The following is a 55,371-nucleotide window of genomic DNA, read 5'->3' on the forward strand; positions in this document are numbered from 1 at the left end:
AGTACGCGCCGTACCCGGCCCCGGTGATCACCGCGCGGGCGGCGCGGTCGACCTCCTGGCAGGCCACGCCGGGCCGCACGGCCTGGCAGCCCGCCTCCTGGGCCTCGCGCACGATGTCGTGCACCCGGCGCTCCTCCTCGGTGGGCTCGCCGACGTGGACCGTACGGGTGGTGTCGGAGCCGTAGCCGTCCTTCAGGCCGCCGAAGTCCAGGACGACCATGTCGCCGCGCCGGATGACACGGTCGCCGACCTCGTGGTGGGGGTTGGCGCCGTTGGGGCCGGAGCCGACGATGGTGAAGTCGACCTGGGCGTGGCCGAAGCGGCGCAGCAGGCCGGCGAGGTCGTGGCCGACGTCGGACTCGCGGCGGCCGGCGAAGGGAACTTTGCGGATCTCCTCGAACGTTGCGTCGGCGGCGGCTGCGGCGGCCGCGAGGAGTTCCAGTTCCGCGGCGTCCTTGACGGCGCGCAGCATGGGGAGGGCGTCGGTGAGGGAGGCGTAGGAGGTGTCCGGCAGGGCCCGCTGGAGGCCCAGCAGGTGCATGGCCCAGGTGTTGTCGCTGATGCCGAACCGGCCGCGGCCGTCGAGGAGGGCGGCGGTGACGGCGTAGGGGTCCTTGCCGTCGGTCCAGTCGCGCAGGGTGAGCCCGGAGGCGCCGGCCGCGTGCTCGGCGTCGGGGGCCTCCAGGGTCGGCACGACGAGCACGGGATCCTGGCCCGGGGTGAGGACCAGCACGGTGAGCCGCTCGGTGACGGCGGTGGGCGTGTAGCCGGTGAGCCAGACCATGTCCGGTCCCGGCGCCACGAGCAGCCCCGCGAGGCCGGCGTCGGCCGCGGAGCGCGCGGCACGCTCCATGCGGGCCCTGTAGTCGGCGGCCGTGAAGAGCGCGGGCGTACTACCGGTCATCCGGGCCTCCGGGCGCGGGTCGGGAAACGGGCGACGGCGTCTCGGGCAGCATCCTGCACGGCCGGACAGGGTCACGCGAGCCGATCGCCGGTGTTCCCCGCAGGGCGCGGTCGGCTCGGAAGGGACTCGGCATGGGGCCATCATGGCGCGCGGGGCGCACAGTGACCAGCGGGATTCCTGGGGTGACCGTGAGTTGCCGAGGCCGGGGCCCGCGCCGGCCCGCTCAGATCACCACGCCCGGCACGACCGTCAACTGCTGGTAGCCCCCGCCGCGGTGACGTACGGTGAGGAGCACCTGCTGCCCGGAGCGGGCCCGGGCGACGGCCCGGACCAGGTCGGCCGCGGTGTCGACGCGCGCCGAGCCGAACTGCAGCAGCACGTCCCCGCGGACCAGACCGGCCGCATAGCCGGGTCCGGGCACGTGCACGCCCACGACCAGCGCGCCCGCCTTGTCGGCGTCGACGGCCTCGATACCCAGGGTCGCCCCGGTCGCGGCGGCCGGAGCGGGGCTCGGGGTGGCGGCGGGGGCGGTGGACGTGGGCCTGGCCGGGGGTGTGGCCGGCGGGGCCTGGCGTTGCAGCTCGGCGAGCCTGCTCATGCCGATCACCGCGGCGCCGACCGTGCCGATGCCGACGCCGGACAGCACCAGCACGGTGCCGGCGCACAGGACCGACAGCAGGGTCCGCAGCCGCCGTCCGCGCCGGGGCGCGGCGTGCGGGCGGCGCGGCGGGTCCGGGGTGCCGCCCTCCCGCGGGTCCTGACCGGGCATCGGCTTGGGACGCAACGCAGTCTGTTCCATGGTTCGCTCGCCTCCGGCTGGTGCTCTACCCGGGGCGCCGGGCCGCCACGAGACACGAACGGGTGAGACTGGCCGGAGCGTGGCGGAGGGTAGTCATGACCTCCAGGGGCGGGCTTCGGGGCACGCCCGGCCCCCCGGGGGCCCCGGCGCGGTGGGTGATCAGACCGCTCCCGTCAGCCTGCGCACCACCTCCTGTGCCGCACCCCCGGGAGTCCCGCCGTGGACGAGTTCCGTGCGGTGCACGACCCGGGGCGCGGTGAGCGGGACGGCGACCGTGCCGGGTACGGCGTCGGCGGCGGAGCGGGGCAGCAGGGCGAGGCCGTGTCCCGTGGCCGTGAGGGCGGTGAGGGTGCGCAGGTCGGTGCCCTCGTAGCGCAGGGCCGGGCGGAACGCGCCGCCGCCGGTCGCGGCGCGCAGCTGGTCGAGCGGGAGGGCGGCGTCGGGCGCGTCGATCCAGCGGGCGTCGGCGAGGTCGGCCAGGCGCAGGCCGGTCCGGGTGGCGAGCGGGTGCCCGTCGGGCAGCAGGACGCTCACGGGTTCCTCGGTGAGGCCGTGCGTGGTCAGCGGCGCCACGTCCGGCAGACGCAGCGGATCGCTGGGTGCGGCGAGCCCGTCGACGAGGCCGAGGTCGGCGGTGCCGGTGGCGACGGCGGCCGGGACTTCCTCGCGGGCGAGGACGCGCAGGGTGACACCGGCCGGCGGGAGCGCGGCGAGGACGCCGGCGCCGAGCGCGGTCGGGGTGGTGGCGAGGGTCAGACCCCGCTGGGGTACGGCGGCCATGCGCAGCATGTCGGCGCGGGCCGCGTCCAGCCGCAGCAGCAGCGGGCCCGCGTGCTCCAGCAGCCGTTCACCCGCCGCGGTGGGCGCGACGGGCCGCCGGCTCAGCAGGGGTGCGCCCAGGTCCTGTTCGAGCGCCGCGATGTGCTGGGAGACCGCGGACTGGGTGTAGCCCAGCTCGCGCGCGGCCTCCGAGAAGGAGGCGAGGCGGGCCACGGTGACGTACGTGCGCAGCAGATGCGGGTCCATGGGGCCCAGGATCCCATCACCATCAGCTCTGCTTATCGACAGTGCAGGAATCATCGTTGGACGTGAACTGACGGGGGCCCGGAGGATGGGGCACACGACGAACACCGCCACCGTCGCCCTCATCGGCGACCGCTCGCCCCATGTCGTTTCGCACGCGCGCGTGCCGCTTCTGCTGGAGGCCCTGGCCGAACGCGACCGGCTGGTCCTGGACGCGTACTGGATCCCCTCCGAGGACGCCGGGGCCGAGGGCGCGGTGCGGGGGTTCGACGCCGTGTGGGTGCTGCCGGGCAGCCCGTACCGCAGCGAGGCGGGCGTCCTCGCGGCCGTGCGCACGGCGCGCGAGGAGGGCATTCCGTTCCTGGGCACGTGCGGCGGCTTCCAGCACGCGCTGCTGGAGTTCGCCCGCAACGTGTGCGGTCTGGCCGGGGTGGCGCACGCGGAGAACGACCCGGACGCCGCCGACCCGCTCATCGAGCCGCTGGCCTGCTCGCTGGTGGGGCATGAGGCGGCGGTGAGCATCGAGCCGGGCTCGCTGGCGGAGTCCGTGATCGGCTCTCGGCGCACGGTGGAGCGGTACTTCTGTGCCTACGGGCCGTCCCGCCACCTCGACACGCTCCGCGCCCACGGACTGCGGTTCTCCGGGCACGACGAGGACGGTCAGGTGCGGGTCGCCGAACTGCCCGGCCACCCCTTCTTCCTGGCGTCCCTCTTCCAGCCGGAACTCTCCGGCGACGGCTCGCGCCCGCACCCCATGGTCCGCGCGCTGGCACGAGCCGCGGTCGCGCACGCGGCACCCGAACCCACCCACCCGGCCCGCGCGGGCTCTCGTACCGACGGGTTCATGGGAGCGCCGCAGACCGTGGTCACGACATGAACCCCTGACTCATCAGAAGAACCAGTACACCGGCAGCGCCAGCAGTGTCGTGTGGTTGAGGACGAAGACGCGGTTGGCGGCGGCGAGGAAGCGGGGCAGGCCGCTCACCCCGGTCTCCTCGCTCTCCACGATCCAGACGCTGTTGCCAATGGACGGCCGGCGGCTGCCACGCAGGTGGCGGCGCGGCTCGGTGGGGTCAGCCGACGAGCTGGACGGGTGGTGCGGGGGCCCTGCCGGGCAGGAAGCCGTGTGTGCGGCGGTCCAGCCACTCGGCCTTGTAGCGGTCCACGTTCCGGTGCCAGTTCAGGATTCCGGCGAGCCAGTTCTGCAGGTCGAGGACATAGCCGTCCAGGGCGGCCCGCCCCGCCTCCGAGAGCGCGAAGTCGTCGTACAGCAAGGGAAGTTCGTTCTCGATGACGTGCTCGAACTGCTGCATGCGCTGGGTCGTCAGGTCGTGGACGACACCGAGGGCGGCCGGCTGGTCCACGCCGAAGAAGTTCTGTACGACGAGGACGGCGTTGTGGATCTCGCCCTCGTACTCGATCTCCTTCTGGTAGGAGAAGATGTCGTTGAGCAGACAGGCGTAGTCGATGGCGGCGTTCTCCAGCGAGCGCACCGGGCCGCTGCGGTACACCTCCGGTGGGACGGCGGGGCCGTGGCCCATCCGGTACAGGCTCAGGGTGAGGTCGGAGCCGAAGGTGGCGCGCCGCATCTCCAGGTAGTCGACCGGGTCGGGGATGCGGTTCTGCAGCTGGTTGGACAGCTCCCACACCCAGCTCTCGGTCATCGAGTCCACGGCGGCCTTCAGGGTGCGCCGCTGGTCGGCGGTCATGCCGGCCGTCGTCCGCGCCCAGAGGTCGACGAGCCCCCGCTCCAGCGCGTTGGCGGGGACGAGGGCCGGCTCGCCCTCGACGGGCATGCACTGCGACAGGCGGGCCGTGGTCAGGCGGGCGGCGGCGAGGTCACGACGGCGGCCGTACATCAGCGGGTAGTAGTCGTCGCCGTACGTCCCCCAGGCGAGCCACTGGGCGCTGAGGTCGAGGGCCTCGGGGGTGGCGTCGGGGTCCAGGCCCGCGGAGCACAGCGCGAGGTCGGCGGCGGCGAGCCTGTCCTCGTCCCAGACGCCCTCCTCCAGGATGCCCATGCGGTGCGACCAGCCGACGAGGCCCAGGCGCGCGTCGTCGAGGTGGGGGCTCACTTCGAGCCGGTACGGCATGTGGAACTCGGGCAGGACGGGCGGGCCGACCTTCTGGTACGGCACGTGGGTGTAGGCGCGCAGGCGTTCCTGCGCGGCCGAGGCGAGGAGCGCGCCGACGTCGGCGGCGGAGATGCCGGGGCCGGTGAGGAGCTGCCAGGGCGAGCCGGGCCGCGCTCCCTTGTTCATGTAGCGGCTGGAGCGCATGTGCCATTCGTGGCCGCCGGACTGCCAGTCCTGCAGTCCCCCGGTGTAGGCGGCGACCGCGGCGACCTGGTCCGGGGTGAGGCCCTTCTCCAGGGCCACGGCGGGGACTTCGGTGAGCGCGGTGTGTTCGAACTGGTGCAGCCGCGAGGTGAGGATGTCGTTGACGGTCTCGGCGGCCTCCTGGGTCGTACAGCCGAAGAAGGTCTCCAGCACGAGCACGCCGTTGCTGTTCTCGCCCTCGTCCTCGACCTCGCGCTGGTAGGAGAACAGGTCGTTGCGCAGGTGGACGGCGTCGGAGAACGTCTCCATGAGGACCCGCAGCGGCCGGGTGCCGGCGACGGCGGCGGGCACCTCGGCGGTCGCGTACTCCACGAGCCCGGCCGACCAGGGGGCGCCGCCCACCTTGCGGCGCATCTCGATGTACTCGACCGGGTTGGCGATCCGGCCCTCGTTGATGTTCGACAGCTCCCACATCGACTCGTTGAGCAGGTGCTCGGTGGCCACGGAGAAGCGCCGGCGCCAGTCCACGGACATCGACGGCACCGTGCGCGCCCACAGGTCCTTCAAGCCCGCCTCGACGGGATTCTCCGGCTCCGGCACGGGGGTTGCCGGGTCGAGCGGCATGAACAGGGGCAGGCGGTCCAGGTGGGCCTTTCCGGCGGCGCGGTCCTGGGTGCGCTTGTACATGTCGAGGAAGTGGTCGTCGAAGAAGAACACCCACACGTACCAGTCGGTGATCAACGAGAGAGCGGAGCCGTCGCAGTCGGGGTGGGTGTAGGAGCACAGGAGCCCGTAGTCGTGCGCCTCCAGGTCGGCCTGCGCCCAGATCCCGGAGCCCTCCAGCATGCCCATCTCGCGTGCCCACTCGGTCGAGTGGGCACGCGCCTCGTCGAGGTGCGGGTTGAGCCGCGCGGGGTACGGCATGTAGAAGTGCGGGAGTTCGAACGGCTGCGTCATGGCCGGGGCCCTACCCGCGGCCCACAACAGCCATCCGCCGCAGGGGACATGATCACACCATCGCGTGAACCGCCCCCGCACCGGGGAACCTCCGCCGACGCCGTGGGCGATCAGGCCCGGTGGGCCGGGAGTTCCGCCGCGGCCCGGGCCATGGCGTCCGACGCCCGGCAGGACACCCGGCCTCCGCGCCGGCGGTTCACCGGCGACCGGGGCCGGAGCCGGCGCGGTGCCACTCCGATGCGCATGACGTCGCTCGTCGTCGTTACGGATGCCGGGGCCTGCCCGGGGCGACTTCGCGCGTCCCGCCGGTATGCCCCGTCGCGCCCTTGCCGTGCCCCCGCGGGCGGGCCACGGTAGGCGCATGACCTCCTTCGTGTTGCCCCATGAGGTGCACGGCGACGGCGCCCACAAGGTGTTCGCCGTGCACGGCTGGTTCGCCGACCGGTCCGCCTACGCCGCCGTCCTGCCGGACCTCGACCGCACCTCCTTCGGCTACGCGCTCGTCGACCTGCGCGGCTACGGCGAGGCCCGGGACGCGGCGGGCGCGTACACGACGGCCGAGGCGGCCGGGGACCTGGTGGAGCTGGCCGACCGGCTGGGCTGGGAGCGGTTCTCGGTGATCGGGCACTCGATGGGCGGCGCGGTGGCCCAGCGGTTGGCGGCCGCCGTACCGGACCGGCTGCGCCGGATGGTCGGGGTCTCCCCGGTGCCGGCCTCGGGGGTGCCGCTGGCCGGCGAGCAGGCCGCGTTGTTCACGGACGCCGCGCACAAGCCGGAGAACCGGCGCGCGATCACCGACTTCACCACCGGGGGCCGGCGTCCCGCCGCCTGGCTGGACCGGATGGTCGCCCGTTCGCTGGACCGCAGCGACGCGAAGGCGTTCCGGGCCTGGCTGGACTCGTGGGCGGGCGAGGACTTCCACGCCGACGTCGAGGGGAGCGAGGTGCCCGCGCTGGCCGTGGCCGGGGAGCTGGACCCGGCCCTGTCGCCCGAGGTCATGCGGCAGACCTGGATGCGCTGGTATCCGCGCGCCCAGCTCGTGGAGCTGCCGTTCGCCGGCCACTACGCCATGGACGAGTCCCCGCTGGACCTGATCCGCGCGGTCGAGGACTTCCTGCGAGCGGACCCCGCGGACACCGAAGACCCTGCGGGCACGGAGAACCCTGCGGACGCCGAGAGCACCAAGGCTGCCGAGAACACCGCCGCCGCCGGCGAGAGCGGGCCGGCGTGAGCGTGCGTGAGGCCCGGCCGGTGCCCGACGTGTTCGACCCGCGCCGGTACGCCGTCGGTGTGCCGTACGACGACTACCGGTTGCTGCGCGACCACCACCCGGTCGCCTGGCAGGAGGAGCCGGAGGTGCTGGGCTGGCCGGCCGGGCCGGGATTCTGGGCGGTGACCCGGCACGCGGACGTCGTCCGGGTGCTGAAGGACGCCACGACGTACTCCTCCCACCTCGGCGCGACCCAGATCCGCGACCCCGATCCGGAGGATCTGCCCTTCATCCGCCGCATGATGCTCAATCAGGACCCGCCGTGGCACGGGCGGTTGCGGCGCCTGGTGAGCAGGGCGTTCACACCGGGCCGGATCGACCGGTTCGCGGCCGTCGCGCGGGCGCGGGCGCGCTCCCTGCTCGCCGGGGCGCTGCGGCAGGCGCGGGACGGGGACGGCACGGCCGACCTGGTGGCCGTCGTCACCGACGAGTACGCCCTGCTGAACCTGGCGGACCTGCTGGGCGTGCCGGAGAGCGACCGGCGGCTGCTGCTGCACTGGACGCAGCGGGTCATCGGCTACCAGGACCCGGACGAGGCCGGTCCCCCGGTGCTGGACGCCACGGGCAAGCCGGTCAATCCGCGTTCCCCGGCGATGCTGGGGGACATGTTCGCGTACGCCCGACAGTTGGCCGTACACAAACGACGGTGTCCCGCCGACGACATCATGACGGCCCTCGCCCATGACGGCGAACTCGTCGGCGCCGAGCTGGAGATGTTCTTCTTCCTGCTGACCGTCGCGGGCAACGACACCGTGCGCAGCGCGGCCTCCGGTGGGCTGCTGGCACTGGCGGAACACCCCGAGGCATACGCGTCGTTGCGCCAAGGCAAGGCGGAACTGGCCAGCGCTGTCGAAGAGTTGCTGCGGTGGCACCCGCCCGTGCTGACCTTCCGGAGGACCGCCGCGCGGGACACCGAGCTGGCGGGGCGGCGGATCAGGGCCGGTGACAAGGTCGTGGTCTTCCATGCCTCGGCCAACCGGGACGAGCGGGTCTTCGCCGAACCGGGCCGCCTCGACCTCGGCCGCTCCCCCAACCCGCACGTGTCCTTCGGCGACGGCCCGCACGTGTGCCTCGGTGCCCACTTCGCGCGGCTGCAACTACGGCTGCTGCATGAAGAGGTGCTGCGGGTGCTCCCCGGACTGCGGCTCGCCGCACCGGCCGGGCGTCTGGTGTCGAACTTCATCAACGGCATCAAGTCGCTGCTCCTGCGGCTCACTTGAGGTCGGCGCCCGAGACCTGGATCAGCGCGTGCGTGCCGCTGGTGCGCCAGCGCCCGCCCTCGGCCGCCACCAGCGCGGCCTCGGTCTCCGCGGACAGTCCGGTGATCACGTCGGACTTCAGGGTGCGCAGCGCGGCGACCGGGCCGGGGAAATAGGCAGTCGTCTCCTGGAACGGCGTGGTGGGCGGCCAGAGCCGGTCGCCCACCAGGCGCCGGTAGTTGAGGTCGCCCTTGAAGACGGTCAGCGTGGCCGCGGCGAACTCGGCGCGCAGGTCGTCCGGCATCTCCGCGTACGGCAGCGGGGCGCAGGAGAAGGGATGGGCCCGCACCGTGAGGCGGCCGTCGGCCAGGGCCGACCAGAGCACGCGCGCGTACTCGGTGGCCGCGCCGGACGCGGGGCGCAGCCGGTGCAGCGCGTCGACGACGTCGGCGGTGGTGGCGTCGGAGACGTAGTACGGGTACGGCTTGACGTGCAGCACCACCCGCGCGGCCCGGCCCTCGGCGAGGAGATGGGCGGTCAGCAGCAGGTCCGGGACGAGTTCGCGGCCGGCGTTGTCCGCGACCAGGACGAGGGTGGCCGCCTTGCCGGGCGGCAGCTGCGACCACAGGGCCGCACTGTCGTCGGCGACCAGCGCGGGGGCCGGTTCCCGGTCCTCGGCGTCCTCGGCGGAGAGCCGGAAGCCGAGGTCGGCGCGGTTGCCCCACAGCGAGCCGTGCAGCAGGGCACGCGCCCGCTCCTCCTCCGGCAGGCCGGGCAGGACGTCCAGCGCGGTCAGTTCGTCGTCCGTCTCCGGCGCGTCGAGTTCGGCGCGCTTGAACGGGCGGAAGGGGTCGATGCCCTGCCAGGTGCCGGGTCCGAACCAGCCGACGGCGTCCAGCAGCCGGCGGTAGAAGTAGCTCTCGGACCACAGCCACGGCACGTCGTACCAGGAGCGCCCGGCACAGCCGGGCAGGCCCCACTCCTGCCACCGGTCCCGGTCCGGGGCATCGGCGGGCAGCGGTTCCACCGTCCCCTCGGTGCAGCTCCTGAGCAGCTCGTCCAGCGCCCGGTGCTGCGCGGGGCCGTACGGGAGGGCGTCCCGTACCCGGCCGATGATCGCGGGGTGCCGCTCGGCCAGCACGCTGTGCGGGAACGAGCCTGGTTCGTTGCCGAGGATCACGGGTGCGAACGGGGTGGGGGGCATGTCCGTCACCGTACCGCGCGCCTCAGACGGATCTGGTCTCCCGCTCCAGCTGCGTGGCGAGTGTGACGTAGCGGGGGCGGCGGTGCACCGGGACCAGGCCCCGGATCAGGAGGTGCCACATCTCGGCGACCCTGCGCGGAAGCCGACCGGCCGGCTCGAGCGAGCGGCCGGCGACCCGGGTGCCGACGAAGAAGGAGACCAGGGAGTGCGCGACCATGCCGACGTCGAGATCGCCGTGCACATCGGACTCCCTGACAGCCCCCGTGAACTTCCGGTTGGCGAACTCCAGCCACTCGGTGAACGGATGCCTGAGGGGCGGCCGTAGGGTGACGTCGGCGGTGGCGAGACGTAGCGCGGCACGCGGCACCGGGTCCTCCACGGAGAGTCTGGCGATCCCGAACGTGGTGCGCATCAGGGCCTCCAGCGAGGAGCAGCCGCGGCTCTCGACGTCGGTGACGATCGATTTCGCGGCGCCTGCGTTGAGTTCGAGGATGGCGTGGGCGAGGTCCTCCTTGGCGGCGAAGTGAAAGTACAGCGCACCCTTGGTGACCTTTGCGTGCGCGACGATGTCACTCAGGCTCGTGGACTCGTAGCCTTGCCGGTCGAACAGATCGGCTGCGGCCGTGATGATCGTTGCCCGGGTCTGTTCGGCGCGTAACTGCCTCGCCATCCTGGGACCCCTCCTCGCGAGTCGTACGAACGGGACATGCGGTTTGTTCTTAACCCCCTGCATACGATAACTCACCGAATGGCAACGGGAGTCCGGGGGTGCGCAGTCGGTTTCCTGACAGGTGGCACCGCCGGCTCCGGCGTCGGACGGGATCCGGGCGGTCCATGAACAACGAGACCAGGACGGTTCCCCCCTTCCTTGCCGGGCTTCGCTCGGCAGCCGCGGGGCGGCGGGTGCCGGAACCATGATCGCCACGATACGAGGGCGACCGTCGGCTCCTCAACGGGGTCTTGAGTCAGGCGCGAAACAGCCGAACCGGTCGGTGCTTTCACGCCCCCCGGACCATCGATACGCCGATCCGGCTGAACACGCGGAACGACTCCGCCGTACTGGACCGCGCAGACCCCGTTCCCGCGCCCGCCGAGGAGACATCCCGGATGACCCGGATGACCGCCCGCCTGAGCGTCACGGCGGCCGCCACCGCGGCCCCGCTCCTGCTCCTGTCGTGGGCGGCGGGGTCCGCCCAGGCGCACGGGGCCCCCACGGATCCGGTCAGCCGGGTCTACGCCTGCTCCCCCGAGGGCGGCGACGCCGCCCGCTCGGCGGCCTGCCGGGCGGCGGTCACGGCGAACGGCGCTCCCTTCACCGCGTGGGACAACCTGCGCGTGGCAGGGGTGAACGGCCGTGACCGGCAGGTGATTCCGGACGGCAGACTGTGCAGCGGGAACCTTCCGGCGTACCGGGGCCTGGACCTGGCGCGGCGGGACTGGCCGGCGACCCGGCTCAGGCCGGGGGCCGGACTGACGATGACGTACGCCTCGACGATCGCGCACACGGGCACGTTCCGGCTGTATCTGACCAAGCCCGGCTACGACCCGGCGAAACCGCTCAGCTGGTCCGATCTGCCGGAGCGGCCCTTCGCACAGGTCACCGATCCACCGCTGCGCGACGGGGCGTACCACATCGCCGCGACACTTCCGCGGGACCGGACGGGGCGTCAGATTCTCTACACCGTCTGGCAGAACAGCAGCACGCCGGACACCTACTACTCGTGTTCCGACGTGGTCTTTCCGGAGAAGGGCGAGAAGAACGGGAAGGGGGCGGGGGCAGGATCGGGCGCAGGGGCGGCGAAGGCCGCGCAGATGACGACGGCGGCCCCGGCTCCCGCCGCGGGCGCTCGGGCCGCCGGGGGGACGGGGCCCTCGGCGCCCGTGCTGGCGGGCGGCGCCGCCGCGGTGCTGGTGCTCACCGGGGGCGCCGCCCTCGCAGTGCGGCTACGACGACGCTGACCTCTGCGTCCCTGCTCGGAGGAAGGCCGCTCAGTTGACGTAGACCGGGGTGCCCCCGTCCGTCACGGGCGCGTACTTGGCGGTGAAGTAGCCGCTGGAGAAGCACAGCGACGAACCGGAGGTCTTGGTGAACTGCTGGTTGCTGAAGCTGATGCTGTTGTCGGTGTTGTCGGCCTTCCCGGTCAGGGCGGCCGCCTGGTAGACGCAGGTGATGGAGCCCAGCAGGGTACGCAGCTTGACCGTGGTCTGGATGGTGGAGCCGCTGGCCGGGAGGACGGTGAGGGTGCCGTCGGAGGCGATCGTCGCCGCGTAGGGCAGGTTGTCGACGGTGATACTGCTGACCCCGAGGACGCCGATGACGTTGCTGGTGCAGGAGCTGGGGTCGAAGGTGTGCCCGGTGACGGACTCGGTGGCCGTGCCGGGGGCGGTCGGGTTGCCGGTGACCGTGGCGGTGAACTGCGAGTTCGTGCAGGTGACGCCGCTGGTGCCGGTCGCGCTGGAGTAGAGCGTGGCGGAGGTGCCGGCGGCCAGCGGCGCGGTGAGGGTGTCGCCGGTCGCGACGGCGGTGCCGCCCGCGCTGCCGGTGGTGAGGACGGCGCCGCCGTCGGCGGAGGCGGGGGCGGCGACCGCGAGGGCGGTTGCGGTGCCGGCGAGGGCGAGAAGGGATCGCGTACGCATGCGGGTTCCTCTTTCCTGGGTGGGGTCCGGATGAGGTGGGCGGGGGGTGGCAGTCGGTACGGGTGGCAGTTGGCGGGGGCAGTTGGGGGTGGAGAGCGCCTGAGCGGCGAGTGATGCCGTATCGGCGTGGCGCGGCGATGTGTGCGTGCCGCCGACGCAGGACCGTGCGCCTTCTCCGTACGCGACGGTCCGGCGACGGCGGCGGTCCGGACACCGGCCGAAGGCCCGGGGGAAGGCCTTCGGCCGGGCCGGCAGGGGGGCGGCCGGGCACGGCCAGGAGGGAAGTGGCCATGCGGGGCCGCACTGATGTGAACGGTTTCTGTCGGCAGGGGTGAGCGGTCGGCGTGAGAGGCCGGGAAACGCATCCGGTGCCGCTCGGCGGATCCGGCGCCACGGATCCGTGAAAGCAGGGGAAGTTGTAGACCTGATCAACCGTCAACGTCAAGTAGACCAAAGGCAGTTGTGAACCACGGTCGCAGCTCGCGCACATCCGGCACGCTTTTTTCACATCCGCCTTGACCCCCCGAAGTAACCGGCGGTAACTTCCTCGCAGGCTACTGCCGCGTAACGAGAAAGCCCTTGCTCCGCCGGGGTGCGAGGAGGCGTACGCGACAGTCGTCGTCCGCGCCAGGACACCGCGCCGCTGACCCCCGCACCGCATCGATCCATGCCCATGGGAGCAGACAATGGCCATGTCCCCGGACGTCCCGTCCGTCGGCAACACGCCCGAGAATCCGGAAAACGGTTCCCCCTCCGAAGCACACGCGGCCGGCACCGGCGGCGGAGAGAGACGGGGCCGGGTACGGGCCCGCCGGGCCGCTGTGATGGCGGTGCCCGCCACCCTCCTCGCCGCCGGTCTCGCGGTACTCACCGCCCAGGGGGCGCTGGGCGTGCAGTTCGCGATCTCCGGAATGCCGTTCACCGTCACCGCGACCGAACTGAACGGAACCGGTTTCGAGCAGTTCGGCGGCCTCGACACCATGGCGGACGGCAGCCCGAACGCCGGGGACACCGGGGGCCAGGAGCTCGTGGTGACCTCCGCCATCAAGAACGCCACGCTCGACCATCTGTGCCAGAGCGTCGACCTCGGCGGCACCAACCTGCTGATCACCGCGGGGGTCGGCGCGGACAAGGTACAGGCGAGCGATCTGACCACGGACTCCACGGAGCTGTCCGGCAACGCCGCGTTCAACAACATCGAGATCGGCAACGACGCCAGCACGCTGACCAAGGCGGGCGTGAAGGGTCCGATCGGGGTGTTCAGCCAGCAGGCCGACACCGTGCACATCGCCAACCTGCGGCAGACCAACTACGCGACCACGGCCGGTGTGTTCAAGCTTCCCGGACTCAAGCTCCGCTTCAGCGGCTCGGGTTGCTGATCGCGGTGTCCGACCGTCCACGGGAGGGAGCGCGGGCCGCCTTCCGCGGGTGGCGGGCCCGCCGGCCGTTCTGGGGCGGGCTGCTGCTCGCCCTGGCCGGCGGGGAGATCCTGCTCACCGAGAAGGCCTCACTGAAGGTCGTGATGCACATCGGCATGCAGGGGGCGGCAGGCTATCTGCTGCCGACCCTGATGGCGCTGCTGGGCCTGCTGATCCTCTTCAACCCGGCGCAGCGGCTCTTCTACTCCATCACCGGCGTCCTGCTCTCGCTGGGCACCTGGGTCACGTCCAACCTGGGCGGCTTCTTCATCGGCCTCCTGCTGGGCGTGACCGGCAGCTGCCTCGCCTTCGGCTGGCTCCCCGACCAGGAACCCCGCATCAGCCGCCGCAAGCGCCGGAAGCAGGAGAAGGCGGCGGGTGCGCGGACCGAGGGGGCCGAGGGCACGGAGGGCCTGACGGCCTGACGGCCCCACGACGATCGGCGGCGCGGACGGCGACTTCGACAAGACGGAGCAGGCCGTGGTGCGCGAGGCGTGCTACACCCTGGACCTGCCGCCGCACGAGTTCGACCTCTGAGCCCGGAGCGCCGCGCGAGGATGGGGGCATGCTCGACGACCTCGACCGTGCTCTCATCCACGCCCTGCACCTGGACGGCCGGGCGCCGTTCAGCAGGATCGCCGAGGTGCTCGGCGTCTCGGCACAGACCGTGGCCCGCCGCTACCGCCGGCTGCGCAACGAGGCCGGGCTGCGCGTGGTGGGCCTCGCCGACCCGGACCGGGCGGGCCGCGCCCAGTGGCTGGTCCGGCTGACGGCGACGGCACGCTCGGCCCAGGACATCGCCGGGGCTCTGGTACGGCGGCCGGACACGTCCTGGGTGAAGCTGACTTCGGGGGGCACCGAGATCACCGCGGTGATCCACGCCCCGGCCGAGGACGCCTCCCCCGGCTCCCTGCTGCTGCACGACGTCCCGCGCACCGGCGGCATCACGGCCGTCTCCGCGCACTGCCTGCTGCACACCTACCTGGGCGGCCCCGCCAACTGGCGGCGCAGCGCCCAGGCCCTCGACGAGCAGCAGCAGGCAGCACTGGCGTACTGGCAGAGCGCCGAGGAGGTACGGCAACCGGGCCCGGACGACGCCGAGTTGCTGGCCGCCCTGGAGCGGGACGGGCGGGCCGGGCAGGGCGAGCTGGCCCGGGTGACCGGCTGGTCGCCCACGACCGTGGCCCGACGGCTGCACGAACTGCGCGCGTCGGGCGCCCTGTTCTTCGACGTCGAGGTGGACGCCGGGCTCTTCGGCGTCCGCACCCGGGCGCTGCTGTGGCTGTCGGTGCGGCCGGCGGACCTGGAACAGGTCGCGCTCGCCCTGGCCGGCCATGACGAGCTGGCCTTCGTGGCCGCGACCACCGGCCGTACGAACCTGGTCGCCCAGGCGCTGTGCCGTGACCCGGCCGACCTGCACCGCTACCTCACCGGACGGCTCGGCGCGCTTCGGGAGATCGACGCGCTGGAGACGAGTCCTGTGCTGCGGACTCTCAAGGCGGCGAGTCCCGTACTGATGGCCGGGCGGCGCCCAGCGCCCACGCGTCGGACGGGTTGAGACCATGCGCGACTGGGGGTACGTGGGGGCTGGTCGCGCCCGCGCGGCGGAGCCGCATATCGATACAGGCCTAGGGGGTTGCGGCAGCTCCTTCCGCCTCTCCGACCCTGCCGCTCGCCACCCAGGCCACCCCCAGCAGCCCCGCCCCCACCCAGCACGCGGCCTGGGGTGCGCTCGGGCCCGTGGCCGCGAGGTAGGTGCTGCCGAGGAGCGCCACTCCCAGGGTGGCCCCCAGCTGCTGTACCGCGTTGAGCAGTCCGGCGGCCGAACCGACCTCCTGCGGACGCAGGGGGTGCAGGGCGAGGGTGAAGAAGGCGGGCGTGAACAGGCCGGCGCCGAGGCCGACGAGGGCGAGGGCCGGCAGCAGCGCGCCCGGGTAGTGCCCCGGCGTGGCCATGCGGTACGCGGCCACGGCGGCGAGCAGTCCGGCCAGCAACAGCCCGAGCCCGTACGGCATGACCCGCCGCCCGTGCCGCCGTACCAGCCGGGAGCCCGCCCACCAGGAGGCGAGGGCCAGACCGGCGGACCACGGCAGCAGGCTCAGTCCGGACGCCAGTACGCCTGCTCCGGCGTCGAGTTGGAGCTGGAGGACGACCACGACGGTCAGCCCGTTGGTCACCGCGAAGAAGGCGGTGGAGGTGACCAGAGCGGCCGGGAAGCCGCGGTGGGTGAACAGGCTGGGCTCCAGCAGCGGGCGGGCGGTGCGCCGCTGGTGCTCGGCGAAGCCGGTGAGCACGAGCAGTCCCGTGCCGAGCAACAGCCAGTCGCTGGCGTGCAGTTGGCCAAGATTGCCGCCGATCAGCGGGTACACCAGGAGTGCGGTGCCGAGGGCGGCCAGTGCGGTGCCGGGCCAGTCGAGGGCGGGGCGGCGCGGGGCGCGGTTCTCCGGCAGGTTGCGGGCGAGGGCCAGCACCGCCACGGCCACCGGCACGTTCACCAGGAACGCGGACCGCCAGGACGACCCGAACAGGTCGGCGTGGGTCAGCACTCCGCCGACGACGGGTCCGCAGACGGCGGCGAGGCCCATCACCGGTCCGATGCTGCCCAGCGCCTTCGCGGTCTCCGCGCCCGAGAACATCGCCTTGATCAGCCCGATGGTCTGCGGAATGATCAGCGCCGCCGCGGCGCCCTGCACGGCCCGGAAGGCGATGAGCAGCCCGGGCGACGGCGCCAGTGCGCAGGCCACGGACGCCGCCGTGAACAGCGTGACGCCGAGGACGAACATGCGGCGCCGGCCCGCGATGTCCCCGAGTCGCCCGCCGGTGAGGAGCAGTACCGCGAACGGCAGGGTGTAGGCGGCGCCGAACCACTGGACGTCGGAGACCGGTCCGCCCAGGTCGGCGTGGACGGCGGGCGCGGCCACCTGTACGACGGTCGCGTCCAGCAGGTTCATCGCCTCGCCGAGCAGCAGGGCGGTCAGGCCCGCCCACCGCCCGCGGCAGGGAGTGGCGACAGCCATGTGTGCTGTGGTCATGGGAGTTCCGCTGTTCCTCTCGCGCTCGCTGAGGGGCCGGGACCGGCCCCGGGCCAGCATGGGAGAGCGAGGAGGACGGGCTCCATCGGGAGCGTCGCGTATGCGGATTTCTTCCATCGACCGCGCTGTGCCTGAAGAAATCCCACGACCCTGCACGCGCCGACGCGGGTGCAGGGTCGTGTCGGGGGCCGGGCGTCAGGCGAGGCCGGCGGACTTCAGCCAGGCCTGGGCCACGTCCAGCGGGTCCTTGCCCTGGACCTGGACCCGGGTGTCCAGCTCCAGCAGCGTCGCGGTGTCGAGCTTGGCCGAGACCGCGTCGAGTGCGTCGGCGCCCTTCTGGGGCAGGGCGCCCTTGCGGACGAGCGGCTGGACGTTCTCGAAGCCGAAGAGGTTCTTCGGATCCTGCAGGACGACGAACTTCTCCTTGGAGATGGTCGGGTCCGTGGTGAAGATGTCCGCGGCCTGCACGGCGTTCTTCTGCAGCGCGGCCTGGGTGAGCGCGCCGCCCGCGTCGAGCGCCTTGAACGACTTGAACTGCAGGCCGTAGACCGACTTCAGGCCCACCAGCCCCTGCTGCCGGGTCTGGAACTCCGGCGAGGCGCCGATGACCAGGTCCTTCGCGACGTCCTTCAGGTCGGCTATGGTCGACTTCTCGGTGAGGTGGTACTTCTGCGCGGTGGCCGCGTTGAGCGTCACCGAGTCCTTGGACTGCGCCGCCGCCGGCTTGAGCAGGGTCAGCTGGGAGTCCAGCTTGGCCTCGATGGCCGTCGTGGTGGCCTCGGCCGTCGTCGGCTTGGCCTTCGGGTCGAGGTAGGCCAGCAGTGCGCCGTTGTACTCCGGCAGCAGCTTGATGGACCCGTTCTTGATCAGCCCGTAGGTGGTCTCGCGGCTGCCGATGTTCGGCTTGTAACTGACCTTGATTCCCTTGGCCTTGAGGGCCTCGCCGTAGATGTCGGCGAGCAGGGTGCTCTCGGGGAAGTTGTTGGATCCGACGACCACGGTGTCGCCGCTCGCCTTGCTGTCCGTCAGCGGGTTGCCGCCGGAGTCCTTGGAGGAACAGCCCGCCAGCAGAGCCGTCGCCGCCGCGAGGGCGACCACCGCCGCGCCTCGGTTCCTCCGGATGGACCTGCTGATGCGGTTGATGGAAGTCACTCACCGATCCAATCCAGCCGGTTCTCGGTCAGTCAAGGGCGGCAGATCACCGATTGGCCTCGATCTGCGGTCACGTGTGGGCCCAGGGCAGCCGCTGTGGGCACGGAACGGCCGCCCGCGGGCGTCAGCTGCTGCGCCGTACCCCCGGTGAGACCGTGAGCCGGGAGGCCGCCCAGAACACCACGAGGGTGGCCAGGGCGAGTCCGGCGACCAGGGTGGCGCCCCCGACCACCTTCTCGTAGTTCCTCTGGTAGAGACCGTCGATGATGTAGCGGCCGAGTCCGCCGAGACTGACGTAGGCGGCGATGGTCGCCGTGGAGACGATCTGGATGGCCGCGGTGCGCAGGCCGCTCAGGATGAGGGGGAGCGCGACCGGCAGCTCGACCTGGAAGAGCACCCTGGCCTCGGGCATGCCCATGCCGCGGGCGGCGTCCACGGGCGAGGGGTCGACGGAGCGGACCGCCTCGTAGGTGGTGACCAGGATGGGCGGTACGGCGAGCACGACGAGCGGGATCATCACCGGCAGCAGACCGAATCCGATCCAGATGAACATCAGGACCAGCAGACCGAAGCTGGGCAGGGCCCGGCCGGCCGTGGCGATCAGGGCGAGGGCGTTGCCGCCTCGGCCGTAGTGGCCGGTGACCAGGCCGACGGGCAGTCCGATCAGGGCGGCCAACAGCAGGGCTTCCAAGGAGTACTTGGCGTGCTCGGCGAGCCGGGTGGGGATGCCGTCGTAGCCGTGCCAGTGGGCGCTGTCGCTGAAGAAGGCGTGCGCGAAGTTCAGGACGTTCACCGGGTGGCACCCTTCCTCGGCATCCAGGGGGTGAGGAGACGGCGGACGAGGACCAGCAGGGCGTCGGCGAGGATGCCCAGCAGCGCCGTCGTCAGGACCGAGTTCACGGCCAGGGCGGGCCGGTGGTAGGTGGTGGCGTCGTTGAGCATGTTGCCGAGCGCGCCCTGGTTGCCGATGAGCATGCCGACGCTGACCAGGGAGAAGCTGGAGACGACCGCGACCCTGAGACCCGCGATGATCGCGGGCGCGGCGATGGGCAACTGGACCTGGAGATAGCGGCGTACGGCGCCGAAGCCCATGGCCTGCGCGGCGGCCAGGGTCTCCTGCGGCACCGAGCGGACGCCGTCCACGATCCCCGGCACCAGCACCACCAGGCTGTAGACCGCGAGCGGGATCATCACCGTGGTCTCGCTCTGCCCGAAGTAGTCGATGAGCACGACGAAGAACGCCAGCGACGGGATGGAGTAGAGCACGGTGGTGACGCCGAGGACGGGCGGGTAGACCCAGCGGAAGCGGACGCAGAGCTGGGCCACGGGCAGCGCGACGAGCAGCGCGGCCAGCACCGGCAGCAGACCCTCGCGCACATGCAGGCCGACGAGCCCGAGGTAGCTGTGCTGGAGGTCGCTCGGAAGGTCGAAGAAGCCGTTCACTGCGCGGCCTCGAGGTCGGCGCCGTCCGCGGACCCGTCACGCCCGGCGTCGGCGCGGTCCGCGACCCGGCCGTGCGCGGCGCGGATGGCCTCGCCGATGACCTGCTGGGAGACGACACCGACGGCGCGTCCCCCGCCGTCCACCGCGACGGCCCAGCCGGTCGGTGAGAGCACCGCCCCGTCGAGCGCGGTGCGCAGCGAGTCCGTACCGGGCACGAACGGCCGCCCGTGATCGATGAGCTGGTCCCGGACGACGGCCCCGGCGGTGAGCCGGTCCGGCTCGCTCCAGCCGAGCGGCCTGCCGTCGGGGTCGGTGACGAGGAGGTAGGGGGCACCGGCGCGGGAGGCGATCTCGTCGGCGTCGGCGTCGACGGCCACCATCGGCGCGGTCTGCAGCTCCAGACCGGCGGACGGGAAGAAGGACAGCCGGCGGATGCCGCGGTCGGCGCCGAGGAAGTCCTCCACGAAGGAGTCGGCGGGCGCGCTGAGCAGTTCGGCGGGCGGGGCGAACTGGGCGAGCCGGCCGCCGGTGCGCAGCACGGCGACCATCGTGCCGAGCTTGATCGCCTCGTCGATGTCATGCGTGACGAAGACGATGGTCTTGCCCAACTCGTCCTGGATTCGCAGCAGTTCGTCCTGGAGCCCCTTGCGCACCACCGGGTCGACGGCGGAGAACGGCTCGTCCATCAGCAGCACCGGCGGGTCGGCGGCGAGCGCCCGGGCCACGCCGACGCGCTGTTGCTGGCCGCCGGAGAGCTGGTACGGGTACCGCTTGGCGAGGGAGGCGTCGAGCCCGACCCGCTCCATCAGCTCGGCTGCTCGCGCGCGGGCCTTCTGCTTGCTCCAGCCGAGCAGCCGGGGCACGGTGGCGATGTTGTCGAGGATGGTGCGGTGCTGGAAGAGTCCGGCGTTCTGGATGACGTAACCCATCGAGCGGCGCAGGGTGTTGACCGGCTGTTGCCGGATGTCCGTGCCGTCGAGGAGGATGCTGCCCTCGGTCGGCTCCACCATCCGGTTGATCATCCGCAGGGTCGTCGTCTTGCCGCAGCCGGAGGGCCCGACGAGGACGGTGATCGCGCGGTCCGGTATGTCCAGCGAGAGCCGGTCGACCGCGACCGTGCCGTCCGGATACCGCTTGGTGACTGACTCTATCCGTATCAAAACGCCGAATGCCCTTCGGGTCTGGCGGATTTCCGCCGCTTTCGGCCACGGTCGTCGCTGCGCAGCCCGTTGCGGGGAGAGTCTAGACCGCGAGTGTTTCAGCGTTCTGTCGGACGAGCGCCGGGTGGAGCTGCCGTACGCCGGGAGCGGGGGCGGATGCCGGTCAGCCGGCCGCCACCGGCAGGCCCGGGGTGCGGACCACGCGCCGTGCGGTGTCCACCGCGAACACCTCGCACCCCGGGCGGGCGGCGGCCCAGGCCGGTCCGTCGGCGCCCAGCGCGAAGGCGGCCGTGGCGGTGGCGTCCGCCTCGGTCAGCGTCGGGGCGACCACGGTGAGGCTGAGCAGGCCCGTGGCGGGGCGTCCCGTGCGGCCGTCGAGGATGTGGTCCCCGCGCTCGTACCGCCCGGAGGTGGCCACGGCCGCGTCGGTGACCGCCAGCACGGCACAGACCCGGTCGGCCTGTTCCGGGTGCCGGATCCCGACCCGCCACGGCCCGCCGGAGACCACCACGTCACCGCCGGCGTTGAGGCAGAACCGCCGCGCCCCGGCCGCCGCCAGCAGCCCGGCCGCCCGCTGCACCGACCAGCCCTTGACCACCGCACAGGGATCGAGGCCCCGGCCGGGCAGCCGCGCGTCGAAGGCACCGCCGGTCTCGGCCCGGTACCGCTCGCACAGGCCGAGCACCTCCTTCAAATCTGCGCTCAGCTCGTCGTCCGCCAACTCCCGGCGCCCGTACCGGGACACCTCGCTCCCGGGTCTGAACGGGCTGAAACGGGCGTCCACTTGGCGCAGCCAGGCGAAGACCCGGTCCGCGGCCGTGCCGAGGTCGCCCTCGCCGTCGTCGATCCGCAGCGAGACGGGGAACCCCATGACGTGCTCGACACGCCGCACCTCACGCTCCCCTGGCGTCGATCGCGGCCTGGAGCGACTCCCGGTATCCCTGGCTCGTGATCGTGGCCCCGGACACCGAGTCGATGTGGGCGCTCTGCGCCTTGAGCGTCTCCGCGACCAGCTCCGGTACGGCCCACCGGGTCTGCGGATGGTGGGGCGCCTGGAGCATCCGCACCGAGGCGATCCGGTCGCCCCGGAAGGTCACCTCCACCTGGAAGACGCCCTTCGTGGTGCTCACCGCGGTGCCCTGGACGACCTTCTCGGCCGGCGAGGAGGGCGAACGGGACGCGGCGGACGAGGGGGACGAGGCGGCGGACGGCACGGGGGTTGGCGGCACCGCGGGCTGTGCGGTCTCGACGGTCCCGGCCGAGGGATGGTAACGCCACACCGGTATCAGGCCGGCGACGGTGAGGACGAAGACGGGAATGGCTCGCTTCACGGTCGGACGTCCTCTCTCAGCCCGCGAGGCTGAAACGCTCGAAGTGGATCTGCCGCTTGGGCACGCCCAGGTCGGCCAGGCTGCGCAGCACGGCGGTCATCATGCCGGGCGGCCCGCACAGGAAGACGTCCCGTTCCCCGATGTCGGGGACGAGTCGCGCCAGTTCATCCGGGGCGAGCTTGTCGGGGGCGACCGGTCCGGTCACCAGGTGCAGCTCGGCGCCCTTGGTGAGGGCGAGGTCGCACAGCTCGTCGTAGAGAACGGCGTCGCGGTCGGTGGACACCCGGTAGATGACCACGGCGTGGCCCTGAAGGTCCTCCAGCAGCGCCCGGATGGGCGTCACGCCGACGCCGCCGGCGATCAGCACGGACTCCGGGCGGGTGCGGTGCAGGGTGGTGAAGGCGCCGTAGGGGCCCTCGGCGAAGACGCGGGTGCCGGGCTTGAGGTGCCGCAGGGCGGCGCTGCCGTCGCCGACCGCCTTGGCGGTGAGGCGCAGGGTACGGCCGTCGGGGGCGGCGGACAGGGAGAACGGGTGGGCCTGCCACCAGCGGTCCCGGGTGAGGAACCGCCAGAGGAAGAACTGGCCGGCCCGGGCGGGCAGCCGGTCCAGGGCGCGGCCGGTGACGTAGACGGAGACGACGTCGTCGGACTCGGGCACGACCGCCGAGACCCGCAGCCGGTGCCGCAGGTTCCGCCACAGCGGCAGCGCCAGCCGGCCCAGGAGGACCGAGCCGAGGGCGAAGCCCCACAGCGCGGTCCAGTACGTCCTCGCGGCGGGCGAGGAGGTGAAGGTCGTACCGGCCGCGACCTGGTGGGTGAAGGCGAGGACCACGGCGGCGTAGGTGTACAGGTGGATGAAGTGCCAGGTCTCGTAGGCGAGTCGGCGGCGTGCCCAGCGGGCGGAGACGGCGCCGACCACGACGATCAGTGCGAGCGCGACGACGGCGCGCAGCACGCCCTCGACGGTTTCGGCGAGGTTCACGAGCTGGTTCACCGGATCCATCGAGGACGCCTGGGCGTAGCCGAAGGTGATGAACACCGCGTGCGTGAGCAGGGTCCACAGGATCCCGAAGCCGGTGCGGCGGTGCCAGGAGGTCAGCCGGTCCATGCCGATCCGGCGGTCCAGCCAGGGCAGCCGGGCCACCAGCAGCAGTTGGAAGGCCATGAGGAGGGCGCCGCACAGGCCGGCGAGGCGACCCAGCACGATCAGCGGGTTCGAGGCGAATCCGGCCTGGACGAAGAACCGGGCCACAACGGCCGCGTTGACGGCCAGCAGGATGTACAGCCCGGTGCGGGCCACGGCCCGGGGGCGGATCGCGGTGGGGGGCGCGGGACGGGTCTGGAGGGTCGTCACGGACGCGGCTCCTTGATCGGGTCCTGGATGACCAACTTCGCCCGGCAACGCTGTCGTTCTTACTGTCGGACGACTTCCCCTCGAGTATCGATGTGGCCGGTGGGGACCGGCAGCTCGGACGGGGCCGGACGGGTGGCGCAGGATGCACAGGGATGCGCAGAGCAGGGCAAAGCAAAGCAGGGCAGGGCAGGGCAGGGCAGGGCAGGGCAGGCGGAGAACGTACGACCGCCGGTCGTGGACATCGCGCCCACGCGGCGGAGTGCCGCACATCGATACGGACGCACGCCCCTACGGCGAGACCGCGTCGGCCGAAGGCCCCTGTCGGCTGTGCGGCCGGCAGGCGAGCGCGGCGACGTCGTCCTCCGCATGCCGCACGTCCAGCCGCCCGAGGATGGTGTCCAGCACGTCCTCCAGCCCGCCCCCACCGGGAAAGCGCACCGCGGACAGCCGCTCCAGGGACCGGTCGATGTCCTCCCCCCGCCGCTCCACCAGCCCGTCGGTGAACAGCACCAGCGTCTCCCCCGCGCCCAGCGGGTGCGTGGCGGACTCATAGCCACCCAGCCCGGTGCCCAGCGGCGGTCCGACGGGGACGGGCACGATCGATGTCTCACCGCCGGAGGTGATGCGTGCGGGCGGCAGATGCCCCGCGCTGGCCAGCGTGACCTGGCGGCGCCCCGGGTCGACGCGGGCGAGCAGACACGTGGCGGGCCTGAGGTCCGGCTCCCGTGAGGCGATGTCGTCCATCTGCCGCAGCACCCGGTGCGGGGGCAGGTCGGCGGAGGCGATGTAGCGCAGCGAGGAGCGGTAGACGCTCATGTCGACGGCGGCCTCCAGGCCGTGCCCCATGACGTCGCCGACGACCAGGAGGGTCCGCCCGAAGTGCAGCCGTACGGTCTCGCACCAGTCGCCGCCGACCAGGACGCCGCCACCGGCCGGAAGATAGCGGATGGCGACGTCGAGGTTGGGGTGCGGGCGACCGGGCTCGGAGAGCAGGGCGCGCTGCAGGTCGCCGGCGGTGCGGTTGACGCTCGCGTAGGCGCGCGCGTGCCGGATGTGGGAGGCGGCGCGCTCGGCGAGCAGGCTGAGCAGCTCGGCCTCCGCGCGGCGCAGCGGTTGCCCGGAGCGGGCCCAGACCAGGACGCCGTACCCGTCCCCGCCGCTGGTCAGCGGCGCGCACAGCGCGATCCGGGTCCGGGAGGGGCCCGCGTACTCCAGCCAGGGCTCCCGCTGTGCGCCGAGCGCCGGTGTCCCCGCGTCGCGGGCCGCCGCGGTGGCCCACCGGGCGTCGGGCAACGCGCCGGCGTCCCCGGTGATCGACTCGTATCCGGACACGGTCTGGCCGGTCCGGCGCACCACGGCGGCCGTGCCACCGGCCAGCCGTACGGCGAGCCGGGTCAGCTCCGTGCAGGTCGTGCCCTCGTCGAGGGTCGTGCCTATCCCGGCCAGCGCCTCCCGCAGCGCGCCCAGCCGCGTGTCGCCGGCCGCCATGGCATCGGCGGCCGACTCGCTCCCCGCCCCCTCCGCGGAGCCCGCGACAGCCGCGGAGTCCCCGGCCCGCGCGGACGTCGCCGTCGCCTCCTGCCCGCCCTCGTCCTCGCGGTGGCGGCCGCTGTCGGCGGGCACAGACCTGCGACGGGACTGTATCCAGCGCGCCACACCCAACACCCTCACAGAATCTCAAACCGGAGCGAATGGGGCACCAACCTCATCCGTCCCACTACCCTCGGCAGACCCAGGACAGGCCATGAGCCGCGCTCCGGTGTCCGATGACGTTCATCTTCGACCGGGCGGGCCATGCCGGGGATCTCTTTTGCCAGATTCCCAGATTCGGACCGCCGAAGAGCGGATCGGGAGGGGCGGGCCTCGGCGGGCGTCAGCCGACGTGAGAGGGAGTCGTTGCAGTACCGCTGGTCGGTCGGGGCCGGATGTTCCTCCTCCTCGAAGACGGTCCTCGATGCGTGCCGGCACGGGCCCGGCGACAGCCGATCGATGGCATACGGTTCCCGGTTGATCACCTGGGACCCCGACATCGACACCACCGTCGTCCGGGCCCACCGGCACGCTTCCCGGGCGCGGGGCCGGAGGCTCAGCCGACGCGGCGCGTCCGCCGCATGCGGCGGACGCCGAAGCAGGCGCCGAGCAACGCGACGACGGCCGTGGCGGCGGCACCCGTGATGACGGCCGCGCCGACGGCGGCCCCGGGTGCGGCGGACGCGCGCGGAGGCGCGGCCGTACCGCCGTAACCGCCGCCCTCGCCCGCCCGGTCGTAGGCGGATCCCGGGAGCTTGTCGCCGTATCTCGCGTGGACCAGGCGCTGGTAGGCGGCCAGGGTCACGCCGCCGTTCCCCACGGCGTGCCGCGCGTCGGGGTCGAGCGGCAGCACACGGCCGTCGCGCAGCACGTACCAGGCGTCGGCCTGCGGCTCCCGGAAGACGGTTCCGAGGCCGTGCGCCCGGCTGACGTAGTCGGTCTCGTCACCGCCGGTCGCGATGTCGACGACCTTCCACCCCCGGGCCGTCCGTACGGTCCACACCGAGGCGACCCGGCCGTCCACGGAGACCGCCTTGCTCGCGACGAACTGCGGGTCGGCGACGGGGGCGCCCGGGCGTCCGGCGACGAACCCCGGGTCCAGGGAGTAGACGGTCACCGACGGCCCGACCAGGTGCGGCCGGGCCGCGCTCTGCGCGATCGCGCCGTCACGGGCGAAGAAGCGCGAGAGGGTGAGGAGGGTGGCCGGGCTGGACGCCGCCTCGCGCGCCCGAGCGGTGTCGGCGGCGGTGAAGGGCGCGGGGAAGCCGTCGGCGGCGGCCGCGTGGGCGGTGGCGGGAGCGAGGCCGAGGATCGCGGTGACGGCGAGCACCGCGACCGCCGCCCTCTTGCGGCGGGGCTCGCGGCCGGCGGGCGCGGGCCGGTTCGGTGTGCTGCGCTCCGGTGACGTGCGGACCGGGGTCATGGGGTCACGCTCCGATCCCGTAGAGCGAATGGGTCCACGTGAACGAGTCGTTGCTCACGTAGTAGTCGTAATCCCCCCAGTTGTAGCGGTAGTTGGAGGGCCACGGGTCGCCCCAGTAGACCAGGTGGCCGGAGGTGTCGTAGCCGTACAGCACGTGCATGTGCCCGCCTCCCGAGTTCCACTCGATGCGCGTCTCGACGGGGCGGTCGGAGTCGATCTCCTTCTGCACGGTGCCGTAGCGCAGATAACCGCTCACGTACCTGCCGGGGTTGATGCCCATCCAGTCGAGGGCGTTCTGCACGTCGTCCAGCGCCGCCTGCCAGTTGCCGCAGGCGCTGCCCTGGGGCCGGCCGAAGGCGGCGTCGCAGAACTGGTTCTGGGTGTAGTCGCGCCCGAACCACGACGCGATGGTGTTGCCGCTCGCCGCCCAGCACCAGTTGCTGTTCTGCTGCGCCTGCATGGTGATGCCGAGGCGCTTGGCGGCGGGAACGGCGGGGTGGGCGGCGACGCGGGACACGGCGGGCGGAAGGGAGACCGGAGCCGCGTGAGCGGTGGCCGCCGGCACGAGGACGGCCGTCAGGGCGGCGACGGCGGCGAGGACCGCTGACGCCGGCCGTCTGCGGCCGCGGGTGGTGGTGGACATGGCGTTCCTCCCAGTCGGGGTGGGGGTTGGAGGAGCGCGTCCGGACGCTGCGACAGCAGCATCGATCTCTTGTCGGGTCCTGGTCAACGACGTTGTCCACAGGGCTGGCGGCGAAGTGAACGCCACCCGTACGGTTGTGAACGCCACGGCAGGTACCAGCAGTTGGCAGCGCAACCAGCGCCCCGTTCCAGGACGGGGAAGTGAACGTTCACAGCTGAACAATCAGAGGGGGTCCTCTTGCAGGACCGCGGAAACCGTGACGAGGGGGAGGGAGGGGACCCGATGACAGCACGCAGCACCGATCGCCGTGCCACCCCGCACCCCGGTGACCCACCCCCCTCGTCCCGCCGCCCCGCCCCGGAGGCCGAACTCGCCGAAGCCCTGCGCACCGGCCCGTTCTCCGCCGCGCTCCGGGCCGCGCTTGCCGCACGCGGGCTGGCCCTGCACCGCGTGCAGCACCGGCTCGCCCAGCGCGGCATACAGGTCGGTGTGACCAGCCTCAGCTACTGGCAGCGCGGGGTACGGCGGCCCGAGCGGCCCGAGTCGCTACGCGCCGTCACGGCGCTCGAGGAGGTCCTGGAGCTCCCCCCGCACGCCCTCACCCGCCTGATAGGCCCACGTGCCACCGGCGACCGTCCCCCGGCCCGCCCGTACCGCACCCTCCTCGAACCCGCCGCCGCGCTGGAATCGCTGCTCGCGAGTCTGGCGGCACCGGCGGACGGCGGGCTGCACACCGTGATCCACTACGAGCACGTTCACATCGGTGCCCGTCGAGAGCTCGCCGCCCGCGACTCACACCATGTGGTACGGGCCCACCGCGATGGCGTCGACCGCTATCTCGCCATCCATCACGGCGACCCCGGCTGCGACACGGAACGGGTACGGGTACGCGGTCTCGGCAACTGCCGGGCCGGGCGGATCCGGCGCCACGGCGCTTCGGGGGTGATCGTGGTCGAGCTGCTCCTCGACGGGCGGTTGAGGGCCGGGGAGACCGCCGTCCTGGGGTACCGCTTCGAGGACGGAACCGGCGCACCCAGCCATGAGTACGTTCGCGGCTTCACCTACGGCGGCGGCCAGTACGTCCTCCAGGTCGGCTTCGACCGCGCCGCCCTGCCCGTCCACTGCCGCCGCTTCGCCCGCTCCTCGGCGACCGCCCCTCGCGAGGCGGTCGCCGATCTCACGCTGAACGCCCATGGCTCGGTCCACCTCGTGGAGCAGCAGATACGACCGGGCGTCCTGGGCATCACATGGGAGTGGGACTAGGACCGGTCGTCCGGCACCAACCGCAACGAGATCGAGTTGATGCAGTACCGCTGGTCCGTGGGCGTCGGGTAACCCTCCCCCTCGAACACGTGCCCGAGATGGGAGCCGCACCTCGCGCACCGCACCTCGGTGCGGACCATGCCGTGGGAGCGGTCCTCGACCAGTTCCACCGCGTCGGTGTCCTTCGGGTCGTAGAAGGACGGCCAGCCGCAGTGCGACGCGAACTTCGTGTCGGAGGTGAACAGGTCGGCGCCGCAGGCCCGGCAGGAGTAGACGCCCTTGGTCTTGGTGTCGGTGTACTCACCGGTGAAGGCCGGCTCGGTGCCGGCCTGCCGCAGCACGGCGTACTCGGCCGGCGTCAGCTCCGCGCGCCACTGCTCGTCCGGCTTCTCGACGTCGTACGACATGAGCGTCAGCCCCTTTACTGCGACAGGCGGTCCAGGATCAGCGGGCCCAGGTCGGTCACGTCGCCCGCGCCCATGGTGAGAACGAGATCGCCGGGCTTCGCCATTCCCGCGACGACCGCCGGGATCTCCGCCTTGTCGTGCACGGCGGTGACGTCGGCGCCGGCGGTTCGTGCGGCCTCGATGATGAGGTCACTGGTCACGCCGGGGATCGGGTCCTCGCGGGCCGGGTAGATGTCCAGGACCACCGAGGCGTCGGCGAGGGCCAGGGCCTGGCCCATCTCCTTGCCCAGTTCCTGGGTGCGGGAGAACAGGTGCGGCTGGAAGACGACGAGGATGCGGGAGTCGCCGGCGGCGGCGCGCATCGCCTCCAGGTCGGCGGTCATCTCGGTGGGGTGGTGGGCGTAGGAGTCGATGACCTGCACCCCGGCGGCCTCGCCCTTGAGCTGCAGGCGCCGCTTGACGCCGGTGTAGGCGGCGAGGGCGGGCGCGAGCCGGGCGGCCGGGATGCCGAGGGCGGCACCGGCGGTGAGCGCGGCGACGGCGTTGAGGGCGTAGTGGCGGCCGGGCACGGAGACGGCGAAGGTCAGCTCCTGCCCGTCCAGGACCACGGTGACCCGGCTCTTCAGTCCCTGCGGGACGATCGACAGCACGCGGACGTCGGCGTCCTCGGCCTCACCGTACGTCACCGTCCGCACGGTCCCCGCCAGCCGCCGGGTGAGTTCCCGCGCGCCCTCGTGGTCGGCGGAGATCACCAGGGTGCCGCCGGGGACGATCTTCCCGGCGAAGGTCTCGAAGGACTCGTAGATCTCGTCCATCGAGGCGTAGTTGGCGTGGTGGTCCAGCTCGACGTTGAGGACGATGGCGACCTCGGGGGCGTACTTGTGGAAGCTGCGGTCCGATTCGTCGGCCTCGGCGACGAAGATGTCGCCCTCGCCGTGCAGCGCGTTGGAGCCGGGCGCGTCCAGGTCGCCGCCGATGGCGTACGACGGCTCCAGGCCCAGCTCGGTGAGGGAGACGGCCAGCATCGAGGTGGTCGTCGTCTTGCCGTGGGTACCGGCCACGGCGATCGGGCGCAGCCCCTCCATCAGCGCGGCGAGGGCGTCGGAGCGGTGCACCACCGGGATGCCCAGTTCGGCCGCGCGGGCCAGTTCGGGGTTGTCCTTGCGGATCGCCGAGGAGACGACGACACAGCTCGCGTCGTCGGCGAGGTGCTCGGCGGCGTGCCCGATGTGCACGGTCGCACCGAGCGCCCGCAGCGCCTCGGCGGTCGCCGACTCCTTGGCGTCGCTGCCGGCCACCTTGGCCCCGCGCTGCGCGAGGATCTTGGCGATCCCCGACATCCCGGCGCCGCCGATGCCGATGAAGTGCGGTCGGTCCATGGCGGTAGGAAGGCCGGGTGCCATGTGGTTCTCCCCAGAGACGGTACGTACGAGAGCGGGCCCTAGCCTATGCGCTGAAGCACCGGGCTCCTTGCAGTGAGGGGCAAGGGCACCGACCCGCACGCGCTCCGCACAACGCACCGCACCCCCGGCGGCGCTCGTCGGCCGAGCAGCGGAGCGCCTACGCCTTGCTGTGCGAGAACAGCTTCAGCACCGGCACGCCCACCCTGTGCCGCGCCCGGGAAGCCCAGTCCCGGTGGAAGAACTCCTCCACGTAGTGCGGATCGGTGAGCACGATCACCTCGTCGGCGTCCACCTCGGCGACAAGGGACTTCAGCGCGTCCAGCGGATGGTCCTCCACCATCTGCCCCTCCGCCCGGCTCCCGGCCGCCCGCAGCGCCTGCACCGAGACGTCCAGGGCCTGCTGCCCGACGCTCCTGGCGTCCTCCCCCTCGGGCGTCTCGTGTTCGCGGACCGCCTCGTCGAGTTCGCCGAGCGCGATGTCGTCGATGGCCCGCAGCAGACGGTCGGCCTGGTCGCCGCGGGGCTGGAGGAGCACGTGGAATGCGACCGGCTCGTCTCCGTGCAAGGTGGTGACGAACTCCACGTCGGCGGCCGTCAAAGCCTTCTCGATCATCAGAACGCTGGTGAACACCGAACGCCTCTTCTCCTCCGTGGGCCCTGACCAGGCCCCTGCGGAAACCATCCTGCCCCGTGATCGCACGAGTTCTGCCGGTACCCAAGTCTGCCCTCCGCAAGCTAAACGGAACGGCACATTCCGACGATTTCAGGGCCGTCGATCCATTTCAGGGCCGTCGATCCGTTTCAGGACCGCCGGTAGCGACCGAACAGAAATCCGGCGTCCTCCAGGAGGGACGCGAGTTCGAACCGGTGCGGCACGGCGACCGTCGGCCCCCCGGCGATGCGCTGCGCGTCGCCCGCGGTGAGCATGGGCGAGAGGGTCAGGCACAGCTCGTCCAGCACCTCCGCGGCCACCAGCTGGCCGAGCAGCCGGGGACCACCCTCGGTGAGCAGCCGGGTGTGGCCGAGGGCAGCCAGGGCAGCCACCGCCCGGGCGGGGTCGATGCCGCCGCCCTCACCGGCGACCACCACCGTGGCGCCGGCCTTCTCGGCGGCGGCGACGCGGTCGGGGGCGGCCGCGGATCCGGTCAGGACCAGCGTGGGCACCAGGGGCGAGGTGAACAGCGGGAGCGAGAAGTCCAGGTCCAGGCTCGCGGTGACGACCGCGATCGCCGGGGCCGGGCCCTGTCCGGCGGCCTGACGGGCCTCGGTGAACTCGGCACGCGCGCGTGCGGGGCGGTACCCCTCCTGGCGTACCGTTTCCGCTCCCACCACGATCACGTCCGCGAGCGCCCGCAGGGTGCCGAAGATCCGCATGTCGGCGGCGCTGGAGATGGGCTGGGAGCGCCCCTCGTGCTGGGCGGCGCCGTCGAGCGTGGAGACCATGTTGGCCCGCAGCCAGGGCCGAGGGGAGCCCGGCGGCTCCGGGTAGGCGTAGGCGGCGGCCAGCTCGGCGAGGCTCCACTCCCGGTCGACGTGGGCGTCGTGCTCGGCGTGTCCGCCGGCACCACCGGGCGCATGCACCACCCGCGCCCCGGCAACCCCCCTCATCCCCTCACTCTCGGCCGTCCCGCCGGAGGCCTGGGCTGCTGTTTCGTCGGTCACAGGGAACAGGCGTCGCATGTCGTGCAGTGTGACACGGCGCTTAGCATGGATAACCGTGTCGTCCTCCACCACCGCCCCCGGATCCAGCCCTCTGACCGACGCGGCCCCCCTGTCCCTGTGCACCCGCGAGCCGCACGTCCCCGCGGACCGGCTGGTCGCCGAGATGGTCCCGCCCCCACGCTTCGACTCGGTCCGCTTCTCGACGTACATACCGGACCCGAACCAGCCCAGCCAGAGCGAGGCCGTGCGGGTCCTCGAGGGCTTCGCGGGCGGCCTCGGCGGGGCGCACGCCTCGGGCGCCGGCAGGCGCGGCCTCTTCGGCTTCGGCAGGGCCAGGGCGCCCAAGGCCCCGGCCGGCCCGCGCGGGGTCTATCTGGACGGCGGCTACGGCGTCGGCAAGACCCACCTGCTCGCCTCCCTGTGGCACGCCACCCCCGCCGAGCCCGCGCTCAAGGCCTTCGGCACCTTCGTGGAGCTGACGAACCTGGTCGGCGCCCTCGGCTTCCAGCAGACCGTGCAGACCCTCTCCGGCCACCGCCTGCTGTGCATCGACGAGTTCGAACTGGACGACCCGGGCGACACGGTCCTGGTGTCGACCCTGCTCGGCAAGCTGGTCGAGGCGGGCGTGGCGCTCGCCGCCACCTCCAACACGCTGCCGGGCAAGCTGGGCGAGGGCCGGTTCGCCGCCGCCGACTTCCTGCGCGAGATCCAGGGCCTCTCGGCCCACTTCCGCGCCCTGCGCATCGACGGCGAGGACTACCGCCACCGCGGCCTGCCCGAGGCGCCGGCACCCTTCACCGACGAAGAGGTGACGAAGGCGGCCTACGCCACCGAGGGTGCCTCGCTGGACGACTTCCCTCAACTGCTGGAGCACCTGGCCAAGGTGCACCCGAGCCGCTACGGCGCGCTGACCGACGGGGTGAAGGCGGTGTGCCTCACCGATGTGGCGCCGGTGCCGGACCAGTCGACGGCGCTGCGGCTCGTGGTGCTCGCGGACCGCCTCTACGACCGTGAGGTCCCGGTCCTGGCCTCGGGGCTGCCGTTCGACAGGCTGTTCAGCGAGGAGATGCTGAACGGCGGCTACCGCAAGAAGTACTTCCGCGCGATATCCCGGCTCACCGCGCTCGCCCGCGACGCGAAGGGACTCGTCCCGAACCACTAGTCCTCGCCCCGAGCCACCAGTTCTCGTCCAGAGCGACCACTTTCAGCCACGCGACCCGCACTTTTCACGCTCTCTTGCGCGCGTAACGCGCTGTTAACCCTGCAAATGACTTTGCAGGGTTAATCTGTTTCTTGACCAACCATTGACCAGTGCTTGGTTCGGGCGAGAGACGTGAACTTCCGGGAAGGGGGGCGCATGTTCCGAGGTACGGCAGTCCGGACCGCGCTCGCCTCCCTTGCCGTCACCCTGCTCGCCCTGCTGTGCTTCGCACCCGGGGAAACCTTCGCACCCGCGCACACTCTCAGTGAAGCCACGGCCAAGGCCGAGGCCGGAACTGCTCCTTCCGAACAGCCGGAGCCCGACGGAGCGGACGTGGTCCGAGGCTCCGCCTCCCGCGGTACGCGGGAGCACCCGCTCATACCCGGCCGGGCAACCGGTGCCGGCCCTCGCACCCGTCCGGCACCGCACACGGCCCGGCCCCCAGAGCCTCCAGAGCCCGTACCCCGGCAGCCCTTCAGGTCTTCCGCTGCTGACAGGCGCTCGGCTTTCCCCCACACCCCTTGTTCAAGTCCGACGCGCCCGCGCAGGCGCGCCAGGAGGAACCCACACACATGCAGCCCCTCATCGACAACGCCCGTACCTTCGGACAGCGCCCTGAGGAGTTCGCCAGGCTCGCCGAAGGCCAGTCTCCGCAGGTCCTGTTCATCACCTGCTCCGACTCCCGGGTCGTGCCGGCCCTGATCACGGGCGCCCGCCCCGGCGAGCTCTTCGAGCTGCGCACCGCGGGCAACATCGTCCCGCCCCACACCTCGCAGCACCCCACCAGCGAGGCCGCCACCATCGAGTACGCCGTTGAGGTGCTCGGCGTCCGTGACATCGTGGTCTGCGGTCACTCGCACTGCGGAGCCGTCGGCGCGCTGGTGCGCGGCGACGACCTGACCGCCGTACCCGCCGTGCGCGACTGGCTCGCGCACGCCACCCCGCGCCCGGCCGGCCGGGCCGAGGACCCGGAGGTCGCCGCGGGCGTGCAGGCCCACGTCCTGACCCAGCTGCTGCGCCTGCGCTCGTACCCGTGCGTCGAGCGGCGGCTGACGGAGGGTCGACTCCGCCTGCACGCCTGGTACTACGAGGTGCACACCGGCGCCGTACGGGCGCACCGCCCGCAGACCGACACCTTCGAGTCCCTGTGAGCGCGCCGATGACCAGCAAGGACACCCTCATATCCCGTTTCCCGTACCTGCGGCGGGACTTCGCCGCCTCGCTCGTCGTCTTCCTGGTCGCGCTGCCGCTGTGCGTGGGCGTGGCCGTCGCCTCCGGGGTCCCGGCCGAACTCGGCCTGGTCACCGGCATCGTGGGCGGCCTCGTCACCGGGCTGATGCGCGGCAGCAGCCTGCAGGTGTCGGGTCCGGCGGCCGGCCTGACCGTGCTCGTCTTCGAGGCGGTCAAGGAGTTCGGGCTGCCGGCGCTCGGCGTGATCGTGCTCGCCTCCGGACTCCTCCAGGTGGCGATGGGCCTGCTGAGGCTGGGCCGCTGGTTCCGCGCCATCTCGGTCTCCGTCGTCGAGGGCATGCTGGCCGGGATCGGACTGGTGCTCGTCGCCGGGCAGTTGTACCCGGCGCTGGCCGCCAAGGCCCCCGACTCCGGCCTGGGCAAGATCGCCGGGCTGCCCGGGGCGTTCCTGGACGCCCTGGGCGACGGAGCGGCACTGGCCTCGTTCGCGGTGTGCGCGGGCACGATCGCGGCACTGCTGCTGTGGAAGCGCGTCCCGGCGAAGGCGCGGGCACTGCCCGGCCCGCTGGCCGCGGTCGGCCTCGCCACGGTGGCCGTGTTCGCGCTGGACCTGCCGGTGGCCACGGTCGAGGTGCGGGGCCTGCTGGGCTCGGTCCAGCCCCCGCCGCTGAGCGCCTTCGGCGAGGTGGCGGGCGTCGGGCTGCTCGGCACGGTCGTCGCCTTCACGCTGATCGCGTCCGCCGAGTCGCTGTTCAGCGCGGCGGCCGTGGACCGGCTGCACTCCGGGCCGCGCACCGAGTACGACAAGGAGCTTCTCGCCCAGGGCGCGGGCAACACGATCTGCGGGCTGCTGGGCGCGCTGCCGATGACGGCGGTGATCGTGCGCAGCGCGGCCAACGTCCAGGCGGGCGCCCGTACCAAGGCCTCCCGCGTCCTGCACGGCGTGTGGCTGCTGCTGTTCGCCGCGCTGCTGCCGGGCGTGCTCGGGTACCTCCCGATCCCGGCCCTCGCGGGCATCCTGATCCACTCGGGCGCCAAGCTGGTCCCGGTCCGGGCGCTGGCCGTGCTGTGGCGCGAGCACCGGGGCGAGGCGCTGATCCTGGCGGTGACCGCGGTGTCGATCGTGGCGGTCAGCATGTTCGAGGGCGTGCTGATCGGCCTGGCGATGGCGGTGGTGAAGACGGCCTGGCAGGCCTCGCACGTCAAGCTGGAGGTCGTCGACAAGGGCGCGGGTCCGGTCGACGCCCACCTGACGGGCAATGCGACCTTCCTGCGGCTGCCGAAGATCCTGGACAGCCTGGAGTCGCTGCCCCAGGACCGACAGGTCCGCCTGGACCTGTCCGGCCTGCACCACTTGGACCACGCCTGCCGTACGGCCCTGGAGAACTGGGCGGAGCGGCACAGCGCGGTGGGGACGGAGCCGGTGAGACTGACGGTGCCGGCGGGCTGAGGGCGGCGAGGCGGCGGACCCCGCCCCGGCCCGGTCGGCCGGGAAGTGGCATATCGTTACAGCAGCGGACAAACAACAGACCTCTCGGTGAGGAGGTCACCATGGTCCAGGAGCTGTTGGGAGCGATCGCCGGGGCGGGGTGCGCCGGACTGGTGTACCTGGCGATGGCGGCCCGGGTGGTCAAGCAGTACGAACGGGGCGTGCTCTTCCGCCTCGGGCGCGTCGCGGGTGACGTACGAGCGCCGGGGTTCAACCTGATCATCCCCGTCGTGGACCGGCTGCAGAAGGTCAACATGCAGATCGTGACGCTGCCGGTCCCCGCCCAGGAGGGCATCACCCGCGACAACGTCACCGTCCGCGTGGACGCGGTCGTCTACTTCAAGGTGGTCGACGCGGTGAGCGCGCTGGTGAAGGTCGAGGACTACAAGTTCGCGGTGTCCCAGATGGCCCAGACGTCGCTCAGGTCGATCATCGGCAAGAGCGACCTGGACGACCTGCTCTCCAACCGCGAGAAGCTCAACCAGGGTCTCGAGCTGATGATCGACAGCCCGGCCGTCGGCTGGGGCGTCCAGGTCGACCGGGTGGAGATCAAGGACGTCTCGCTGCCGGACACGATGAAGCGGTCGATGGCCCGCCAGGCCGAGGCCGACCGGGAGCGCCGGGCCCGGATCATCAACGCGGACGCCGAGTACCAGGCCTCCAAGAAGCTGGCGGAGGCCGCCCAGCAGATGGCCGACACCCCCGCCGCCCTCCAGCTGCGGCTGCTGCAGACGGTGATGGCGGTGTCCGCCGAGAAGAACTCCACACTGGTCCTGCCCATCCCGGTGGAGCTGCTGCGCTTCCTGGAGCGGGGCAGCCAACAGGCCGCGCCGGACGGTGACGGGGAGCTCCGCTCGGGCTAGCGTGCCGGACATGCACAGGAGCCGGCTGATCACCGTGGCCGCGACGGCCGCGACGGCCGCGATGACCGTGGTGGCGGGCTGCGGGGGCGGCGGCGGACCGGCCGCCTCCCCCTCCCCCACCGCCACCGCCACCGCCACCGCCACCGCCACCGCCACGGGCAGGCTGACCGTCACCAGCAGTGCCTACGCCGAGGGCGGCACGATCCCGCGACGGCACACGTGCGACGGTGCCGACGTCTCGCCCCCGCTCGCCCTGGGCGCCGCACCCGCGCACACGGCCTCCCTGGCCTTCGTCCTGCGGGATGCCGATGCGTCGCACGGCACTTTCGCGCACTGGCTGGTGTGGGACGTCGATCCGCACACCCGGCAGCTGTCCGCCGGGGAGCATCCGCGGGGCGCGAGCGAGGGCCGCAACGGCTTCGGGAAGACGGGGTACGGCGGTCCCTGCCCGCCGCGCGGCGACCGGCCGCACCACTACGTCCTCACGGTGTACGCCGTGGACCGGCGGCTGTCGCTCGCCGTGGGAGCCTCGCGGGCGGATCTGCTGCGGGCGCTTTCCGGGCACACGGTTGCTGTGGGCACGTTGACGGGCCGATACGGCCGCAGCTAGTGCGGGAAGGGGTGGCCGTGGCGAAGACGAGGGACCAGGACCTCCGGGAGGCGCTGCGACTGCCGCCCGGGGAACCCGTCGACCTGGCCGCGTACGACACCCGGGCCACGCCCGGTGCCCCCGGCGGGAAGGGGGTGACGCTGGAGGACACCGCGCGTACGGGAGAGCGGCTGGCCGAGCTGCAGGAGCGGCTGTGGGCCGCGAGTACGGCGGGGGACCGGCGGCGGCTGCTGCTGGTGCTCCAGGGCATGGACACCAGCGGCAAGGGCGGCACGGTCAAGCACGTCATCGGCCAGCTCAACCCGGCGGGCTGCCGGATCCAGGCGTTCAAGGCGCCCACCGAGGAGGAGCGGCGGCACGACTTCCTGTGGCGGGTGCGTCCGGCCCTGCCCCGGCCGGGCGAGATCGGCATCTTCGACCGCTCGCACTACGAGGACGTCCTCATCGCCCGCGTCCGGCATCTGGCCCGGCCCGCCGAGATCGGCAGCCGCTACGGCCTCGTCAACGACTTCGAGCGGTCCCTCGCCGAGGACGGGGTGACCCTGGTCAAGTGCTTCCTGCACATCTCCCGCGACGAGCAGCGGCGCCGGCTGCTGCGCCGCCTGGAACGGCCGGACAAGCACTGGAAGTTCGATCCCGGCGACATCGACGAGCGCGCGCTGTGGCCCGCCTACCAGGAGACGTACCAGCTGGCCCTGGAGCGCTGCGCGGCGCCGTACGCGCCCTGGTACCTGATCCCGGCGGACCGCAAGTGGTACCGGAACTGGGCGATCAGCCGCCTGTTGCTGGAGCACCTGGAGGAGCTGGACCCGCGGTACCCGAAAGGCGACTTCGACCTGGCCGAGTGCCGGGAGCGGCTGCTGAAGGACGGCTGAAACCGGCGCGTCGTTGCCCAGTATGCGATATTTTCACACTAATCTCCATGACTGTAAGCGGTCGAACCATTACGCACCGCATCCACACTCACACCCATGGAGATGACATGCGCAGACTTCGCAAGGCCGCCGTCCTGCTCGCGGCGCTCGGCAGCGTGAGCCTCCTGCCCGCCGGCACCGCCTACGCCGGCGGAGGACACGACGACGAGGGCAAGGTCCTGCAGAGCACCAACTGCAAGGACCACGACCTGAATCTCGACGTCCTGGGCGAGGTCGGCATCCTCAACGGCCTGCTGGGCAACGCGCTCAACGGCGAGGGCGACCCGGGTGCCCAGGGCACCCACATCGGCTCGACCATGGGCTGCAACAACAGCGCCGGCAGGTAACAGGCCGGTTCGGACCCCATGACGGCGGCAACGGTGACAGGCCGGTCTTCCGGTGGGCCGGTCTGTGCACCCACCGCCGGCATGGAAGGTGTGGCGGCCTCACGCGCGCACGGGGCATGGACCCTGGCGAAACCGCACGCGCGCGTGAGGCCGCCGCGCCCGTGTACCACCCGGCGCCACGGCGTCGCACCGGCACGGTGAGCGGCGCGCCGGGCGGGTACCCGGCGGCCATGCACAAGCAGCGGCACGTCACCGGCTCGTACTGGCTCCGCACCGCACCGGGGCCCTCCCGTCCCGCACTGAGCGAGGACCTGGACGTGGAGGTGGCCGTCGTCGGCGCGGGCATCGCCGGGCTGAGCACCGCGCACGAACTGGCCCGTGCCGGGCTGGGGGTGGCGGTGCTGGAGGCCGGGCGGGTGGCGGCGGGGGTCACCGGTTGCACCACGGCCAAGCTGACCGCCCAGCACACCCTCGTCTACGACCGGCTGCGGCGCACCCGAGGCCTGCAGGGGGCGCGGCTGTACGCCCGTTCGCAGTCGGAGGCGATCGAGCACGCGGCGGCGCTGGTGGCCGAGCTGGGCATCGACTGCGAGTGGGAGGCGCGGGACGCCTACACGTATGTGCGGGACCGCGCGCGCGTGGACGAGGTGCGGGCGGAGGCGACGGCGGCGCGGGAGGCGGGGCTGCCGGCCGCGTTCACGACGGAGACGGGGCTGCCGTTCCCGGTGGCGGGCGCGGTCCGGGTGACCGGGCAGGCGCAGTTCCACCCGGTCAGGTACCTGCGGGCGATCACCGACGATCTCGTGGCGCACGGCGGTCGGGTCCACGAGCACACACGGGTCGTCGGGCTGCAGGAGGGCGGAGAGCCCTGCCGCCTGACGACCGAGGGGGGCCACACGGTCACCGCCCGGGACGTCGTGATCGCCACCCACTACCCGGTGTTCGACCGGGCGTTGCTCTTCGCCCGGCTCTCCCCGCGCCGCGAGCTCGTCGTCGCGGGCCCGCTGGGCGAGGGCCTCGATCCGGAGGGCATGTACATCACGCCCGAGGAGAACACCCGCTCGGTGCGTACCGCGCCGTACGGCACGGACGGGCGACGGCTGCTGGTCGTCACCGGGGAGCACTTCACGCCCGGAACCGGCGATGTGCGGGCCGGCATCGACGGCCTCGCCGCCTGGGCCGAGGAGCACTTCCCGGGGGTGAGCCTGGAGCACGCCTGGGCCACCCAGGACAACGACTCCACCGACACGGTGCCGCTGGTCGGCCCCTTCCACCCGGGCGCCCGGCACACCTGGGTCGCCACGGGTTTCGGCGGCTGGGGACTGAGCGGCGGCATCATGGCCGGGCTGCTGCTGACCGCGCTGATCACCGGGCGGGACTGCGCCTGGCACGAGCTGTACGACCCGCGGCGGCTGAAGTCCGTGGTGCGCGAGGCACCGTCGCTGCTGAGGACCCAGGCGGAGGTGGCCCGGCACTTCGTCGGCGACCGGCTGAAACCGCCGGCCTCGGTGGACGGCCTCGCACCCGGCGACGGGGCGGTGGTCCGGGCGGACGGCGGGCGGCTCGCGGTGCACCGGGACGAGGAGGGCGCCCTGCACGCACTCTCGGCCCGCTGCACCCACCTCGGCTGTCTGGTCGCCTTCAACCGGGCCGAACGCGCCTGGGAGTGCCCCTGCCACGGCTCACGCTTCGACGTCGACGGCAGGGTCGTCCAGGGCCCGGCGGTACGCCCGCTGGAGCAGCGCCAGATCTGAGGGGCCTGGGCCCGGAGACCCCGGGGCCCGCCGCGCGGGTGACCGCAGCGCCGCGCCATGCAGGCATATCGCCATACAAGCAGACATCCAGTTCTACGTTCGTACGGTGACCCCACGAGTACGCCGTATCACCGCCGTCTGTGTCCTGGGCGCGGCACTCGCCGCCTGTGGTGGCGCGGGTTCCACGGGCGGTGCCCGTCAGACCCCCGTCAAGTCCCCCGTCTCCGCCTCCCCGTCCGCCTCGCGTCCGCCCGTGCTGGCCCCGGGTCCCGGCGGCCTGACCCCGGTCTTCCAGCACGGTCCGCGCACCCTGGGCAAGACGGTCGCGCTGACCTTCGACGCCGACATGACCGCCGACCAGGGGCCCCGCGCCGCGGCCGGCGAACACTTCGACAACCCGGATCTCATCGGCACCCTGCGCACGCTGAAGGTGCCGGCGACGATCTTCATGACCGGCCGCTGGGCCGACGAGTACCCGACCGAGGCGCGCAGTCTCGGCCACGACCCGCAGTTCGAGGTCGCCAACCACTCCTACAGCCACTACGCGTTCACCGGCGACTGCTACGGCCTGCCGACCGTCCAGCCGGGCAGGATGCGCTCGGACGTGGAGCGGGCGTACGCCGCCCTGCACAGGGCGGGCGTGCCGCACGCGCTGCCGTACTTCCGCTTCCCCGGCGGCTGTTACGACCAGCGGGCGCTGCGCGCGCTGAGCGGGCTCGGGGTGACGGCGGTGCAGTGGGACGTGGTGAGCGGCGACGCGTTCGCCACCGACGCCGACGCGGTGACCAGGCAGGTGCTGGACGGCGTGAAACCCGGCTCGGTGGTCGTCATGCACTGCACCCGCAGCGCCGCCCCGACCACCGAGCGGGTCGTCCGCGCGGTCGTACCGGAGCTGCGGGGGCGCGGTTACCGGTTCGTGAAGGTCTCCGAGCTGATCGGCGAGACGGCCGGCCATCGGTGAGCCGTCCTGGGCTGGAGGAATGAGCGACGAGGACTACTGCACGGTCGTCGAATCGGTGAAACCGCCCGAGGCGGACGGGCCGCCCTGTGCGGAGTGCGTCCTGTGCCGGGAGCCGACGGAGTACCCGGAGTCGTACAAGGGCATCACGCTCTGTCCCCGGTGCGAGTGGCAGCAGCGGCAGTGGCGCCCGGCCGGTCTGCGAACCGGCGACGAGGCCGCTGACCGCGGCCTGCGCCGGGGAACCGGTGAGGACCACCGCGAGCAGCGCGCCCAGCAGCATCGCGGGCACCGCGCGGCCGGTGGAGCCCAGCAGCGGCCGGTTGGTGAGCGCACCCACGGCCGCGCCGAGCAGTGCGCAGGTGAGCGTGGCCGGCAGCCCGGCCGCGCCCGCCCGCAGCAGGGGCACGCGGACCTGGTGGCCGTTGCTCGCCGGATCACTGATCAGCGTCACCACCACGGTCGCCACCACCCCGAGCACCACCGACGCCAGCAGCGCCGTGAGCAGACCGGCGAGGTGCGCCCGGGCGGGGCCGCGGGCGGCGGCGACACAGGCGCGGGCCGCGTCCGGCTCGCCGGTGACGCAGATCCGCACCAGCCAGGCGGCCACCGGAAGCAGACCGGCAGCCGTGTAGCCGAGCGAGTCGAGGACGGGCTGGCCGCTCTGCACACCGATCCCGAGGAACGCGGCGTACATGATCACCGGCGGCAGCCAGCGCTGGGAGCGCACCAGCAGGTCGGCCTGGTAGCGCAGGAGTGCGGTCATGGGCGGCTTCCGGGGTTCGGTACGGGATCGTCCGGGGGCGGTGTGACGCTCACGACGTGCCAGGGCGGGCGGGCCGTGAGCAGGGTGCGCAGGACGACGTCGGAGTGGGAGGCGGGGACGGCGAGGCGGTAGCGGCCGGGAGCGGTCTCCTCGGCGGAGGCGGCCGTGCGGGCCGCGTCGGGCGGCAACTGCCCGCCGGCCGGCCCGCGCACGGTGACCACGGTGAGCGGCCCGGCCGGTGAACTCCCGCTGTCCGTACGGCGCTTGAGGCCGCCGTCGAGCACCGTGTACGTCGCGTCCGGTACCCCGGCCAGCCGGCGCGGGTCGTGGTCCACGAAGACCACGGCGCCCCCGGCGGCGGTCCGCTCGGCCACCGCCCGCTCCAGCTCGGCCCGTGCCGCCGCGTCCAGGCCGGTCCAGGCCTCGTCCAGCACCAGCAGCTCCGGCTCGCCGAGCAGGGCCTGCGCGACGGCCACCTTCTGGCTGCTGCCCTTCGACAGCTGGGCCATGGGCGTACCGGCGTACGCCCCGGCGCCGAAGCGCTCCAGCCAGGTGCCCGCGGCGCGTTGTGCCGTCCGACGGCTCAGGCCGTGCACCGTGCCGAGGTGGGTGAGGTAGCCGAGGGCGGTGAAGGGGAGGGCGGAGGGGAAGCGTTCGGGGACGTACGCGGTGCGGGGGCGGCCGGTGACACGGCCCTCGCTGGGGGCGTCGAGCCCGGCGAGGAGGCGGAGCAGGGTGGACTTTCCGGTGCCGTTCGCTCCCTCGACGCGGACGAGGGTGGCCGGGGGGACGGTGAGGCCGACACCTCGTAACACCCAGGGCCCGCGGAAGCCGTACCGGCGGCCCACGCCTGCCAGCCGTAGATCACGTTGCATGGGGTCATTGTGGCCGCTCGCCCCCACGCGTCGGAGCCCCGGACGGGCACTGCCCCGCGCCCCTTAGGGTTGGCTGCGTGAGCCATGTTCCAGCCTCCCCCGGAGACAGCCCCTTCCAGGTTGAGCGCACCCCGCGTGACGAGGCGCCCCAGTTCGTGCTGCCCCTCGTCGCGCGGATCGAGAAGAGCGCGCCGCCCGCGCGTACCGACGCGCTGGAGACGGCCGCCCGGGCGGTGCTGGAGCTGCTCGGGGACGCGCGGGCGCACGGGGACGGCGAGTGGGCCGAGGCGGTGCGGAGCTGGGAGGACGCGCGGATCCGCAAGGTCGTCCGGAGGGCCCGCGGCGCCGAGTGGCGCCGGGCCGAGGCGCTGCCGGGGATCACGGTGACCGGCAAGTCCGCCGAGGTACGGGTCTTCCCGCCGGTCCCGCTCGACGGCTGGCCCAAGGACCTGGCCAAGCTCCAGGTGTCCGGCACCGAGCTGGACGACCCGGAGCCGCCCGGAGCCGCCGACCCGGCCCAGCCGGTGCTGTGGCTGAACCCCGAGCTGGAGATGTCGGCCGGGAAGGCGATGGCGCAGGCCGGGCACGGTGTCCAGCTGGCCTGGTGGGCGCTGTCCGACGCGGAGCGCCGGGCCTGGCGGGACGCGGGCTACGCGCTTGCCGTGCGTACGGCCGACCCCGCCGACTGGGCACGGCTGACCGGCAGCGGGCTGCCGGTCGTCCGGGACGCCGGCTTCACGGAGATCGCGCCGGGCAGTTGCACGATCGTCGCCGACCACCCGGCGCTGCGCCGGGAGGGCCGATGACACGGGTCGACGGGCGGGTGGAACGGGGCAACCGCACCCGCCGCCTGGTGCTGCGCCGCACGGTGGACATCGCCTCGGTCGAGGGCCTGGAGGCGCTCACCGTCGGCCGGCTCGCCGCCGAGCTGGAGCTGAGCAAGAGCGGGGTGTTCGCGCTGTTCGGCTCCAAGCAGGAACTGCAGCTGGCCACCGTGCGGGAGGCGGCGCGGATCTACACCGAGCGGGTGCTGCGGCCCGCGGCCGAGGCCCCGCCCGGCGTGGGCCGGGTGTGGCGGCTGTGCGAGCTGTTCCTGGAGTACTCGCGCAGCCGGGTCTTCCCGGGCGGCTGCTTCTTCTACGGCGCCACGGCCGAGTTCGACGCGCGGACGGGGCCCGTGCACGACGCCGTGGTCCGTGCGCAGCGCGACTGGTCGGCCCATGTCGAGCGCACCGTCGAGGAGGCCCGTACGGCGGGCGAGCTGCGCCCCGGCACCGATAGTGCGCAACTCGCCTTCGAGCTGGTGGCGTTGCTGGAGACGGCGAACGCCCTGTCGGTGCTGCACGACGAGGAGACCGCGTACCGCAGGGCACGGGTGGCCATCGCGCAACGGCTGCGCGGTGCGGCGGTGGACGGGGTCCCGCTCCCCCCGTTCCCCTGACACAGGGCCTGCGTCGGAGACAGGTCACGCCTCCGAAAAAATAAGCACGTCCGTTCGCTTTGTTTTATGCTCGGGCCATGACCGGAACCGGAGCGGACTTCGTCGAACTCGACCGGATCGCCGTCCAGGAGGCCGTGCGCGTGGTGAACCTCGCCACGGCCGCGGACTGGAGGCGGGACACCCCCTGCACGGGCTGGACCCTGCGGCAGCTCGTCGCACACATGACCGCACAGCACGTCGGATTCGCCGCCGCGGCGCGCGGCGCGGGGCGGGAGCCGGAGTACTGGCGGGAGCCGGCGGACATGAGCGATCCGGGCCGGGTCCACCGCTCGGCCGCGGCCTCGGTCCTGTCGGCCTTTGCCGAACCCGGCGTGCCCGGACGGGAGTTCGCGCTGCCGGAGCTGGGCGGCGAATTCCCGGGCGACCGGGCGATCAGCTTCCACTTCGTCGACCACGTCGTCCATGCCTGGGACGTCGCCGCCACCCTCGGAACCGAGGTGGACTTCCCCGAGCACGTCCTCGTCGCCGCCCGCGCCGTGGCCCGCCGGGTACCGGCCGACCCCGCCCGTCGCGGCCCCGGCTTCGCCTTCGCCCCGGCGCTGGAGGTGCCCGAGGGCTCCGGCCCGCTGGAGGAGGCACTGCGCCTGTTGGGCCGCAGCCCCGAGCGGTGGCCGACCCGGGCCTGAAGCTCAAATATTGCTCTGAACACGACAGCGAGGGGATTCGAGGCCGCCCACCGGGGCCATACCCCCGTCATTCGACGGAGGGGTTCGTTCGCGGGAGGGGAGGGGCCATGCGGCGACTGGGCACGGGAATCGGCTGGCGACCGGAGATCGCGGAGGCCGTTGAGCGCATGCCGGGCATCGACTGGGTGGAGGTCGTGGCGGAGAACGTCTGCCCCGGCCACCTTCCCGCGTCCCTGCTGCGGCTGCGCGAGCGCGGCGTGACCGTGATCCCGCACGGCGTCTCCCTCGGCCTCGGCGGCGCCGACCGCCCCGACGAGGCCCGGCTGACGGCGCTGGCGGAGCGCGCGGAGGCCCTCGGCTCCCCCCTGGTCACCGAGCACATCGCGTTCGTGCGCGCGGGCGGCCCGCTCACCGCCTCCCACTGCCTGGAGGCCGGGCACCTGCTGCCGGTGCCGCGCACCAGGGACGCCCTGGACGTGCTCTGCGAGAACGTGCGCATCGCGCAGGACGCCCTGCCCGTCCCGCTGGCCCTGGAGAACATCGCCGCGCTGTTCTCCTGGCCGGGCGAGGAGCTGACCGAGGGGCAGTTCCTGTCCGAGCTGGTCGAGCGCACCGGCGTACGGCTCCTGATCGACGTGGCCAACCTGCACACCAACCACGTCAACCGGGGCGAGGACCCGGCCGAGGCGCTGGCCGCGCTGCCCGTGGAGGCGATCGCCTACGTCCATGTCGCGGGCGGCTTCGAGCGGGACGGCGTCTGGCACGACAGCCACGCCCACCCCGTGCCGCGCCCGGTCCTCGACATCCTGACCGACCTCGCCTCCCGCACCGCACCGCCCGGCGTCCTCCTGGAACGCGACGAGAACTTCCCCGAACCGGTCGAACTGGAGCGGGAGTTGACGATGATCCGGGACGCCGTGGCGGCCGGGCGCACACGGGCCGCCGGGGGCACGGGGACCGGGGCCGGCGGTGGCCCGGCAGACGGGGGTGTCGCCGCGCCGGCGCGGCCGGCGGTCCGGGCGCGGGAGCGGCTCGCCGTCGCCCAGGCCGCCGTACTGTCCGCGCTGGTGGCCGGGACGCCCGTGCCCGAGGGGTTCGACCGGGTGCGGATGGCGGTGCAGGCACGGGCCCTCGCCTCGAAGCGGGCGGACGTGGTGGCGAAGGTGGCACCCGAGTTGCCGGTCATCCTCGGCGCCGGGTACCGGGCGGCGTTCCTGGACTACGCCCGGGTGCGGCCGATGAGCGGGGGGTACCGCCGGGACGCCCTGGACTTCGCCGGGCACCTGCTCGCCTCCGGGCGACCGGAGGACGCGGACGCCCGGCGACGGCTCCGGGAGTGGTGGCTGGACCGGGCGGGCCCCGCACCGAGGCCGGGTGGGCGGGTGGCTCGGGTGGCACGGAGGCTGCTGCGGGCGGCGTGAGGGGTGCCCGACGGCACGACTGCCCGCAGCTACGGTGCGTATGCGCGGGTGTGGCTGACCACAACGCACCCGCAGCCGTCGACGCAGCGTAACCACCCCACACCTCTGCGCACCCGGCCGAACTCCTGAACGCAGCCGAGTAATATGCCGCCCGCACCCCACCCCTCTGCACACTCGCGTGCGGTGCGCTACAGGAGGCGTCATGCGACCCCGACCCCCGATCAAGGGCCGAGGCATATTCAGCGGCACGGGCCTCGTCATCGCGGCCCTCGCGGCCACCGCGGCGGCGCTGCTCTACCCGCTCTGGTCGTACGCCGACCGCCCGGGCCCGGCGGCCGGTGCCACCGTCCTGAGCGCCCAGACCGTGACGACCCCGTACGGCCCGCTGTCCGCGCAGGACCGGGACTTCATCACCAAGATCCGGCTGGCGGGGCTCTGGGCGCTGCCCGCCGGCGAACTGGCGGAACGGAAGGGGACCACGGCGGCCGTACGCACGGCGGGCCAGCACCTGGTCGACGGGCACACCTCGCTGGACGCCCATGTCCGCACCGTCGCCGGCCAGCTCGGCATACCCCTGCCCAACGAGCCGAACGCACAGCAGCAGGAGTGGCTCGACACCCTGAAGTCGGCGCAGGGTCAGGACTTCGACCGCCAGTTCGCCGGCCTCGTCCGGCTCGCCCACGGCCGGGTGTACGCGCTGGTCGCCGAGGTCCGGGCCGGCACCCAGAACTCCCTGGTCCGCGACCTCGCCGACGACGCGAACGCGACCGTCCTCGATCACATCAAGGTGCTGGAGGCGACGGGGTACGTCGACTTCGCCGCCCTCGCGCAGGAGCTGGCGGCCTCCCCCACGCCCGTCCCGACCCCGCCCGCGGTCGAGCCCGGCGCGGCCGTGCCGGTCACCCCGTCGCCGGCCGAGTCGTACTCCATGCCGCCCGCCACCACCAGCCCGCCACCGGCGACGAGCGGCTCCTGACCCGCTGACCTGGGCGGGAAACGGAACGTCACATACTGCTAACACTGTGTCCGGATGATGAACAGGGCATGGCGTTCACCCAGGCCTCTGGCATAGAAACACGTCATGTTCTGGGTCCTTCTCCTGCTTCTGGCCTGGTCTTTCGCCGGTACGGCGTGCACCCGGCTGTGCCTGGCGGCCGTCCGCGCGGCGGCCCTGGACGCGGATGCCGCGACGGTGGGCCGGGAGCACGATCTGACGCTGTACGAGGCGGCCTTCCTCTCCGGCGGCCCCGCCCGGGTCGCCGATGTGACGATGGTCTCCATGGCCCGCCAGCGGCGCCTGCTGCTCGCGCACACCGGCTGGGCCACGGTGGTGGACCCCGAGGGGCGCGACGAGATGGAGCGGTCCGTCATAGGGGCCATAGGACCGGAGGGCCAGTCGCGCATCGCACCGGCGCGGGCCCGGGCGGCCGGCGCCGAGGCGGTACGGCGGCTCGCCGACCGGCTGGTGCGCGCCGGTCTCGCCGTCCCGGACGGGGCCGGGGCGACCGTGGGCGCCGCCGTCCGCCAGGTGCGGGCCGCCGCACTGGCCGTGGCGGCGCTCGGGGTGACCGCGCTGCTGCTGCCCATCCACACCGGGACGCCCCGGCTGCTGGTCGGACTGTGGTTCGCCCTGCCCCTCACCCTGTCCCTGAGCTGCCTCGCCATCGCCCGCTTCGAGGTGCATCCGTACTCGCGCTGGGCCTCCCCGGCCGGGCAGCGGCTGCTGGGCGCGCTGGTGCGCAGGCCCGCCGGCGACGAGCGGTCGTTCCTGACCTCGGTCGCCGTACGCGGGGTCCGCGCGATCGGCGAGCCGCAGCTGCGCGCCGCCTTCACCCACCGCGACCAGCCCTGGCGGGAGTGAGGGCACCCGGACGGGCCTCCGCAGGGTCGTCGAGGGGCGCATAGGGGGCATTGGCGCCGACACCGGCCGGATGGTGCTTGCCTTCACCGAGAGCCGAACGAAATATCCCTTCTGTTGTCGCCGGGGCGGGGCAGCCGTGCCATCGCCGCCGCATCGAAGGGATACGCGATGAGAGCTGCCGCCCTGTACTCGGCCGCCGGGACCTTGCTGCTGACCACCCTGGCCGCCGCCCCGGCCGGCGGTGCGGCCGGGGCGCCCGGTGCCCCCGGCACGGCCGAGCTGCGCGGCACCGAGGTGGCCGTGGCCCGCGCCCGGGCGGCGGGCATCGACTTCGGCGCGTGTTCCCCGGCCGACGTGCCGAAGGCGACGAGCACCGTGCGGTGCGGCACGGTGACCGTCCCGCTCGACTACGCCCACCCGGACGGCGCGCAGATCAAACTGACCGTCAGCCGGACCCCGGCCACGCAGCAGGACCCGCGCAACAGCAAGCGGAGGGTCCCCCGGCAGGGCGCCCTCGTCTACAACCCCGGCGGCCCCGGCGCGTCCGGCATGTTCTTCGCGCTGGTCGGCCGGGTCCCGGTGTGGCAGCGGATCGCCGCCGCCTACGACATGGTCGGCTACTCCCCGCGCGGTGTGGGCCGTTCCGCGCCGCTGTCCTGCGAGGATCCGAAGAGTTTCGTCAGGTCCCCCACCGCCTCGCCGACGCACCCCTCGGAGGCGTACAAGCGGCAGCGCATCGCCCAGGCCAGGGCGTACGCCCGCGGCTGCGCCCGGCGCTCCGGGAGCAAGCTGCGCTTCTACACCTCGCTGAACAACGCCCGGGACCTGGACGTGCTGCGGGCCGCGCTGGGCGAGGACCGGCTGACGTTCATGGGAGCGTCGTACGGCACCTACTTCGGCGCGCTCTACGCGGCGATGTTCCCCTCGCACGTGCGGCGCATGGTGCTGGACTCGGCGGTGGATCCCGCCCCGGACAAGATCTGGTACCGGAACAACCTCGACCAGTCGGCGGCGTTCGAGGAGCGCTGGGCGGACTTCCGGGACTGGATCGCCCGCCACGACGACGTCTACAGGCTCGGTGACACCCCGGAGAAGGTGCAGCGCAGCTACGACACCGCGCGCGAGCGGCTGGCCGGAAAGGCGGCCGGGGGCAAGGTCGGTCCCGGCCAGTTGCAGAGCGCCTTCCTGTCGGCCGGATACAACGACAGCTACTGGCCGGGCCAGGCCGGGGCGCTGTCGGCCTATCTGCACGGCGACGCCAAGCCGCTGGTCCGGCTGGCCGCGCCGAGCGCGGCGTCGGCCGCGGAGGCGGAGAACCTCAACGCGGTCTACACGACCGTGGAGTGCAACGACGCTCCCTGGCCGACGGACTGGAAGGTGTGGGACCGGGACAACACCCGGCTCGCCCGGGTCGCGCCGTTCGAGACCTGGGACAACGCGTGGATGAACCTGCCCTGCGCCTACTGGCCGGCGCCCCGGCAGCAGCCCCTGGACGTGCGCACGGGGCGGGGCGAACTGCCGCCGGTCCTGATCCTGGCGGCCGAGCGGGACGCGGCGACGCCGTACCCGGGCGCGCTGGAGATGAACCGGCGGCTGGCCGGCTCGGTGCTGGTGACCGAGCGGGACGCGGGGACGCACGGGATCGGGGGCGGTCCGAACAAGTGCGTCAACGGCCACGTCGACGCGTACTTGCTGGAGGGCCGGGTGCCTGGGCGGCGCGCGTCGTGCGCGCCGCACCAGTTGCCTGCGGCGGCTCGGCCGACAAAACAGTCCCAGCGAAACTCTCTGGGGAGCGGGCGGCGCTGAGTGCCCCTGCCGCTTCGGGGCGCTGCCCCTGAGGCGGCTGGTCAGGCCAGGCCCGCCACCAGTTCCGCGATGTCCTTGCGGCGGCCCGTGAAGAACGGGATCTCCTCGCGGACGTGCCTGCGGGCCTCGGAGCCGCGGAGGTGGCGCATGAGGTCGACGATGCGGTGGAGCTCGTCGGCCTCGAAGGCCAGGATCCACTCGTAGTCGCCGAGGGAGAACGAGGCGACCGTGTTGGCGCGCACGTCGGGGTAGCCGCGGGCCATCTTGCCGTGGTCGGCGAGCATGCGGCGGCGGTCCTCGTCGGGCAGCAGGTACCAGTCGTAGGAGCGCACGAACGGGTAGACGCTGACGTAGTTGCGGGGCGTCTCGTCGGCGAGGAACGCCGGGATGTGCGAGCGGTTGAACTCGGCCGGGCGGTGCAGCGCCATGTTGGACCACACGGGCTCGAGCGCGCGGCCGAGCTTCGTGCGGCGGAAGAGGTTGTATGCCTCCTGCAGCTGGTCGCTGGTCTCGGCGTGCCACCAGATCATGAGATCGGCGTCGGCGCGCAGGCCGGAGAGGTCGTAGGTGCCGCGGATCGTCACGTCCTTGGCGGCGAGCTGGTCGAACAGCTCCTGGACCTCGTCGGCGTAACCCGCGCGGTCCTCCGGCAGCACGTCCTTGAGCTTGAAGACCGACCAGAGGGTGTAGCGGATGACCTCGTTGAGGTCCTTGGCCAGCTTGCCCTTGTTCGGGATCCTGCCGGACTCGGTGGTGGGGGCGTCGTCACTCATGGTTCCTATTCTCCCGCTCCGCCGTGGAGGCTCTGCACCGGGTTGGCCGTGAGCTCCCGGACTCCGTTCATGTCGCCCGCCAGCTGGTCGACGGCCGCGTACGCGCTCGCGATGCACGCCGGGATGCCGACGCCGTCGTACTGCGCGCCGCACACCGCGAGGCCCGGCAGCTTGGCGACCTGCTCGCGGATGCGGGCCACACGCGCGTGGTGCCCGACCGGGTACTGGGGCAGACCGTCGGTCCAGCGGGTGACCCGGGTCTCGAGGGGCACCGCGTCCAGGCCGGTGGCCTCGCGCAGGTCGTGCCGGGACACCTCGACGAGGGCGGCGTCGTCCCGCTCGAGGATCTCCGTCTCGCCGTGGCGGCCCACGGAGGTGCGCAGCACGACCACGTCCGGGTCCTCCTCGGCGATCCAGCGCCATTTGGCGGAGGCGAACGTGGACGCCTTGATGGTGCGGCCGTCGACGGGCGGGACCAGGAAGCCGCTGCCCCCGGGGAGGTTCAGGCCCGGGCGGCGGTAGGCGAGGGTGACCAGCGCCATCGAGGCGTACTCGACGGCGGCCAGTTCGGCGGCGGCCGCCGGGGACTCGGCGCTCAGCAGCCGCGCGGCGGCCGGGGCGGGTACGGCGACGATCACGGCGTCGGCGCTCAGCACGCGCTCCCCGGCCGTGATCCGCCAGCCGCCGGGCGCCTCGCGGCGCAGCCCGGTGACCGTTGTGCCGGTCAGGATCTCGCCGCCGCGGGCCCGGACGGAGTCGGCGACCGCGAGCGGCAGGGTGCCCACGCCCCCCTCGATGCCCATGAAGACCGGGCCGGTCTGCTGGTTCGCCGCCGCCCCGGCCTGGATCTCGCGGACTCCCTCGGTGAGGGAGGTGTGGGTGCGGGCGGCCCGGAAGAGCTGAGGGACGGCCGAGCGCATCGAGATGCGGTACGCGTCGCCCGCGTACACACCGCCGAGCAGGGGCTCGACGAGGCGGTCGACGACCTCGCGGCCGAGCCGGGCGGCCACGTACTCCCCCACGGCCACGTCGTCGCCGATCTCGGTGCGCGGCAGGTCGGCGTCGCGGTCGATGCGGGCCAGGCCCTCTTCGGAGAGGACGCCGGAGAGCGCGGCGGCGGTGCCGGGGACGCCCATCACATGGCCCTTGGGCATGGGGCGCAGGGCGCCGCGGGTCCAGATCGACGCGGTCGCGGTGGCCGGCGGCTGGAGCCGCTCGGCCAGGCCCACCTCGCGGGCGAGGGTTACGGCCTCGGGGCGGCGGGCGAGCATCGACTCGGCGCCCAGGTCGACCCGCACGCCCGCGATCCCGCCGGGCAGCAGCTTGCCGCCGACCCGGTCCGCGGCCTCCAGCACGGTCACGCGGGTGCCGCGCCCGAGCAGCCGGTGGGCGGCGGCCAGCCCGGCGACACCGGCTCCGATGACGACGACATGCCCCGTACCTGAACCCGTTGCGCTCATGCCCTCCACTCTCTCAGACCCCACTGACACTCCCGCCAGGGCCTCAGGTCCTCCGTGCGGGGCCGCCGTCCGAACGTTCCGGCACGTCCGGCCGTCGTAGGACCGTCACAGCCACAGCCCTCGGGGGGTCTCCCATGCCCGCACCGCGTTCCGCACACGCCCGTGCTCTTGCCGGGATCCTGCTCGCCGCCTCCCTCGCCCTCGCCGGATGCGGCGGTGCCGGCGACTCGGGCGGCGGCGCCTCGGCGAAGTCGGCGGCGCACGGCGCCGACGCGGCCGCCGGACCGGGCACGGCCGACCACACGAAGCCGGCCCCGAAGGCACCCCTGGTCCCCCAGAACGCGATCATCCGCACGGCCTCCCTCACCCTCCAGGTGAAGGACGTGCCCAAGGCCCTGGACCAGGCCCGGACCACCGCGGAGGGCGCGGGCGGTTACGTCGGCAGGGAGAGCACGAGCCGGGACGCCGACGGCCGTGAGCACACGCAGGTGGTGCTGCGCGTGCCGAGCGCGGAGTACGACACGGTGCTGGCCGGCCTCCAGAGCGAGGGCGGGCTGATCGACCGTACGGCCCAGGCCGAGGACGTCACCGACCAGGTCGTCGACGTGGACAGCCGCGTCAGGTCGCAGCGGGCCAGTGTGGACCGGATCCGCGCGCTGATGGGCCGGGCGACGAAGCTGGGCGATGTCGTCGCCCTGGAGGGCGAGTTGAGCACCCGTCAGGCCGACCTGGAGTCGCTGCTGGCCCGGCAGGCGTCCCTGAAGGACCGCACGAGCCTCGCCGCCATCACGCTGTCGCTGTCCGCGAAGCCGGTGCGGAAGGCGGCCGGTGACCACTCCCCCGGCGTCGTGGACGCCCTGTCCGGCGGCTGGCACGTGTTCGTGACCCTGCTGCGCTGGATCGTCCTCGCGCTCGGCGCCGCCCTGCCGTTCGCGGCGTGTGCCGCCGCCTCGGCGCTGCTGTGGCGGCGGGTCGTTCGGCCCCGGCTGCCGCGCCGGCCAAAGCCCGCGGCCGCGATGACCGCGCTGGGCCCGCTGCCGTCGGCCCGTCCGGCGCCGGAATCCTCCGAGGAGCGGCCGGACCGGGACCGACCCGCCCGCACCCCGTAGCGTGGTCCCATGAGCATGCGCGGCGGGCAGAACGGGACGGAACGACTGGTCGTGATCGGCGGCGACGCCGCGGGCATGTCCGCGGCGTCGCAGGCGCGCCGGCTGAAGGGGCCGGGCGAGCTGGAGATCGTGGCCTTCGAGCGCGGCCACTTCACCTCCTTCTCGGCGTGCGGCATCCCGTACTGGGTGGGCGGCCACGTCCCCGAACGCGACGCCCTGATCGCCCGCACCCCCGAGGAGCACCGGGCGCGCGGGATCGATCTGCGGCTGCGCACCGAGGTCACGCAGATCGACACGGCCGGACAGCGGGTACGCGCGCGTGACGTCGACTCCGGCGCCGAGTCCTGGACGTCGTACGACAAGCTCGTCATCGCCACCGGCGCCCGCCCGGTCCGCCCCGACCTGCCCGGCGCGGACGCGCCCGGGGTGCACGGTGTGCAGACCCTGGACGACGGCCAGGCCCTGCTGGAAACCCTGGCACGCACGCGTGGCCGCAAGGCGGTCGTCGTCGGCGCCGGTTACATCGGCGTGGAGATGGCGGAGGCCCTGCTCCACCGCGGCTTCGAGGTGACGGTCGTCAACCGCGGCAGGGAGCCCATGTCGACGCTCGACGCGGACATGGGCCGCCTGGTGCACCGGGCCATGGAGGGCCTCGGCATCACCATGGTGAACGACGCCGAGGTCACCAAGATCCTCACCGGGGAGGACGGGCGGGCCCGCGCGGTGGCCACTCAGGATGCCGAGTACCCCGCGGACGTGGTGGTCCTCGGCATCGGTGTCCGCCCGGAAACCGCTCTCGCCAGGGCCGCGGGCCTGCCCCTCGGCGCCCATGGCGGTCTGCTCACCGACCTCGCGATGCGGGTGCGCGGCCACGGGAACATCTGGGCGGGCGGCGACTGCGTGGAGGTGCTGAACCTGGTCTCCGGCCAGGACCAGTACGTCCCGCTGGGTACCCACGCCAACAAGCACGGGCAGGTCATCGGTACCAACGCCGGCGGTGGTTACGCCACCTTCCCGGGCGTGGTCGGCACGGCGGTCAGCAAGGTCTGCGACCTGGAGATCGCCCGCACCGGCCTGCGCGCGAAGGACGCCGACCGGGTGGGCCTGAAGTACGAGACCGTCACCATCGAGTCCACCAGCCGCGCCGGCTACTACCCCGGCGCCTCCCCGATGACGGTCAAGATGCTCGCCGAACGCCGCACGGGCCGGCTGCTCGGCGTCCAGATCGTCGGCCGGGAGGGCGCGGCGAAACGGGTCGACGTCGCCGCGGTGGCACTGACCGCGCGGATGACGGTGGAACAGATGACAGCCCTTGACCTGGGCTACGCCCCGCCCTTCTCACCGGTGTGGGACCCGGTCCTGGTGGCGGCGAGAAAGGCGGCGGCGAAGGTACGCCTCTCCTAGGCCGTTCCGCTGATGCGTGGCAGAGCGGAGACGGCTGCCGGCGGCTGCTCACCCGCGGGTTTCGCATGCGTGGCCGTGGGCCGCGTGGACCTCAGCCGATAGCTGACCGCCTCGTCCAGTGTCACGGGCCGCTGCATCTGCGAGGCGAGCCGCCCCGCTTCCTGGCCGAGGCGTGCGACGTCCTCCCAGGGGAGCCGTACCACCAGAGAGATCTCCGCCTCACCGTCGGGCAGAGCGTGCATCGGAGGAGCAACTCGCTCGTTCATCGCCTGATCCTCACGTCGGTTGACAGGAGATACGCACACCCGCCCCGTGCCGTTCACCGATTCGCCCGCCGCATCCCGGGCACTACTTCTGTGTGGTCATACCCGTCCATGACGTGAACCCGGTGCGCCGCACCCCCTGGGTGACGTACGCCCTCATCGCCGCGAACGTCCTCGTGTTCATCAACACCCCCGGCATAGCCGGTTCCGTGGCCGGTGGCAGCGATCTGGCGCAGCTGTGCCATCTGCAGGCCTTCATGGACCACTACGCGGCGGTGCCGCGGGAGCTGATCCACGATCAGATGCCGCGACTGGTACCGACCGGTCAGGTGGGCATCGGCACGCACGGCCCGGGCTGTGTCGTGGCACCGCCGAGCTACGACAAGTCACCGCCGCTGTCGGTCTTCACGGCGATGTTCCTGCACGGCAGCTGGCTGCACCTGCTCGGAAACATGCTGTTCCTGCTGATCTTCGGCAACAACGTCGAGGACCGGATGGGCCACATCCGCTTTTTCCTCTTCTACGTCGTCTGCGGTTACGCGGCCGGCTACGGCTTCGCGCTGCTCAACGCCACCTCGGGCGACCCGCTGATCGGCGCGTCCGGAGCGATCGCGGGGGTGCTCGGCGCGTACATCGTGCTGTGGCCGAGGGCGCGGGTGTGGGTCCTCGTGCCGTTCCTGGTCTTC

Annotated in this window: 53 protein-coding genes and 2 pseudogenes (2 of these 55 running past the window's edge); 28 read left to right on the forward strand and 27 right to left on the reverse strand. The window is 73.0% G+C overall.

Features of this window, described 5'->3' with window-relative positions; translation table 11 throughout:
* From ACFYZB_RS22440 to ACFYZB_RS22450, 3 genes are all read right to left on the reverse strand, one after another.
* On the reverse strand, window positions 1-904 hold the 5' portion of the coding sequence (locus ACFYZB_RS22440; RefSeq protein ID WP_388761301.1) for an aminopeptidase P family protein. The gene continues 224 nt to the left of window position 1, outside the view; only the first 904 of its 1,128 coding nucleotides appear in the window; it begins with the start codon at window positions 902-904; the stop codon falls past the left edge of the window.
* A gap of 223 nt (window positions 905-1,127) precedes the next feature.
* Window positions 1,128-1,703 carry a PDZ domain-containing protein gene (locus ACFYZB_RS22445; protein WP_388761304.1) on the reverse strand — a complete coding sequence of 192 codons (576 nt, stop codon included), beginning with the start codon at window positions 1,701-1,703 and terminating at the stop codon, window positions 1,128-1,130.
* Between the two features lie 159 nt (window positions 1,704-1,862).
* Complete coding sequence (locus tag ACFYZB_RS22450) at window positions 1,863-2,729, reverse strand: LysR family transcriptional regulator (protein WP_388761307.1); 867 nt, start codon at window positions 2,727-2,729, stop codon at window positions 1,863-1,865.
* Window positions 2,730-2,814: 85 nt separating this feature from the next.
* Here ACFYZB_RS22450 and ACFYZB_RS22455 point away from each other — a divergent pair, with 85 nt between their 5' ends.
* The gene (locus ACFYZB_RS22455) at window positions 2,815-3,603 is read left to right on the forward strand and encodes a hypothetical protein (protein ID WP_388761310.1); all 789 of its coding nucleotides are present in this window, start codon (window positions 2,815-2,817) and stop codon (window positions 3,601-3,603) included.
* Window positions 3,604-3,799: 196 nt separating this feature from the next.
* Here the strand turns inward: ACFYZB_RS22455 and cyc2 are convergent, their stop codons facing one another.
* The gene (cyc2, locus tag ACFYZB_RS22460) at window positions 3,800-5,962 is read right to left on the reverse strand and encodes a germacradienol/geosmin synthase Cyc2 (RefSeq protein WP_388761312.1); all 2,163 of its coding nucleotides are present in this window, start codon (window positions 5,960-5,962) and stop codon (window positions 3,800-3,802) included.
* Between the two features lie 361 nt (window positions 5,963-6,323).
* Between cyc2 and ACFYZB_RS22465 the strand changes: the two genes are divergently transcribed.
* Together ACFYZB_RS22465 and ACFYZB_RS22470 are read left to right on the forward strand one after the other, a co-directional pair.
* Window positions 6,324-7,193 (forward strand): alpha/beta fold hydrolase, encoded by an 870-nt coding sequence (locus tag ACFYZB_RS22465; RefSeq protein ID WP_388761315.1) that lies wholly within the window; start codon window positions 6,324-6,326, stop codon window positions 7,191-7,193.
* Window positions 7,190-8,452, forward strand: coding sequence for a cytochrome P450 (locus ACFYZB_RS22470; protein ID WP_388761318.1), 1,263 nt, complete (start codon window positions 7,190-7,192; stop codon window positions 8,450-8,452). Before ACFYZB_RS22465 ends, ACFYZB_RS22470 begins: the two co-directional genes overlap by 4 nt.
* Here the strand turns inward: ACFYZB_RS22470 and ACFYZB_RS22475 are convergent.
* Together ACFYZB_RS22475 and ACFYZB_RS22480 are read right to left on the reverse strand one after the other, a co-directional pair.
* On the reverse strand, window positions 8,445-9,635 hold the full coding sequence (locus tag ACFYZB_RS22475) for a damage-control phosphatase ARMT1 family protein (RefSeq protein WP_388761321.1): 1,191 nt from the start codon (window positions 9,633-9,635) through the stop codon (window positions 8,445-8,447). The genes ACFYZB_RS22470 and ACFYZB_RS22475 overlap by 8 nt on opposite strands.
* Before the next feature lie 22 nt (window positions 9,636-9,657).
* The gene (locus tag ACFYZB_RS22480) at window positions 9,658-10,305 is read right to left on the reverse strand and encodes a ScbR family autoregulator-binding transcription factor (protein WP_388761324.1); all 648 of its coding nucleotides are present in this window, start codon (window positions 10,303-10,305) and stop codon (window positions 9,658-9,660) included.
* 437 nt (window positions 10,306-10,742) lie between these two features.
* On the opposite strand from ACFYZB_RS22480, the gene ACFYZB_RS22485 reads away from it, so the two are divergent.
* A complete protein-coding gene (locus ACFYZB_RS22485) occupies window positions 10,743-11,594 on the forward strand; it encodes a lytic polysaccharide monooxygenase (RefSeq protein ID WP_388761327.1) in 852 nt (283 codons plus the stop codon).
* A gap of 30 nt (window positions 11,595-11,624) precedes the next feature.
* Here the strand turns inward: ACFYZB_RS22485 and ACFYZB_RS22490 are convergent, their stop codons facing one another.
* Window positions 11,625-12,272 carry a Tat pathway signal sequence domain protein gene (locus ACFYZB_RS22490; protein WP_388761329.1) on the reverse strand — a complete coding sequence of 216 codons (648 nt, stop codon included), beginning with the start codon at window positions 12,270-12,272 and terminating at the stop codon, window positions 11,625-11,627.
* A gap of 686 nt (window positions 12,273-12,958) precedes the next feature.
* Between ACFYZB_RS22490 and ACFYZB_RS22495 the strand changes: the two genes are divergently transcribed.
* The 4 genes and pseudogenes from ACFYZB_RS22495 (at window position 12,959) to ACFYZB_RS22510 (ending at window position 15,248) form a co-directional block, all read left to right on the forward strand.
* Entirely contained in the window at window positions 12,959-13,651 is a 693-nt protein-coding gene (locus ACFYZB_RS22495) for a DUF6230 family protein (RefSeq protein ID WP_388761332.1), read from the forward strand.
* A 5-nt stretch (window positions 13,652-13,656) separates the two neighbouring features.
* Complete coding sequence (locus ACFYZB_RS22500; RefSeq protein ID WP_388761335.1) at window positions 13,657-14,115, forward strand: DUF6114 domain-containing protein; 459 nt, start codon at window positions 13,657-13,659, stop codon at window positions 14,113-14,115.
* Between the two features lie 13 nt (window positions 14,116-14,128).
* Window positions 14,129-14,227: pseudogene (locus ACFYZB_RS22505) on the forward strand (TerB family tellurite resistance protein); the annotation flags it as partial.
* Window positions 14,228-14,255: 28 nt separating this feature from the next.
* The gene (locus tag ACFYZB_RS22510) at window positions 14,256-15,248 is read left to right on the forward strand and encodes an Lrp/AsnC family transcriptional regulator (protein WP_388761338.1); all 993 of its coding nucleotides are present in this window, start codon (window positions 14,256-14,258) and stop codon (window positions 15,246-15,248) included.
* A gap of 70 nt (window positions 15,249-15,318) precedes the next feature.
* Here ACFYZB_RS22510 and ACFYZB_RS22515 read toward each other — a convergent pair whose 3' ends face one another.
* The 11 genes from ACFYZB_RS22515 to ACFYZB_RS22565 all read right to left on the reverse strand — a co-directional run bounded on the left by ACFYZB_RS22515 (window position 15,319) and on the right by ACFYZB_RS22565 (window position 26,758).
* Window positions 15,319-16,722, reverse strand: coding sequence for an MFS transporter (locus ACFYZB_RS22515; protein WP_388761340.1), 1,404 nt, complete (start codon window positions 16,720-16,722; stop codon window positions 15,319-15,321).
* A 195-nt stretch (window positions 16,723-16,917) separates the two neighbouring features.
* Entirely contained in the window at window positions 16,918-17,874 is a 957-nt protein-coding gene (locus tag ACFYZB_RS22520; RefSeq protein WP_388761343.1) for an ABC transporter substrate-binding protein, read from the reverse strand.
* A 124-nt stretch (window positions 17,875-17,998) separates the two neighbouring features.
* Complete coding sequence (locus ACFYZB_RS22525) at window positions 17,999-18,667, reverse strand: ABC transporter permease (RefSeq protein ID WP_388761345.1); 669 nt, start codon at window positions 18,665-18,667, stop codon at window positions 17,999-18,001.
* Window positions 18,664-19,317: an ABC transporter permease gene (locus ACFYZB_RS22530; RefSeq protein WP_388761348.1), complete on the reverse strand. Its 654-nt coding sequence runs from the start codon at window positions 19,315-19,317 to the stop codon at window positions 18,664-18,666. The genes ACFYZB_RS22525 and ACFYZB_RS22530 overlap by 4 nt, the downstream gene beginning before the upstream one ends.
* Window positions 19,314-20,477 (reverse strand): ABC transporter ATP-binding protein, encoded by a 1,164-nt coding sequence (locus ACFYZB_RS22535; protein WP_351211183.1) that lies wholly within the window; start codon window positions 20,475-20,477, stop codon window positions 19,314-19,316. The genes ACFYZB_RS22530 and ACFYZB_RS22535 overlap by 4 nt, the downstream gene beginning before the upstream one ends.
* A gap of 163 nt (window positions 20,478-20,640) precedes the next feature.
* Window positions 20,641-21,369, reverse strand: coding sequence for an FAD:protein FMN transferase (locus tag ACFYZB_RS22540; protein WP_388761352.1), 729 nt, complete (start codon window positions 21,367-21,369; stop codon window positions 20,641-20,643).
* A 1-nt stretch (window position 21,370) separates the two neighbouring features.
* Window positions 21,371-21,808, reverse strand: coding sequence for an FMN-binding protein (locus ACFYZB_RS22545; protein WP_388761355.1), 438 nt, complete (start codon window positions 21,806-21,808; stop codon window positions 21,371-21,373).
* Window positions 21,809-21,824: 16 nt separating this feature from the next.
* Complete coding sequence (locus ACFYZB_RS22550) at window positions 21,825-23,162, reverse strand: ferric reductase-like transmembrane domain-containing protein (protein ID WP_388761358.1); 1,338 nt, start codon at window positions 23,160-23,162, stop codon at window positions 21,825-21,827.
* 288 nt (window positions 23,163-23,450) lie between these two features.
* Window positions 23,451-24,818, reverse strand: a complete 1,368-nt coding sequence (locus ACFYZB_RS22555) for a PP2C family protein-serine/threonine phosphatase (RefSeq protein WP_388761361.1) — start codon at window positions 24,816-24,818, stop codon at window positions 23,451-23,453.
* Window positions 24,819-25,248: 430 nt separating this feature from the next.
* Window positions 25,249-26,115 carry a hypothetical protein gene (locus ACFYZB_RS22560; RefSeq protein WP_388761363.1) on the reverse strand — a complete coding sequence of 289 codons (867 nt, stop codon included), beginning with the start codon at window positions 26,113-26,115 and terminating at the stop codon, window positions 25,249-25,251.
* Window positions 26,116-26,119: 4 nt separating this feature from the next.
* Window positions 26,120-26,758, reverse strand: coding sequence for a papain-like cysteine protease family protein (locus ACFYZB_RS22565; RefSeq protein ID WP_388761365.1), 639 nt, complete (start codon window positions 26,756-26,758; stop codon window positions 26,120-26,122).
* 282 nt (window positions 26,759-27,040) lie between these two features.
* Here ACFYZB_RS22565 and ACFYZB_RS22570 point away from each other — a divergent pair, with 282 nt between their 5' ends.
* Complete coding sequence (locus ACFYZB_RS22570; RefSeq protein ID WP_388761368.1) at window positions 27,041-28,021, forward strand: hypothetical protein; 981 nt, start codon at window positions 27,041-27,043, stop codon at window positions 28,019-28,021.
* Here ACFYZB_RS22570 and msrB read toward each other — a convergent pair.
* The 4 genes from msrB to ACFYZB_RS22590 all read right to left on the reverse strand — a co-directional run bounded on the left by msrB (window position 28,018) and on the right by ACFYZB_RS22590 (window position 31,511).
* Window positions 28,018-28,428: a peptide-methionine (R)-S-oxide reductase MsrB gene (gene msrB, locus ACFYZB_RS22575; RefSeq protein ID WP_388761371.1), complete on the reverse strand. Its 411-nt coding sequence runs from the start codon at window positions 28,426-28,428 to the stop codon at window positions 28,018-28,020. The genes ACFYZB_RS22570 and msrB overlap by 4 nt on opposite strands.
* Before the next feature lie 14 nt (window positions 28,429-28,442).
* A complete protein-coding gene (murC, locus tag ACFYZB_RS22580; RefSeq protein ID WP_388761374.1) occupies window positions 28,443-29,831 on the reverse strand; it encodes a UDP-N-acetylmuramate--L-alanine ligase in 1,389 nt (462 codons plus the stop codon).
* A gap of 157 nt (window positions 29,832-29,988) precedes the next feature.
* Entirely contained in the window at window positions 29,989-30,462 is a 474-nt protein-coding gene (locus ACFYZB_RS22585; protein ID WP_351211161.1) for an indole-3-glycerol phosphate synthase, read from the reverse strand.
* A gap of 170 nt (window positions 30,463-30,632) precedes the next feature.
* Window positions 30,633-31,511 (reverse strand): pyrimidine reductase family protein, encoded by an 879-nt coding sequence (locus ACFYZB_RS22590; RefSeq protein WP_388761378.1) that lies wholly within the window; start codon window positions 31,509-31,511, stop codon window positions 30,633-30,635.
* A 37-nt stretch (window positions 31,512-31,548) separates the two neighbouring features.
* Between ACFYZB_RS22590 and zapE the strand changes: the two genes are divergently transcribed.
* The 9 genes from zapE to ACFYZB_RS22635 all read left to right on the forward strand — a co-directional run bounded on the left by zapE (window position 31,549) and on the right by ACFYZB_RS22635 (window position 40,823).
* Window positions 31,549-32,655, forward strand: a complete 1,107-nt coding sequence (gene zapE / locus ACFYZB_RS22595; protein WP_388761381.1) for a cell division protein ZapE — start codon at window positions 31,549-31,551, stop codon at window positions 32,653-32,655.
* A gap of 611 nt (window positions 32,656-33,266) precedes the next feature.
* Window positions 33,267-33,845, forward strand: a complete 579-nt coding sequence (locus ACFYZB_RS22600; RefSeq protein WP_351211153.1) for a carbonic anhydrase — start codon at window positions 33,267-33,269, stop codon at window positions 33,843-33,845.
* Between the two features lie 8 nt (window positions 33,846-33,853).
* Window positions 33,854-35,335 (forward strand): SulP family inorganic anion transporter, encoded by a 1,482-nt coding sequence (locus ACFYZB_RS22605; protein WP_388761385.1) that lies wholly within the window; start codon window positions 33,854-33,856, stop codon window positions 35,333-35,335.
* Between the two features lie 101 nt (window positions 35,336-35,436).
* On the forward strand, window positions 35,437-36,237 hold the full coding sequence (locus ACFYZB_RS22610) for a slipin family protein (protein WP_351211149.1): 801 nt from the start codon (window positions 35,437-35,439) through the stop codon (window positions 36,235-36,237).
* A 10-nt stretch (window positions 36,238-36,247) separates the two neighbouring features.
* Window positions 36,248-36,847, forward strand: a complete 600-nt coding sequence (locus ACFYZB_RS22615) for a YbhB/YbcL family Raf kinase inhibitor-like protein (protein WP_388761390.1) — start codon at window positions 36,248-36,250, stop codon at window positions 36,845-36,847.
* A gap of 17 nt (window positions 36,848-36,864) precedes the next feature.
* Entirely contained in the window at window positions 36,865-37,722 is an 858-nt protein-coding gene (locus ACFYZB_RS22620; RefSeq protein WP_388761393.1) for a PPK2 family polyphosphate kinase, read from the forward strand.
* Window positions 37,723-37,829: 107 nt separating this feature from the next.
* Window positions 37,830-38,108, forward strand: coding sequence for a hypothetical protein (locus ACFYZB_RS22625; protein WP_351211143.1), 279 nt, complete (start codon window positions 37,830-37,832; stop codon window positions 38,106-38,108).
* A 230-nt stretch (window positions 38,109-38,338) separates the two neighbouring features.
* Complete coding sequence (locus tag ACFYZB_RS22630; protein WP_388761466.1) at window positions 38,339-39,862, forward strand: FAD-dependent oxidoreductase; 1,524 nt, start codon at window positions 38,339-38,341, stop codon at window positions 39,860-39,862.
* 106 nt (window positions 39,863-39,968) lie between these two features.
* Window positions 39,969-40,823: a polysaccharide deacetylase family protein gene (locus ACFYZB_RS22635; RefSeq protein ID WP_388761398.1), complete on the forward strand. Its 855-nt coding sequence runs from the start codon at window positions 39,969-39,971 to the stop codon at window positions 40,821-40,823.
* A gap of 160 nt (window positions 40,824-40,983) precedes the next feature.
* Here the strand turns inward: ACFYZB_RS22635 and ACFYZB_RS22640 are convergent.
* Both ACFYZB_RS22640 and ACFYZB_RS22645 read right to left on the reverse strand, forming a co-directional pair.
* A pseudogene (locus ACFYZB_RS22640) lies at window positions 40,984-41,586 on the reverse strand (ABC transporter); the annotation flags it as partial.
* On the reverse strand, window positions 41,583-42,461 hold the full coding sequence (locus ACFYZB_RS22645) for an ATP-binding cassette domain-containing protein (protein ID WP_388761401.1): 879 nt from the start codon (window positions 42,459-42,461) through the stop codon (window positions 41,583-41,585). The gene ACFYZB_RS22645 and the pseudogene ACFYZB_RS22640, both read right to left, overlap by 4 nt.
* Window positions 42,462-42,538: 77 nt before the next feature.
* On the opposite strand from ACFYZB_RS22645, the gene ACFYZB_RS22650 reads away from it, so the two are divergent.
* From ACFYZB_RS22650 to ACFYZB_RS22680, 7 genes are all read left to right on the forward strand, one after another.
* The gene (locus tag ACFYZB_RS22650) at window positions 42,539-43,267 is read left to right on the forward strand and encodes a peptidyl-tRNA hydrolase (RefSeq protein WP_388761404.1); all 729 of its coding nucleotides are present in this window, start codon (window positions 42,539-42,541) and stop codon (window positions 43,265-43,267) included.
* Window positions 43,264-43,902: a TetR/AcrR family transcriptional regulator gene (locus ACFYZB_RS22655; RefSeq protein ID WP_388761407.1), complete on the forward strand. Its 639-nt coding sequence runs from the start codon at window positions 43,264-43,266 to the stop codon at window positions 43,900-43,902. The genes ACFYZB_RS22650 and ACFYZB_RS22655 overlap by 4 nt, the downstream gene beginning before the upstream one ends.
* 77 nt (window positions 43,903-43,979) lie before the next feature.
* Window positions 43,980-44,588: a TIGR03086 family metal-binding protein gene (locus ACFYZB_RS22660; RefSeq protein ID WP_388761409.1), complete on the forward strand. Its 609-nt coding sequence runs from the start codon at window positions 43,980-43,982 to the stop codon at window positions 44,586-44,588.
* A gap of 107 nt (window positions 44,589-44,695) precedes the next feature.
* On the forward strand, window positions 44,696-46,009 hold the full coding sequence (locus tag ACFYZB_RS22665) for a DUF692 domain-containing protein (RefSeq protein ID WP_388761412.1): 1,314 nt from the start codon (window positions 44,696-44,698) through the stop codon (window positions 46,007-46,009).
* Between the two features lie 202 nt (window positions 46,010-46,211).
* On the forward strand, window positions 46,212-46,985 hold the full coding sequence (locus tag ACFYZB_RS22670) for a DUF4142 domain-containing protein (protein WP_388761414.1): 774 nt from the start codon (window positions 46,212-46,214) through the stop codon (window positions 46,983-46,985).
* A 105-nt stretch (window positions 46,986-47,090) separates the two neighbouring features.
* A complete protein-coding gene (locus ACFYZB_RS22675) occupies window positions 47,091-47,870 on the forward strand; it encodes a TIGR04222 domain-containing membrane protein (RefSeq protein ID WP_388761417.1) in 780 nt (259 codons plus the stop codon).
* A 168-nt stretch (window positions 47,871-48,038) separates the two neighbouring features.
* Window positions 48,039-49,676 (forward strand): alpha/beta hydrolase, encoded by a 1,638-nt coding sequence (locus tag ACFYZB_RS22680; RefSeq protein WP_388761419.1) that lies wholly within the window; start codon window positions 48,039-48,041, stop codon window positions 49,674-49,676.
* A 41-nt stretch (window positions 49,677-49,717) separates the two neighbouring features.
* Here ACFYZB_RS22680 and hemQ read toward each other — a convergent pair whose 3' ends face one another.
* Together hemQ and hemG are read right to left on the reverse strand one after the other, a co-directional pair.
* Entirely contained in the window at window positions 49,718-50,449 is a 732-nt protein-coding gene (gene hemQ / locus ACFYZB_RS22685; RefSeq protein WP_351211119.1) for a hydrogen peroxide-dependent heme synthase, read from the reverse strand.
* 5 nt (window positions 50,450-50,454) lie between these two features.
* Window positions 50,455-51,909, reverse strand: a complete 1,455-nt coding sequence (gene hemG, locus ACFYZB_RS22690) for a protoporphyrinogen oxidase (RefSeq protein WP_388761421.1) — start codon at window positions 51,907-51,909, stop codon at window positions 50,455-50,457.
* Between the two features lie 134 nt (window positions 51,910-52,043).
* Between hemG and ACFYZB_RS22695 the strand changes: the two genes are divergently transcribed.
* On the forward strand, window positions 52,044-53,018 hold the full coding sequence (locus ACFYZB_RS22695; RefSeq protein ID WP_388761423.1) for a DUF4349 domain-containing protein: 975 nt from the start codon (window positions 52,044-52,046) through the stop codon (window positions 53,016-53,018).
* Between the two features lie 9 nt (window positions 53,019-53,027).
* Window positions 53,028-54,422 (forward strand): FAD-dependent oxidoreductase, encoded by a 1,395-nt coding sequence (locus ACFYZB_RS22700; protein ID WP_388761425.1) that lies wholly within the window; start codon window positions 53,028-53,030, stop codon window positions 54,420-54,422.
* On the opposite strand, the gene ACFYZB_RS22705 is transcribed toward ACFYZB_RS22700, so the two are convergent.
* The gene (locus ACFYZB_RS22705) at window positions 54,419-54,688 is read right to left on the reverse strand and encodes a hypothetical protein (RefSeq protein ID WP_351211111.1); all 270 of its coding nucleotides are present in this window, start codon (window positions 54,686-54,688) and stop codon (window positions 54,419-54,421) included. The genes ACFYZB_RS22700 and ACFYZB_RS22705 overlap by 4 nt on opposite strands.
* A 92-nt stretch (window positions 54,689-54,780) precedes the next feature.
* Here ACFYZB_RS22705 and ACFYZB_RS22710 point away from each other — a divergent pair, with 92 nt between their 5' ends.
* On the forward strand, window positions 54,781-55,371 hold the 5' portion of the coding sequence (locus ACFYZB_RS22710) for a rhomboid family intramembrane serine protease (protein ID WP_388761428.1). The gene runs 234 nt beyond the window's last position; the window shows 591 of its 825 coding nt (coding positions 1-591); it begins with the start codon at window positions 54,781-54,783; its stop codon lies off the right edge, out of view.

The organism is Streptomyces sp. NPDC001852 (assembly GCF_042891825.1).
In the GTDB taxonomy this organism is placed as follows: domain Bacteria; phylum Actinomycetota; class Actinomycetes; order Streptomycetales; family Streptomycetaceae; genus Streptomyces.

What these genes read in the sequence shown, in the direction of transcription:
- ACFYZB_RS22615 (WP_388761390.1), top strand. Translation starts at nt 36,248, where the DNA reads ATGCACAGGAGCCGGCTGATCACCGTGGCCGCGACGGCCGCGACGGCC.
- hemG (WP_388761421.1), bottom strand. Translation starts at nt 51,909, where the DNA reads ATGAGCGCAACGGGTTCAGGTACGGGGCATGTCGTCGTCATCGGAGCC.
- ACFYZB_RS22625 (WP_351211143.1), top strand. Translation starts at nt 37,830, where the DNA reads ATGCGCAGACTTCGCAAGGCCGCCGTCCTGCTCGCGGCGCTCGGCAGC.
- ACFYZB_RS22590 (WP_388761378.1), bottom strand. Translation starts at nt 31,511, where the DNA reads ATGCGACGCCTGTTCCCTGTGACCGACGAAACAGCAGCCCAGGCCTCC.
- ACFYZB_RS22605 (WP_388761385.1), top strand. Translation starts at nt 33,854, where the DNA reads ATGACCAGCAAGGACACCCTCATATCCCGTTTCCCGTACCTGCGGCGG.
- ACFYZB_RS22480 (WP_388761324.1), bottom strand. Translation starts at nt 10,305, where the DNA reads ATGGCGAGGCAGTTACGCGCCGAACAGACCCGGGCAACGATCATCACG.
- ACFYZB_RS22630 (WP_388761466.1), top strand. Translation starts at nt 38,339, where the DNA reads ATGCACAAGCAGCGGCACGTCACCGGCTCGTACTGGCTCCGCACCGCA.
- ACFYZB_RS22450 (WP_388761307.1), bottom strand. Translation starts at nt 2,729, where the DNA reads ATGGACCCGCATCTGCTGCGCACGTACGTCACCGTGGCCCGCCTCGCC.
- ACFYZB_RS22570 (WP_388761368.1), top strand. Translation starts at nt 27,041, where the DNA reads ATGACAGCACGCAGCACCGATCGCCGTGCCACCCCGCACCCCGGTGAC.
- ACFYZB_RS22665 (WP_388761412.1), top strand. Translation starts at nt 44,696, where the DNA reads ATGCGGCGACTGGGCACGGGAATCGGCTGGCGACCGGAGATCGCGGAG.
- ACFYZB_RS22705 (WP_351211111.1), bottom strand. Translation starts at nt 54,688, where the DNA reads ATGAACGAGCGAGTTGCTCCTCCGATGCACGCTCTGCCCGACGGTGAG.
- ACFYZB_RS22560 (WP_388761363.1), bottom strand. Translation starts at nt 26,115, where the DNA reads ATGACCCCGGTCCGCACGTCACCGGAGCGCAGCACACCGAACCGGCCC.
- ACFYZB_RS22510 (WP_388761338.1), top strand. Translation starts at nt 14,256, where the DNA reads ATGCTCGACGACCTCGACCGTGCTCTCATCCACGCCCTGCACCTGGAC.
- ACFYZB_RS22670 (WP_388761414.1), top strand. Translation starts at nt 46,212, where the DNA reads ATGCGACCCCGACCCCCGATCAAGGGCCGAGGCATATTCAGCGGCACG.
- ACFYZB_RS22490 (WP_388761329.1), bottom strand. Translation starts at nt 12,272, where the DNA reads ATGCGTACGCGATCCCTTCTCGCCCTCGCCGGCACCGCAACCGCCCTC.
- ACFYZB_RS22445 (WP_388761304.1), bottom strand. Translation starts at nt 1,703, where the DNA reads ATGGAACAGACTGCGTTGCGTCCCAAGCCGATGCCCGGTCAGGACCCG.
- ACFYZB_RS22465 (WP_388761315.1), top strand. Translation starts at nt 6,324, where the DNA reads ATGACCTCCTTCGTGTTGCCCCATGAGGTGCACGGCGACGGCGCCCAC.
- murC (WP_388761374.1), bottom strand. Translation starts at nt 29,831, where the DNA reads ATGGCACCCGGCCTTCCTACCGCCATGGACCGACCGCACTTCATCGGC.
- ACFYZB_RS22655 (WP_388761407.1), top strand. Translation starts at nt 43,264, where the DNA reads ATGACACGGGTCGACGGGCGGGTGGAACGGGGCAACCGCACCCGCCGC.
- ACFYZB_RS22660 (WP_388761409.1), top strand. Translation starts at nt 43,980, where the DNA reads ATGACCGGAACCGGAGCGGACTTCGTCGAACTCGACCGGATCGCCGTC.
- ACFYZB_RS22565 (WP_388761365.1), bottom strand. Translation starts at nt 26,758, where the DNA reads ATGTCCACCACCACCCGCGGCCGCAGACGGCCGGCGTCAGCGGTCCTC.
- ACFYZB_RS22600 (WP_351211153.1), top strand. Translation starts at nt 33,267, where the DNA reads ATGCAGCCCCTCATCGACAACGCCCGTACCTTCGGACAGCGCCCTGAG.
- ACFYZB_RS22695 (WP_388761423.1), top strand. Translation starts at nt 52,044, where the DNA reads ATGCCCGCACCGCGTTCCGCACACGCCCGTGCTCTTGCCGGGATCCTG.
- ACFYZB_RS22610 (WP_351211149.1), top strand. Translation starts at nt 35,437, where the DNA reads ATGGTCCAGGAGCTGTTGGGAGCGATCGCCGGGGCGGGGTGCGCCGGA.
- ACFYZB_RS22485 (WP_388761327.1), top strand. Translation starts at nt 10,743, where the DNA reads ATGACCCGGATGACCGCCCGCCTGAGCGTCACGGCGGCCGCCACCGCG.
- ACFYZB_RS22495 (WP_388761332.1), top strand. Translation starts at nt 12,959, where the DNA reads ATGGCCATGTCCCCGGACGTCCCGTCCGTCGGCAACACGCCCGAGAAT.
- ACFYZB_RS22455 (WP_388761310.1), top strand. Translation starts at nt 2,815, where the DNA reads ATGGGGCACACGACGAACACCGCCACCGTCGCCCTCATCGGCGACCGC.
- ACFYZB_RS22700 (WP_388761425.1), top strand. Translation starts at nt 53,028, where the DNA reads ATGAGCATGCGCGGCGGGCAGAACGGGACGGAACGACTGGTCGTGATC.
- ACFYZB_RS22680 (WP_388761419.1), top strand. Translation starts at nt 48,039, where the DNA reads ATGAGAGCTGCCGCCCTGTACTCGGCCGCCGGGACCTTGCTGCTGACC.
- ACFYZB_RS22515 (WP_388761340.1), bottom strand. Translation starts at nt 16,722, where the DNA reads ATGACCACAGCACACATGGCTGTCGCCACTCCCTGCCGCGGGCGGTGG.
- ACFYZB_RS22475 (WP_388761321.1), bottom strand. Translation starts at nt 9,635, where the DNA reads ATGCCCCCCACCCCGTTCGCACCCGTGATCCTCGGCAACGAACCAGGC.
- hemQ (WP_351211119.1), bottom strand. Translation starts at nt 50,449, where the DNA reads ATGAGTGACGACGCCCCCACCACCGAGTCCGGCAGGATCCCGAACAAG.
- ACFYZB_RS22645 (WP_388761401.1), bottom strand. Translation starts at nt 42,461, where the DNA reads ATGCAACGTGATCTACGGCTGGCAGGCGTGGGCCGCCGGTACGGCTTC.
- ACFYZB_RS22675 (WP_388761417.1), top strand. Translation starts at nt 47,091, where the DNA reads ATGTTCTGGGTCCTTCTCCTGCTTCTGGCCTGGTCTTTCGCCGGTACG.
- msrB (WP_388761371.1), bottom strand. Translation starts at nt 28,428, where the DNA reads ATGTCGTACGACGTCGAGAAGCCGGACGAGCAGTGGCGCGCGGAGCTG.
- cyc2 (WP_388761312.1), bottom strand. Translation starts at nt 5,962, where the DNA reads ATGACGCAGCCGTTCGAACTCCCGCACTTCTACATGCCGTACCCCGCG.